Source organism: Ensifer sp. MJa1, from assembly GCF_037026475.1.
Taxonomy (GTDB): Bacteria; Pseudomonadota; Alphaproteobacteria; order Rhizobiales; family Rhizobiaceae; genus Ensifer.
Genome location: NZ_JAKUMO010000016.1, coordinates 112,798 through 159,883, shown reverse-complemented (window position 1 = coordinate 159,883; position 47,086 = coordinate 112,798). Strand labels below are relative to the sequence as shown.

The window sequence follows — 47,086 nt, the reverse complement described above, 5'->3', positions numbered from 1 at the left end:
CCGAGGTCAGCGCGGGCGCGTCGTGCTGTTTCATCGACTTTCTCCCAAGCGATTCCATTATCGCGTTGGGAGTTTGGGGGAGCAGCGGCTACCGTGACCAGCCTCTTCAGATCGGACAATGCCAAGAGATCGACCTGTGGCGCGCCCAGCGTCATCCCGGCGCAAACCACCGGATCAAGCATCCAGGCAGCCATCGAAACTACGAGACCCGATGGACCTTGCACCTTAAAAAATTGGCCCGTCGCTCGATGCTCTACCCGCCGCACACTGACCTTGCGGCCAAAATAGGGATGCCAGCGGTAATGAACCTCCAATTCCTGACCGACATGGGCAGAATGAACGGGCAATGGCTTTGGGCAGGAAATCGTGGTTATTCGCCGGTTCGGACCGCGGTGGCCAGCGCGCCGCCGCCATGTACAGCTTGATTGTCTCGGCCAAGATGAATGACGTCGATCCGCAAGCCTGGCTCGCCGACGTACTTCACCGCATCGCCGGTTATCCCGCGCATCGCATCGATGAGCTCTTGCCTTGGAATTGGAAGAGCGCGTCGCCAGCGGCGCACATGCACGCGGCCTGAAGATTCTGGCCATCCGGCCGCAACCGCGGATCGCAAATCACGCCGACAAAAATCCAAAAGCCTTCAGCCTGCGGCCTTCGCCGGATGCTTACGTTTGACGGTTGGCGCCGAATGCGAGCCGGTCATCTCTTCGACCCAGCCAGCAACATTGATAGGGGTGATCGTGTTGAGGGATTGCACGCCACGCACATCGCACCAGCTTAAAAACTCGGAAGCAGCTTTGACGTATGATCGACGGGTATTCGGGTTGCGGATCTGGGTGGTGAAAAATTCAAGAAACCGCGTGCGGACCCGTTCTGTGGTTTTCGCGATTGCGACAGGCAAAATTTCCGCATCGGATGCAATGACCAAGCTCGTTACATCCGGCCCCAGGTCCAGCACTCCTCGCGGCAAGTATGATGAAATGCCAGGTCATCAGCGAAGGAGCAGCCGATTCGCCTCGATCTCAATATTCGTCCGCAAATGTCGCGCATAACATCCCCTATATATGTGATAAAGGTCGCGAAGTGCACTTGATCGAAAATACTGATGCCTCACGCTCAACACATCACTTTGAAGATGTAGCAAGGACGTTTTTGGCGGACGTTTGGGATCCTTCAGTGGTTCGGTCGCCGAACAGGTCCCGATCCCATAACGGCTCTTTCCCGAAAGAGTCGACCAGAAAATCGATGAAAGCACGCGCGCGTGCAGTCTGATTGCGCATCGATGGATGCACCGCGTACATCGCGATCGGCGGTCGCATATGCTTCGTGAGGATCATGCAAAGTTCTCCGCGCCGTATGGCATCTGAAGCAATGAACGTCGGAAGCATCGCCACACCGAGCCCGGCTATGGCGGCTTCGCGTACAGCGTCGCCATTCGCAAAGTCGATTTGACTGGTCACGGAGGCGACAACGTTATCGGCGAACCGCCAATAAGAAGATGCATCGCGGATTGAATAGACGATCCCGGGAAAACGGGCAAGATCTTCGGGCCTTTGCGGCATTCCGAGGCGCTCGATCAGCGCGGGACTGGCAACGCACACGTGCCGAATGGTTACGATCCGCTGCGCTATAAGCGAAGAGTCGGCAAGTTCCCCAATGCGGATTGCGATGTCGTAACCGTCACGTACCAAATCCACTACCCGATCATCGGTGTCGATGGACAACGTGACGGCGGGATGACGATCGAGAAACAGGCTTACCGCGCGAGCAAGGCAATATGTGGTAAATGACACCGGGGCGGCGACGCGGATGCGCCCCTTCAATTCGCAGCTCGCGCTTGAAGCCGCCTCCTCTGCTTCTTCAAGGCATTTTAGAAGCTCGACCGCGCGATCATGGAACTCACGACCCGTTCCAGTAAGCTGCACACGGCGGGTTGTCCTATCGAATAGTCTTGCGCTCAGCCTGTCCTCAAGCTCGCGAATCCGCCGGCTCACCGCGGACTTTGCCACTCCAAGCTGTTCAGCGCCGGCGGCAAACCCGCCCGCTGAGACAACAGCAACAAACACTCGCAGATCTTCAAATCGGTCAGCCATGTGCGCATCGTGTCCGCGAGAGGCTCCAAAATCAATGGGTAAGTGCACTTTTGAAGAACAATTTGTGCTCGATAAGACGGCTTTTTGAGAACGAAAATTGGCTTATTCTCAGCTTTAGAGCAATTGTGAAGAGGAATGCGGCGCGAGCTTACTCCCTTTGGGCGACCGCGATCAATGGATTGAAAGTGGCTCAGTCGGCTGGGTGTTCTTGCGCCGTAACTATCTGGATCACGCCGAAACGCCGGGTACAAATGTGGGAGACGGCGTACTTAAAGGTACGCTGTCGGTCGCCCGGTCCGCGCTTTGCATCGACGTTGCGTCGTGCAGTTTGCGCCTATGGAAAACCCTCTTCCGGCAGCTCCCGACGACCCAGCGTCCAGGTCGACAGGCGTCCCACCTGAACACCAAGAAAGCTGGCTTCGGATCAATGAACTTTTCAGGGCGACTTCCGCCCTGGACTGAGTGCCATCACTGTCAAAAAGGATACTTACCTATGGCGAGCGAAAAAATCCGCAATCCCCACACTGACCATCTCATCACGCCCGAGAATTCGGCCGTTCTCATCATTGACTATCAGCCGGTCCAGGTTTCATCGATCCGCTCGATGCGGCAGGACGAGCTGGTCTTCAATATCACTGGCATCGCCAAGTTGGCCAAGAATTACGGCGTCCCTGTCATTCATACGGCGGTCAATTTGGCGACTGGACGCAACAAGCCGCCGATTCAAGAGCTGCAGGATATTCTTGGTGATGTGCCGGTCATCGATCGCACCTCGATCAACGCGTGGGAAGACGCGGAATTCAAGCAGGCGGTCAAGGCGCTGGGACGGCGCAAGCTCATCATGGCCGCACTTTGGACCGAAGTGTGCCTGGTCTATCCCGCGCTCGACGCCCTCAAGGAGGGTTATGAGGTATACGTCCCCGTAGACGCCGTCGGCGGTACATCGGTCACGGCGCACGAGGCAGGTCTTCGTCGCATCGAGCAGGCGGGAGGCATAGCGTCGAGTCGCGTGCAGCTGTACTGCGAGTATCAGCGCGACTGGAACCGCGAAACGACCATCCCCGGCTTCATGGACGTTTTCGAGAGCTACGACGGGTTCAATCCGGAAAAGGCCGCCGCTGCCAGCGCTGCCTGAGCGCGCTCAGTCGCGCGGAACACGCAGATACGGCGGCGGTGATGTCGTCGCCGTAACTTTTCCAATATACATTCAGGAATAACCAGTGCGCTGGGTGGCCGTGGAAATGAATGCCACCTCAAGCGATTTCTTGCTGCCGGTGACCTAGGTCACGGCGCGCGTAGGTCAACACCATCTCGCCACTTAGCAGAGACTGGGACGGCGCGACGATTGGGGTCTTCATCCTACGGCGAGCTGTGCTTGGTGTCGGCATACGACGAAAGCTCCAAGTAAGTAGAGAACGATGACACTCGAAACGAGAACTAGGCAATGACAGGATCTGAAGTTGCGCATCACGGCTTAAACTTGGTGACGCCGCTCGTGTTCCTCGGTGCGGCTGTTTTTGCCGTCCCGTTATTCCGCATGTTCAAATTGGGAGCAGTGATCGGATATCTGGCGGCCGGTGTAGCCGTCGGCCCGTATGGACTTAGGCTGATCGACGATCCTGCTTCAGTCCTGACGTTGGCCGAGCTTGGCGTCGTCCTGCTACTCTTCATAATTGGCTTGGAGCTAAAGCCGAGCCGGTTGTGGGCGATGCGGCGGGATATCGCAGGCTTCGGCCTGAGCCAGGTGGTGCTTTGTGGCGGCATTCTGGCCGGAGTCGCAATGCTCGCCGGCCTGACTTGGCAGGGGGCAGTAATCGCCGGCGCAGGCCTGGCTTTATCGTCGACCGCGTTCGCAGCTCCGCTGATAGGAGATCGTAACGAGTTGGCATCGCCATATGGCCAACGCGCGTTTTCCATCCTGCTCCTACAGGATCTCGCGATCGTTCCGTTGCTCGCGCTCGTCGCGTTGTGGTCGCCAGTCACGGCCCACGCGGGCAGCACGTCCGGATGGTTCACCGGGCTCGAAATGATCGCCGCGGTGACCTCCGTTGTGGTGATGGGCAGATACGTCCTGAACCCCATGTTCAAGCTGCTGGCAAAGTCCGGCGCGAGCGAGATCATGACCGCAGCCGCGTTGCTCGTAGTCCTCGGCGCGGCAGCCCTTATACAGGTGGCGGGGCTGTCAATGGCGATGGGAGCGTTCCTCGCCGGCGTGCTGCTTGCGGAATCGCGCTTTCGGCACGAATTGGAAGCGAACATCGAACCGTTTCGCGGCCTTCTTCTCGGGCTTTTCTTCATCGCCGTTGGCATGGGCATCGACCTTGGCCTAGTCGCATCGAACGCGGCGATGATCCTGGGGATGGTTTTGGGGCTGATGATTGCCAAGACCGCATTGATTTTCGCCCTTGCGCGAGCGACAGGGTCGAACTGGCGAGACGCTCTTAAGATTGGTACCGTCTTGTCGCAGGGCGGCGAATTCGCTTTCGTGCTTTTCGCTGCAGCTGTGTCGGGCGGTATCCTACACGCGGAATCGTCGGCAATCCTCACAGCGGTGGTTACATTTTCATTGGCATTCACACCTCTTGCCTTCGCGCTAGCTCAGCGGGTGGCCACCCCTGGCGCCAGCGCAATCCGCAATGCGGATTTTTCGACCGCTACCGGCAACGCACTGGTCATCGGCTTCGGGCGGTTCGGACAAGTCATCGCGCAAATCCTGCTGCTGCGCGGCGTCGACGTCACCATCATTGATCATCGGGTCGATGCTATCGATGCGGCGGCACGTTACGGAATGAAGATCCACTATGGCGACGGCAGCAGGCTCGACATCCTGAAAGCCGCCGGCGCCGGCAAGGCAGAGCTCATCTGCGTCTGTGTCGAATACGCGGAAGTTGCGCTGAAAATCGTCGACTTCTGCCGAGTGCAATTCCCGATGGCCAAGTTGATGGTGCGTTCGGCAGACCGCAATCAAAGCCTTGTGCTAGCAGGGCGAGACGTCGACTATCATATCCGCGAAACCTTTGAATCTGCCGTGAAGCTTGGCGAGCGGGCGCTCGCCGCGCTCGGTGCTGCAGACAGCGTCGTTGGCGACCTCATAAAAGAGTTCCGTCAACGCGACATGGAACGCTTCAATCGCCAGCTTTCCGAGGGGGTCTATGCGGGTGCCGAGCTACTGAACAAAAAGTCGGCGTTCGAGCCGACGCAATGAGGAACCGCTATGGGTGCATTGATTGACGGACGCTGGACGACCAATCTCGACGAGATCAAGAATGGGGCGTACGAGCGAAAGCCCACGTCGTTCCGCCAAAAAATTTCCAATGATCCAGGGTCTAGGTACGAGGCAGAGCCCGGGCGCTATCACCTTTATGTATCGCTTGCCTGTCCCTGGGCAAGTCGGACGCTGATGTTGCGTAAACTAAAGAAGCTCGAAGACGTTATCTCCGTCACCGTAGTTCACCCTGACATGATGGAAAACGGCTGGACCTTCGGCGACACACCGGAGCCTGTCAACGGTTTCCGCTTCCTCCATGAACTGTATACCGCGGCGCTTCCCACCTATTCCGGCCATGCGACCGTTCCTGTGCTCTGGGACCGCAAAACCGCAACGATCGTCAACAACGAGTCGGCCGAAATCATCCGCATGATGAACAGTGCCTTCGACGCGTGGGGCGATGCGTCGGTCAATCTCTATCCCGAGACGCTCGCCCACGAGATCGATTTGCTGAATGATACGATCTACGAGACGGTGAACAACGGGGTCTATCGCGCCGGTTTCGCTAAGTCTCAAGCTGCCTACGAAGAGGCGGTGCGGGGAATTTTCACGATCCTTGAAGAACTTGAAGCCCGACTATCGCGCCAACGCTATCTATTGGGTGACACTTTTACCGAAGCCGACGTCCGATTGTTCACGACAGCGGTGCGGTTCGACCTGGTCTATTACAGTCATTTCAAATGCAATCTAAAGCATTGGTGGGACTATCCCAACCTCGAGAACTGGCTTCGTGACGTATATCAGACGTCAAGCATATCAGAGACCGTCGACTTGGACCAGATCAAGCGGCATTACTACTACAGCCAGCGTTGGGTAAACCCATCGGGCATCATACCAACTGGCCCGTCGATCGACCTTCGCAAGGCGCACGATCGTAATCGATTCGTGCGCTCATGATCGACCATAGGCCGCGGCACTCCGTCGCGCTCGGTGGTGGCACCATGTCGCTTGACGTTCGCCTCGCTCGGGAAAGCGCGGCGCGCTCGAGCCCAACGTAAAGCAAAGCACCAAGGAGTGATCACCGATGGTGAAATGGCCGCATGGGCCGCCAAAGACGTGCAACTTTAGTTTAATCGCCCGACCCGTAAGGCCGCGAAAGGTGTCGGAACCCGTCATCGAACTGCGAAACCTGAAAAACTGAACCAAGCGGACCTTGCGGTCCCTGTATCGGGGCGACCGGACCCATGGACACCATACTCACCGCCTCAACATCGACTATTAGACGCACCGCGCTAACGCTAATGGCGGGGCTCATCATAATTCTCACAAGTATCGGATTTGTTTCGGCACAGCCGGCGCCCGTAGACAAAAATAAGCCCGAGCTCCTGCTTGACCTCTTGGACGATCCAGATGTGAGAGATTGGTCGACGTCCAACAAGTTAGCGACCTACGGTTTAGAACAGGGCACAGCGGCTGCATCAGCAGAAATCTCACACGGAATGATGTCAGCTGTCCTTGAGCGCATAGATGAGCATTTGGCGCAGCTCGCGCGTAGTTGGCAACTTTTGCCAGAGCGCATTGGCGCAATTCGTCGGATCATTATAGAGGACGTCGATGAGGACGGTGGGCTGGCGCTTGTCGCTCTAATCACCGGCTTTATAGCGACTGGCGCTACTTTCTCTTATTCGGCGCTACACTTGGCATGGCCTTTGAGGCGCTGGGTAATTGCGCGGAATGTGGAGACACCGGTAGGAAGACTGGGCCAGTTCGGTGGCAGGCTAATTGTTGGCATGCTGATGATAACCGCTTTCACCGTGGGGAGCGCTGGCGCCTTCCTCTTGTTTGAGTGGCCGCCGTTGCTGCGGGAGATTGCGCTCGCCTACTTGACAGCAGCCATTGCCACGTGGGCCGCTCGAATCATTGTCCGAGTAGCGCTTTTGCCTTCATTTATGAGAGTAACTCGAGCCCGCGAAGCACGCGCTTTCGATGTCGCTGACGCTCACGCTGATCACTGGTACCGCTGGATCGGTATCTTTGTTACCGTCCTCGCCGTCTCTTTGGCAAGCATCTCACTGCGCCTCCGGTTTGGACTGACCCGTGAAGACGTTCTCGTGCTCGTCATCTTAGTTGACTTTGTCTTCCTCCTTATTGCCTTGCTTGCTGTATGGACCCGTCCAGTTGCTGAACCCAAACCTCCCCAGCAATCTGCGCACATTGGACATAAAGGAACAAACTGGCTGTTGTCGGCCTACTTCGTGCTGCTGTTCTTGCTTGGCATGTGCGGCGGCAATGCAGCTTTCTGGTTTGCTATAGCAGTAGTCGCTGTACCGGTCACAATGATCTTTGCAACACGTGCAGTAGCCTATGTGCTGAGACCCCCACGCCTGGAGAAGGGAAGCAATGCCGTTCCCTTTTCCGCTGTTTCCATCGCCGTTGTCGACCGCGCCATTCGCCTCACGATCATTGTTCTTGGAGCATATCTTCTGGCGAATGCATGGGGGCTCGATATGGCAAGTATGGCTGACACCAGCCCTCAAGCTTCCGTTATCATTCGCGGTCTGCTTAGCGCTGCGGTCGTCGCTCTTGGAGCAGACTTCTTGTGGTCGATAACAAAGGCAATTATCCAGCATAAGATTAGCCACGCGTCGTCTGCCTCAACTGAAGAGACTGCTGGTACTATTCTCGACCCTCACGACGCGCGTCTACGCACATTACTGCCGATCCTGCAGAATATCATCCTGGCATCGATCATAGTCACGACAGTCCTGACCATCCTATCTTCACTCGGCATCCAGATCGGACCATTGATAGCAGGTGCCGGGGTCATTGGTGTCGCCGTTGGTTTTGGCGCGCAGACAATTGTAAAAGATGTCATTGCTGGCATCTTCTATCTGCTCGATGATGCTTTCCGGATAGGCGAGTACATTTCGACGGGCAAGTTCAGTGGTACGGTAGAGAGCTTTTCGCTGCGCTCTGTAAAGCTACGTCATCACCGTGGTCCCATTTACACCATCCCATTCGGAGAGTTGGGCGCGGTGCAGAACGGGAGCCGCGATTGGGCCACGGACAAATTCAACATCACCGTGGCATTTGATGCGGATCTTGAGGTCGCGCGAAAGCTCATTAAGAAGCTTGGTTTAGAATTGGCGGAAGACCCGGAATACAGGCCATGGATCATAGAACCGATAAAGCTGCAAGGTGTACAGGAATTCGGAGAGTATGGCATTGTCCTTCGCATAAAGGTAACGACAAGACCTGGTGGCGCATATGATATGAAGCGGGTGTTTCTCTTGCGCGTGCGCGAACTGTTTAAGCAGAATGGGATCGAAATTCCCGTGCCGACAGTGCACATACAGGGAGGAGCAACCACTGGACAGCCGACCGTAGGCGACGACCAAGCCGTCGCCGCACAAGCATACCTCGAGCGCAAAAAGGCAGCGATGAGCATTCCAGGAGAGGAGGAAGAAATCTGAAGCCTAGTCGCCCCTGCATCCGTTTGCTTCAAATTGCGTTTCAAGTAAGTCCGCCTTATGCCGCGAGCGGATTCTCAGACGAACAGTCGCTGTTCAGAGCGCCAATCTTTGCAAGCTTTGTGGTTTAGGAAAAGACGGGATGGTTCCAGGCCGCTGATCATTTCGCGCCACTCCGCCAGCGGTCGCTCCAACTTGATCGAAAAGGAGGCTTCAGGAAATGTTCCACAACAGCTTCTGCGGGCGAGATCGGTGGTACCCCGATGCCGGATAGAGCGAGGAAGCTTCCGCTGAAGCGAGCCAAGCACCTCATTCACGATCGCCCGCATCGCACACCATGGATCATCGTGCACCCCTCATCAAGGTCGACACAACTGGAGCGCTTGCATATCTATTCGTAAATGTCCTGCGTCGATCAACTTTGCCCACCTGCAGGTGATAGGATCAGGCAAATGGTTTGTGCCCATAACTTTTGTCAACGGCCTACGAGACGAGCGCTGGTGATGATTCGGCCAATCAATTTTTTATTCCCATTGAGCGTGAACTTTGTTCTCGCAGCAGCGTCGTCCGCGACCCGCAACTCGCAAGTTCACTAACGCGCTTTTCTGTTGCCTCGTCAGTGACAGTTCGCCTGAGACTTTGACGGAGGTGCTCGGTCCAGCTCTCTACCATGTAGCTTTCCCGGTGGAAGCTGGCGTCATTGGGATCCGTCCAATGTCGCCATGCAAAAGCGCCGGTCCGCAGGCGGCTTTCGCGTAGTTCTGCCATCGCCGCTATGAATGCGTGCGCGTTTTCAGGTGCGATGTGAAAGTCCGTCGACACCAGCACCGCCCGGTGGTCATCGTCCGGTACTAGGTGCAGGCCAGGTTCGTGGCATGCGACGGGCGAGAGGTCGGGATAGACAATGCCTTTCGCCATCCGTGCCAGTAGCGGCGTAGTGACTAGGCCAACAAGCCCGGCCACAATCAGCGTTTCGGGCACGCCCAAAAGGTCGGCCGACTTCCCCCATACCAAGCTTCCGGTGGTGAAGGCACCGAAATAGGCGACGACATAGAGCGCTAGCATACGTGCTCGGACCCATCCCGCTACACTGTTTTGGATGCCGACATTGAGCATGGTGAGAACGATGATCCAGCCGGCTCCAAAGAATGCAACCGTCACCATCGCGAAGGGCTCGTTTGTGGCGAAGGCAAGCGCTGCGCACGCGGTAGCGCAGCCCAGATTAGCGATCGAAAGAACGTATGGACCGAGCAGCTGTTGAAGCTTTGACAACAATAGCGCGGCCCCCAGCGCGCCGACACCGATTGCTCCTAGAAGCGCGCCGTAACCGCCCGAGTCAAGATCGAGACGGTCGGTCGCGACAATCGGAAGCAGCGCCCACGGCGCGCTAGCAACACCAAAGAATATGACACTCTGGCGCAAGATTCGAGTGACGTCAGGCGCGTGGCGCGCGTATCGAATGCTTGCCCGAATCGCGCTCAGAAAGTGTTCAGCAGGTAAACGGCGCTCGTCTGCGGGCCTGCGCCAAGCCACCAACGCCCAGACTACAGCCATTGTTGTGACCGCGTTTACAGCGAAGGTAGCAGGCGCGCCGGCCGCAGCTACTATGAAACCGCCCAGTGCCGGGCCGATGGTTCGTGCAATGTTTACGCCGATGCTATTCAATGCGACGGCTGGAGCCAGTGCCTCACCTTTCGCGAGTTCGGGAACGACAGCCTGAAAAGCTGGAGCGGAAAAGGCTGCGCCTAGCCCAATTGCAAAGGTCGCCACCAAGAGAACCCAGGGCGGCGCCGCATCGAGAAAAGCAAAGGCTGCCAAGGCTGCCGCTGCCAACATTGCCCAGACGTTGGCAGCGATCAATAGCTTTCGACGATCGATAATGTCGGCGAGGACGCCAGCGGGAAGTCCAGCCAAAAACAGTGGCGCTGAGCCGGCAGCCAGTAGTGCCCCAATCAGGGAGGGGTGCGCTCCCGCTTGGACGAGTGCCCAAGTCGCGCCCACCGCTTGCGTTGCGGTCCCGACGTTCGATATGACGCTCGCGACCCAAAGCGCAGCGAATGTGCGATTCTTTAGGGGAGCAAGTAAATTTGTATGCATGCTTATGTCCGTCACGTCAGCTCTTGATCAGCCCCTCGTCGCGCATAGCTTTTTCAACGCCAGCATCTGCGAGCATGCGCTCATGATGGACCTTCACCGCGGGCCAATCGACCAGTCCACCTGGGATTGTCGCGGACGCCCAACGGATCATAGGCACGGAGTAGGCATCGACGTAGGTCCGGGAACCTCCGACGATGTAGGTGCGGCCAATCAGGTGCGCCTCAAGCAAGTCAAGCCGCTTGCGTACCAAGGCGACCCCCGCCGCGCGGACCTTGGCGAGAGCAGCGTCATCTTTGGCTGTCGTGTAACGCTGAGGCATGAACAGCGGAAAGAAAGCGGGATGGACGTCGCCCGTGAAGAATGCGGACCAACGGCCGATATCGGCCTGACCGAAAGGCGTTTTGTTGCCGGCGAGTGTTGCTTCAGGGTGAGTTTTTGCGAGATACGCAAGGATTGCAGAGCATTGAGTTAGCAAGGTGCCGTCACCGATGTCCAAAGTCGGCACCTGACCGGCAGGGTTTAACTTGTGATACTCTGGATCGGCATAGTTCACGCGAACTGCCTTGTACGGCTCCCCGAGCCATTCAAGCACAATATGGACCGACAGGGAGCAAGCGCCCGGTGCGTAGTAGAGTATGTTCATCAGGGACCTCCTCAAGCAACGTCAACGGATAAAATCTAGCAAGCTGCGGCTCGCTTGTCGGCTGCATCCTCACGAACACACTGTTCTCAATTCGAGAATTCGCATCGATGCTGACCTGCACCGAGACTGGTAGTTTCTCAGGTTAGCTAGTGCCCAGCCACAATTGGTAAACCGCTGAAATTATTGAAGGAATCGCGATATTGCCGCGGGCAAAGCCCCGCGGTTTCAGGTATACTTTAGATCAAGCTACTGATTCTAAAGACAAACCCGTCACCGCCGGAGCCGACAATGCGCCAAGAACGCACCGTCCAATCCAGTATATTCGATCTTTTTGCCGGGCACGAAATCAGCCGTGAATTGAAAGCCATGTCTCAGTGGCTGGTGAGCCTGTTCGAGCCGCATGCCGACATCATCGTCAAAGGCAGCCGCGACGTCGACTACGGCCACAAACTCAATCTGACCACCGGCAGAAGCGGACTAGTCCTCGACCTCGTCGTCGTCAAAGACCTGCGTCTGGCGTTGGCAGGAGCGCTTCATGACCGAAGGCGTAGACGGCCTTTTGCGCGACAAGAGCCGGCCGCCCGGCACACTGCTGCCAATTTGACGGCGGCGAGAAAGTTCCTCGGGTCTTTGTCGTAACGGGTGGCGATGCTTCTGAACTGTTTGAGCTTGTTGAAGAACCGCTCGACGAGATTGCGCTGTCGGTAGACGCATTGGCTGAAAGGGAAGCTTGCCTTCCGATTGCTCCTGGCAGGAATATTTGGTCGTGGGGAAAAGACGAACTGCACATGCTGTCAATCAGTTGCTACGTCGAAGGTATTCAACCGCCTAGTCCCGCTCAACGATTCGACAACGCCGTTAAGCTTTTGCTCGCAGCTGGAAATGCCAGTTGAAGATCTGGAACGCACGCCTAGCAATAAGTTGGCCGAATACTACGGCGTCGAACATCCAGAACTACGCTGGATGATGCCCGGTCAGTGGCATACACCCTCCATCTGCTCTGAAGCAGAAAACTCCATCGCTCAGCCTTTGGTCGCTAAGGCCGGGGGATGGGGTTTTCCTGCTTGACTATCCATGCGGTTTTCCTAGGGGCCGCTTGGTGGCGGCCCCTCCCTCAGGCTTCCGGTCGTGACGCGATTTTCCGGCGCGATGCCGAAGTTCACCGCGATCGCATCGTCTGCGGGCTAAAGGACGGGGTATTCCGCGTAGACGCTGTGCCAGACTGCGTCTACGCTGACTTTTTTGGATCAACCAACAGTTTCTTGCACATGCATCAGGTCGGTATATTCCCTCACGAGCGAGATCTTACCGTCTCGGACCTTGAAGAGAATGAAGTATTCATTCTCATAGATCTTTCCGGATTTTGTAGTCGCTTGCGACCGTGCTTCGGTGGCTACACTGTCACCCTCGCCGATCATGTTGATGATCTTCATATCGAGACCATTCTTGTAGGCTGAAAACATGTTGCGAAACATGCTTGCGGCCTCTGCCTTGGTCTTTGTTCCTGCCGACGAAAACAGGTGAGGCTTGCCGTTGACCCACCAGGTCGCATCCTCGGTCATGCCATCGATAAGGCCGTCCGCGTTTGACGTCCTGAAGTGATGGCAGAACTCTTGCACTATTCGCTTGTTGTCTTCAATGCTCATTTGGTTTCACCGTCTTTATCGAGGTTCAATGTCGGCCGAGCAACCGGCGGGCGACGCGAGACGCGTTATGCCGGCCTGGACCATTGTGGTGCCGACAACCACGCGACCATTCGCACGCGTTGTCGAGGTTCATAGGCGAGTTCAAAGGCCGAATTGCGTCTTGTCGCCGCGCCATCCAGACGTCTTCACGAACTGCTCCCAGGAGAGCGTCTGCGGGTTCAAGCGACGGCTCCATTCCAGGTCGTGTTCTTGCCCGAAGTAGCCGTACTCGACCGCAAACTCGACCATGCCGATCAACTCGTCGACGAGAAGCTCGTTGGCGCCGAAACCCGGGAAGAACGTCAAAAGCTCTTCGCGCTTGAATGCGCTGCGATACTCCGTCTTGATGCCGGTGACGCGCTGGAAAGTCTCAACCATCTCACGCGGCGAAATGATGTCGCCGACGATCGGAAGCGTTTTGCCCTTAAAGGTTGCAGGGTCGGACAGCACCGATAGAACAGCGGGGCCTGTTGCCGTCGTGGGATCGACGAAGGGTGAGCGGAAATCCTCCGGCAGGTAGATCGGCATGAGGAGCGTATCGCCTTCCATCTGCGGAACGTAATACTCAAGCAGGTTGGTATAGAAAAACGCGAGCGAGACGAACGAGTGCGTGACCGGTAGAGTGCGAATATAGTCGGCGACAAGGGCCTTGTCGGTGAAGTGCGGGGTGAACTTCTTGCCGCGGGAGATCTTCTCGACGTTTTCGAGTGTAGAGAAGACGATGTGGCCGACGCCGGCCTCGACCGCAGCATCTGCCAACTGTTTACCGAGGAAAAATTCTGCGTTGTCCTGCGGGAGGAGCTGCGGCGTCATCAGGTACGCACCATCGGCGCCCTTGAAGGCGGCCACAAGGTCCTTTTCGTGACCGATGCCAAGTGGGGCAACGACGACTTCGGCACCGAGATCCGCAAGGCTGCGGGCCTGTGCGGAATCGCGATTACGGGTCAGCGCGCGGACCCGGTACCGGTTGCTCTTGAGCAGCGTCGTGGCGACGCTGCGACCCTGCTTACTGGTGGCGCCGACAACCGAAATCAGCGGCTTTTGTTCTGCAGACATTGTGAAAAAGTTCCTTTTCTGGGTGAGGCGTTCGGAACCAGGCCGCCACTGGTGACGTGCCTTTCTTTCCATTCGACCCAGATAGGGGTATAGTGCTTCTCAATGAAGTACGCACAAAGAGAGCATGTAGTATCATGAATGATAGTACCCCCTCGAAACGCAAGCGCCGAACGGCGCATCGAACCGGATGCGCGGTGGAGGCGACGATTTCCGTCATCGGTGGTGTGTGGAAGCCGGTGATCCTGTTTCACTTGCTCGACGGCAAACTGCGCTTCAACGCCATTTGTCGCCTGACGCCTGCGGCGACGCCAAGAATGATCACGCTTCAGCTGAGAGAATTGGAAGCCGACGGCATCGTCAACCGGATCATCTATCACGAGATTCCCCCAAAGGTGGAGTATGAACTTACCGAGCTGGGGCGATCATTGGCTCCGGTGCTGGTTAGCATGTGCAAGTGGGGCGAGCGGCTGCAGGAGCTCAGCGGCCTGCCTGTGGATACCGGGGCGTGCAGAAGCACGTTGAGGCAAGAGGAACTCCTTGAAACACTTCCGGCCTAAGCTCAGGAGTCATTGATCAAAGCGAGAAGAGGACGGGAGCGGGAAAAAGCTGGGGGTTAGACTAAGCAGGTCGGCTTTCTTTGGGCGCCGAATTGGACTTTCGTCTTCATGGTGCTGCTCCCGTTGTTTTGCGCGTTCGTCATAGAGCTGCTGGGTTTCTGGAAAAACGAGGCGCGCCCAAAACTCGCTGCGCAGGCAGACCGGATGCAAAGCGATGAGGCCTGGGAGCGCAATGTCGAAGCTTCTTCCTATACATATTGGGCGGTCTTTTTGATTTGCCTGCTATTCGCAGGTCTTTTTCAATGGATCGAAGTGTGCCTGATCCCATTGGTGAACGGCGGTGGCAATTATGCAATGGATTGTGGCAAGTTAGCACTCGTGCGCCCAGAGATCATATCGGTTCCAGAAGCGGTCCTGTTCACAGGGATTGCTTATCTATACATGTCCCTTTGTTTTTATGTTTTCTTCGTCGGTCTCATTTTGCTTTATACGGTGGTCTATGATCTCTGGAGAGTTGGCGAGGCGACGAAGCATCGGCTTGATGCCGACTATCGGCACGAGATCAATGAAGTCGGTCTTAGGGTAATGCGCGGGATTTTTCGGTGCACGGTATTGGGCGTTCTGATCGCCATATGCATGAAGGTCCAGAGCTCTTACCTGACATCGAGCGGCGAGAAGGTCGCAGCTTGGCTGCTCAGAGATATGTCTTCAGTCCTTCATGGTCGCAATAATGCAAGCGACGGGGCCGGCTATAGAATGCCGACTCATTTCAGCAGTCTTCTCATCGTTATTTCGACCAGCGTTGTGTTTCTATTTGGTTCGCTCCATTTGCGCGCTGGTGGTCGTTTTCGCGCGCTTTTGTGGAAGATGACGGCTGTTGTTAGCCTCCTCGTTGCCGGTTACTTGCTGATCGGGGCGTTTGCGGGCTTTTCGATCCTTTTGGGCGCCGGCGTGCTCATTGCCGTGTACGGCCTGTTTGATCCAGAGTTTGGGCAATGGCGAGCGACAGAGTTAGGAAATCCTCAGCGTGTATCATAATTGGCTTGATCGATGGGGATGAGCGGCGGGCGCGGCGCGGCGCAGAGGAAAAGAAACGACAAATTTCGTCCTGGACGCGGAACGCGCCTTTCCATGTCCAGCCTTCTTCGATGAGCCGAATGGCAGCGATCAAGGTTTCAACTGATCTTTCCCGGCAAGCCCGACGATCCGACGCGACGCGTCTTGAAGGCCAACGGTTTCCGCTGGTCGCCATCGCAAGGCGCGTGGCAACGGCACCTTAACGAGGCCGGACGCTACGCAGCGCAGCGCGTGTTGAAAACGATCATCGACGCCAGCGCCGCCTGATCAATTCGCCCCATTTCGAGAAGGAATTTCCGATGACCCAGACAATCTATTTCGCAATTGAGTTCCATGGCGCCCTATTTCGGCGGCTCTGCCGCCGATTGGGCGATCTACAATACCGACGACGGCGGGCAGGCTTTCATCAGTGCTGCCGACGCGCAGCGCCGAGATTTGGTCCTGGCCTATTTCCCGACCGCCACGGAAGCAGAAAAGGTCGGAACCGCAGTGAGCAAACGGAAGGGGCGAATTTCCGCCCTTCCCGTGAAACTCCGGTCTGACGTGCCGACCGGACAGATTTCTTGGATTGTCGGCAACAAAAACGTCGGCGAGGACGACAGCGAACTCGCCGAGGACATGGCCGACAGAGCGAGGAGGGCAGGCGCGACCGACGCCGACTTGATCGCGCAGATGGTTGCTTACGCCCTTGCTTGCCACCGCGCCAATCAGGCGCTTGTCATCCATTTCCAGCTATAGCAGGTGCGTGATGCGACACGAACGCCGCAGGTCGAGGTTTTCGACACCCCTTCTGGCTTGGGCGGAAGCCACGCGGTTTCCATTGTCGAGGACTTGACCGCCGATAAAGTGCAAGTGCGCGTCTGTATGGGCGCGCGACGCCGAGCGGTTGGGAGCCTTGGAAAGATTGGGACGGCCACACCTTTGCGATGGATCGGGCCGCCCTGACGAATAAGGGGACAATGTCGCTTTTCAAATAGAAACAGGACGCGCCACACGTGGCGCGGCCATCGGACAAGCCACGAGAGGAACCGACATTGAGCCGCTACACCGTTGAAGTGAAGTCCGCGACCAACGCCGATCCAGAGGCCACGATTGGCTATGACCGGCCGCTGAGAATCTTCTTTTTACAAGCGTTTCCCGACCCGAGGACCGATGAATGCGCCTTATGGCTGGGTGCGTTCCTTGGGGAATACTCGACCCTGGAGTCAATCGTCGAGGCCGCCCGGACACAAGGCTACGAGGTTCGCGGCCTGACGCGCGAAATGATGCTGGCAATGATCAAGGAATCTGGACCACCGCAACCACCGAGCCTTGGCGAAAGACTGGGCTTAGTTCGGTAAGAGCCCTCCCCGGCCGCTCCAAGCCCGCATCGAGCGGGCGAGGACCGGAACGAGGGGAGCCCCGGACGCCCCTCCCCTCGTGCTCCCCTCCCCAACCACAACGGCCGACCCGCCGTAGCGGTAGGCTCACTTCGGCGTGTTGCCATTCTCAGCCGTTGAAGGCTGCTGCTAGCTGAATCGCGCTGCACCGAAACCGCGACCGTGAACCCGGCCTGGTAGCCGGATGGCGACCCCGACTGACGAGGACGGCGATGGCTTGGGCTACGAAGGCCGCGTTTTCCGGCTGCTCCTCAGTGGCAGTCCGTAATCTAATGCTGCGCACGATACGGTAGGCTCAGCCTTGGCGTGCAATCCTAAAGGTTCTCCTCTCCTCTTCGCTCCGTTGCGACCGCTGCGCGATGCACTCGCCAGTGCCTGCCGGAACCGAGCTTCGCGATTACGCAAACGACCACTAGAGAGGATCCACCTCATGAAAACGCTCGTAACCTTCTGCCAGAAAACCGGCCGCCGCCTTCGTCTTACATCAATCGGCGGGTCGCCAAACTGTCCCATACGGGCCAGTTCAAAATCTCGGTTTCGGTCGCGCTTCCGCTCCTCGCCAAGATCGAGGTCAGCTATCAGTGCGACTTCAACGCCAAAGCTGGCAACGACAACAAGCCGATGTGAGCAAAGCCGCGCCCGAAAGGCGCGGCTTTCCGCTCTGAAAACTTAGGTCGAACGTTCGTCGGCGCTGAGCCCGTGGCGCGGAGCGCTCCATACTCGGAGCGCTGCGGGCGGCAACCACAGTTTATCTCGCACATTTAGTCCGGCCGATCGCGTCTGAGCCCTCGCGAGTTGCGCGCCTTGTCGAATCCTACAATTTCGACCGTGCCGTGCCGCGACTATAACCGGAGCGTTGATTGAGGAAAGGAATTCATGGAATGCACGCTTTGGGCCTATCAGGTCACGCCGGGCTCCGACCATAACCTGTATTTTGCAGAACATGAGGCCGACTGCCGTCGTGCTGCACTCGCGCAGCGTGCCGAATTGAAGGAAGGCGACCCCGATGACGAGGAGGTATTGGGTGCGATGGCACTCTACGTGTTTGTGTTCCGGTCGATGACAGCTGGGGAACTGGTTGCCGTCTTAAATGGTGACGCATCGCTGGTCGCGACGTGTGCGACGGACCGGAAACTTGTCGGGTTGATTGCGTACTAGTCGTCCGGCGACAAGGCGCCGCCTTTATCCCGCCTGCCTGGCGGCTTGTTGATTGCGGTTGTCATCGTCCCGTAGTTGGATTGCGATCTTGACTTGTCTAGGATTATTTTCCTATTTTGTTCTCTTCCTTCTATCGAGCAAGAGAAATGAAACTGACCGCGCCATTTCAGCCTACATCGTTCATCGAGCATGATCCTGCGATGTACAACACGATCAAGGGCCTCCAGGAGTGGGAGGTGCTGGGGGCGCGATGTTCGGCATGTGGCCGGATCGGCTGGGTCGACAAAGACACTGTGCTTAGGCGTTGGGGCGATCAACATCTCATGAACCTGCGAAGCAGGTTTCGCTGCGACTGTGGCAACCGAACTGACAATACCGTGCTGATCGGTCGATTGCCCCGGTAACATACCGAAAGCTACAGCGGCTCAGCCGTCCGGCAGTTCTTTGAGCATCAGCAGTCGATTTCCCGGTAACAGCGCAATGATCTTGTCCTGTTCGAGCGCATTCAGGACTTCCATGATTTCTTCCTGCGTGAAGCCTGCCGCAGTCAATGGAACGCGGATGTCGAGAACGTTGATCGACATATCCGGCAAGGCCTTCAGGGCGCGTAGGCGCTCGATCAAAGCGGTTTCGGTTTCCGTGAATCTACTCATAGTAGCTTCATAGCGCATTGGCGGCTGAATTGTCTCATCTCCAAAACCATTATGCGTCTGGCTGTTCGCAAGGGCGGACGGTACTGCTGGTCCAAACCGAAGATTCGGAATCCATTCCTTCCCGATCTATATTCAGTGCGCAGCACCGTACCGAGTAGGGCTATGGCACGAACGCCGAGATCGAAACCTCTTCGCCAAGACTGCGATGCGCCCATCAGGTCGAAGCCTCGGCGCCGCCGGGATCCGGCGCAGCCCAACCTTCTGCTCGATCACATGCCTCGCAGGATCGAGCCTTGTCTTTGTCTGCTGGAGTCGAAGTCGCCTGAAGGACCTGACTGGGCTTACGAAATCAAGTGGGACGGGTATCGCTTGTCGATCCACATTGAGCCGACAGGGGTTCGCATTCTCACCAAGAACGGACACAACTGGACCGACCGCTTTCCGGAAATAGAGGAAGGTGCGCGGGAGCTGGGCGTTGCATCGGCGATCATCGACGGAGAAGCGGTCATGTACGACGACCAGGGCCGATCCGATTTCAGCCTCCTTCAGTCATCGCTTGGCGGCCGCGCTGGTCAGAAGACCTCGCCGGCACAGTTCATGGCCTTCGATCTCATGTATCTTGACGGCCACGATCTCACGACGACGGAACTGCGGGTGCGTCGACATCTCCTCGAAGAACTGATCTCCGCTCGCGCAGAAACTGCGATCCGGTTCTCCGAAGCCTTCGACGTGACGGGAGCAGAGTTGTTCCGGGCATCGTGCGATCACGGACTCGAGGGGATCATCGCAAAGCATCTCGGTCGTCCTTACAGACCCGGCCGCCTTGGCGACTGGGTGAAGGTCAAATGCATCCAGTCCGAGAGTTTCTTCATTGTCGGCTACGAGCGTTCTGCCGGCGCTTTCCGGTCTCTCATGCTGGGCGCTTATCGCGGTGACCAAGTGGTCTACGTCGGAAGCGTCGGCACGGGTTTCAAAATGAGGGAGATGTCGCAGCTCCGATCCATGATGAACAAGCTGCCATGGACCGGAAAGAAGCCCTCTGTCTCTTACTTCGGGCAACGCGACATCGTCTGGGTCGCGCCGACCATCATCGCCGAGATCGAGTTTCGCGGCTGGACCTCCGACGGCAAGCTCCGACACTCGAGCTATAAGGGCCGGCGGGAGATTCAGGACAACGCCGCTGTCTATCGGATAGAGGAGTAGGGCGCAGAACCGCTTGCCGGGGCCAGTCGGTCCCGGTTCCCGGCTGATTGCCGTCGCTATGCTGAACCTCCTGCGGCGGGCCTTTTAACCGGTCAAGCGGTGCGCGAACGGGCTTCGGCCGCTGCGCTCAGCCTGCGCCTGGTACGCTCATTGTTGCTTCGGCAGGGAAAGGGTGATCCTGCCCCCTCTCCCCTGCAATTGGAAAATCGGTCTCCCCGTCCTTCCTCCGCTCACGTTGGCTCGCTTCGTGCAGGATCGACCCGCATCCGCCTCAGGCGCATCGCGTGTCGCCCCTACGGGCGGGTGATCCCCCTCCGATTTGTCCCTTTGCCCCCCTCTCCCCTGCTGTTCCGCACGAGCTCGAGAGCAGGAGCGGGCTCCTGCCCTTCGGGTAGAGGTTCGCTTCGCGGGAAAATGAAAAAGGGAAACATCAAATGACCGAGATCATCAGCATTGCGTTGAACAAGTTGGACGCCGACCCAAAGAACGTCCGCAAGACCTACAGCGCCGAGGGCGTCGAGGCGCTGGCCGCGAACATCCGAGAAGACGGCTATCGCCTTTTGCAGAACCTCGTTGTGCGTAGGGGCGACAAGAAGGGGCGCTACTTCGTAATGGCGGGAGGCCGACGCCTTGCCGCGCTCAATTTGCTGTCCGGTGCGGGGGAGATCGCCAAGGACTTCGCTGTCGAGTGCAAGGAGCGCGAAGGCGAAATCGCCACGGAAATCAGCCTTGCCGAGAACATTATGCGCGAGGACATGCACCCACTCGATCAGCACGAGGCATTCGACGCGCTTGCTAAACAAGGCAAGGAAGTGGCCGACATCGCGGCCCGTTTCGGCACGACCGAAACCGTCGTTCGCAAGCGGCTGGCGCTCGCACGCGTGTCGCCGGTCCTGTTGCAGCTGTACCGCGAGGAAGACATCAGTTTTGCGCAACTATCGGCCTTCACCGTCAACGATGACCACGAAAGGCAGGTGACTGTTTGGAACTCGCTTTCTGCTTGGAACCGTGAGCCCCACTCGATCCGGCGAGCCCTCACGGAGGAAATGATTCCAGCGACTGACAAGCGCATCCAGTTCATAGGCGGACTGGCGGCTTACGAGGAAGTCGGTGGAGCAGTAAAACGCGATCTGTTCGATGACCGCAACGCCGGTTACGCCTTGGATGCGGCTTTGGTTGAGAAGCTGGTCGCCGAAAAGCTCGAGGCGGCCGCCGCGACTGTTCGCGCCGAAGGCTGGAAATGGATTGAGTGCTCCGCGACCGCGCCCGTCGGCTATCACATGATGAAACGGCACTATCCGGAAGGGGTCGCTCTTTCTGAGAATGATCAAGCCGCGCTTGATGCAGCACAGACGGAGTATGACGATCTTGCTCAATCAATCGAAAACGGCGTGGTCGGCGACGAAGCAGAGACAAAGCTCACGGAAGTCGAAAAACGAATCGACGCGCTCAATGCCCGAACGGAGGCCTACAGCCCTGAGGCGTTGGAACAGGCGGGAGCCTTCGTTTTCCTCGACTACTACGGTCGGCTCGCCATCGAGCGCGGTTTCGTAAAGCGGGACGAAAACGCCGAAGCGGAGGACGGGGACGACGAGGGCGAGAGCCTGCAGGACGCCAAGGGCAAGGGAGAGCCGAAGGTACCTACCATCAGCCACTCGGCTGCGCTGATCGAGGACCTGACGGCTCACAAGACCGCCGCGTTGCGCATCGAACTGGCCAACAACCCCGAGGTGGCGCTTGTCGCCGTGGTTCACGCCATGCTGTTGCGCGTGGCCTACCCGTATCACTCGGAGCAGAGTGCGCTTCAATTGTCGCTCACCCACGAGCGATTAGAGCCGTCGATGAAGGACGCCGAAAGCTGCAGGGGGCTTACCGCATTTAACGACCTTGCGGACAACTATGGTCATCACCTCCCCGGCAATCCCGCCGATCTGTTTGACTGGCTGATGGAGCAACCACAAGACACCGTGCTTTCGTTGCTGGCCTTTGGGGCGGCGCACTCTGTCAATGCGGTGGAGAAGAAGTTCACGGATCGGAAGAAGGGCATCGAGCAGGCAAACCAGCTTGGCCACGCGCTCGAGGTGGACATGCAGGACTGGTTTGAAACAACGGGCGACAGCTATTTCAGGCACGTCAACCGGACGACCATCGAACTGGCTGTCGCCGAGGCAAAAGGCAGTGAAGCGGAACTGTCGGTTCGCGCTGCCGCCAAGAAATCCGAAGCGGTAACGATCGCAGGTCGTATTGTTGCCGGAAGCGGCTGGCTACCGTCCCCTGTTCGCTTAGCATCGCCCGAGGTAGGCCCGGAAATCGAAGCCGGGCGCAACCCTGACGACAGTCAGTTCCCTGAAGCGGCTGAGTAACCTCAGTCGCGGGCCGATCACGTTCTTCTCCCCGTGATCGGCCCCCCCGCCCTCTGCGCCGATGATTAGGAGCCACGGACGACCTGGCTCCTAATCACGTCGAGGGGAGGCCCATTCCCCCTCCCCTCGAACACCCCTTCCCGCCCATGGATTGTCCGATCCGGACACTGAGTTCGCATCAAGTTGCTTCGATTATAGGCGACCGCGCATGAAGGCCTCATTGGCGGAAATGGCAGAAAATCACCGCAAAACCAGTCAATTGTAAGGGGCCATAGTCGCCTGGGGAGCCATCTGATGGCGCATGTTGTTGCGCCAATATGCTTTCTATCGCTATGTTCCCGAAGCAGCGGAATCGGTTCAAATTCCGGCTGCCAATCTGACCATCATTTTGCGGAGAGATACGCCCGACCAGAAAAGAAAAACCGCTCCCGAAAAATTCCGGAAGCGGTCTGCGAGTCGATAATTTAGCCAAATCCTTTCTCGCAGACCCTCCCTCCTCTGTCAACGATGAATGCACCTATTCGGTGAACGGCGAAGCTTTGCCTGGTCTCAAAATGGAGACGAGGAATGGGGGAAACCCAAATGAACCTGCGGCCCGCCGGTCGCCGGATAACGCCGCAGCGTGCTCATTTCCGCCGACTGGCACAGTCGGCGGAAATGGGAGCAGTTACACGCGCCCAGTTGACGATACTTGTTCAAAGCCTTCCATGCGTGGGCTTGATCAATGGAACGGAAAGCCACCTGCTGTTAGCACTGATCAACACGGCCCGGGCCGATACATTCGACAAATCGGGACGCCCGATCATATTTAAGTCCAACGAGCAACTGGCCTTCGAAATCGGCCGATCGGTCGGCCGCGTCAGCCGAATGCTGTCGCGGCTGTTCGACGCCGGCCTGATCACCATGCAGGATAGCGGCAACTACAAGCGCTATCCCATACGCAATGGCCAAGGCGAGATCACGGACGGATGCGGGATCGACCTGCGCATTCTGATCGTCCGATATGCCGAACTCGATGAGTTGGTCAGGCGGGCACGCGCCGAAAAGAAGGCTGCAGATGCGGCATTACGGCGCTACCGCGGGGCGCTCCGCAACGCTCGGCAAGCCCTAACGATCGCCACCGAGCAGACCGAACGAGTTGCGAAACTGATCGAAGGCCGCATCGACCGCGTCATCGATCGTGTCGGCGTCGCCGGAAAGGCCACCAGCAGCGCGTTGCGTCGGGCAACAGCCCTTTTGGAGTGGTTCGTAGAGCGGTTGATGCAGCTTCCTCGTCGATCAGTGGAAGGGCACGAGACGACGCAGAATATGACATGCCCGCATGTCGAAAACGGCATCCACAAACAGACTACAACCCCCTATCCTCTTGCAGAGAGTAAGGATGAACGGCGTTCGGCTGACGCCGAACAACGCAATTCCGTTAAGGCTGGCTTCGCCAGCAAATGGGCTTTTGAGGAAAGCCTGGGGCGACGCCGGAGCGAAATCAACCGGCCACGGCACTTGCCGCAGGCAATGGTCGCCTTGCAAGACGTTCTTCGGGCATTGCCCGCATTGAAGACCTACGGGTTTACGCCCGCCAGCTGGGGAGATTTGGCCCGCGCCGCGCCGCTGATGTGCCGATTTGCAGGGATCTCCGAAGATGCCCGGCGCCGCGCCGTCGAACTGATGGGCGAGCAGCAAGCCGCCATAGCGGTCGCCGTGACGCTTGAGAAATACGACCGGGAGGACGTTAGGTCGCCGGGAGGTTATTTGCGGGCCCTTACGGACCGCGCCGCCGCGGGCGAATTGCATCTCGCCCGCTCTATTTTCGGGCTCGCCGCCCGAAATTCCATGGAGATCAGACATTGAGACTTAAAGCCCTACCGGCGGTTTTCGCCACCCTCATCGTCATTGGTAGTTCGGCCGAAGCGGCCGATCTTTCGGGCCGTGCCCGGGTTATTGATGGGGATACCTTTAATATTCGAAACCAGCGCATCAGGATCGCGGCCATTGATGCTTGCGAAAGTTATCAGACCGGATTGAAAGACGGAAAGGTGTGGCGTAGTGGCGTCGCGGCCCGGAGTTACCTCGGCAAAATGATCGACGGACAGCATGTGCGCTGTGACATCATTGACCAGGATCAGCATCGGCGCCTAGTTGGCCAGTGCTTCATCGGAGACATCGATATCGGCCTTGCGATGGTGAAAGCCGGGCTGGCAGAGGCAATGTTGCGGTATTTGCCGGCCACCCGCTCAATCAGTGAGGTCGAGTACGGCCAAGCCGAGAACAGAGCCCGCGACGACGGTTTGGGCATATGGTCCGCTGAGATCGAAAGCCCGCACGTCTACCGCCGTTACAAATCATCCGAGATGTCGTGACCCTGGAAATAGCCAATATCTCGCAATGGCGGATTTGGCTTCCTACGCCGTATTGCTTCACGCTTTCCGCCGAATCTCTGGACGACCCGTTGATATCGCCGAAATCTTGATTAATATTGATGCAGAATTTGCGGTTGTATGTCGCTGGAGAAACGGGGAAACGTTGCCAGAGAGGTTCAAGCCACACTCCTCTAAAGCGGTTGCTTTTCACGCTCGTTCGCACGTCGACGCGAATTTGCACAAAGCCGGACGCCACCAAAATTTCCCCGCCTTCGGCTTCCTCGCGAGAGCCAAATTTTCGCGTCCTCCAGCTTCCTCCGCTCCGCTCCGGCCTGCGGTGCCCATCGCTAACCGCCGTGCCGTCTGAACGATCATCGCAACCGCAAAAGAGGAGTGAAAGACATGAACATCACCAACTTCATCCAGTTCGAAGGCGACGACCTCGCAACCGCAAAGGGCAGCGGCCTCATCTCCACCATCGATCGGGACATGGACATCAAGGTCGTGCCGTTCGACTCAGACAATGAAAAGGCCCCGACGCACCGCGTCTACGCCAAATCACCGCGCGGCCACGACATCGAGGTCGGCGGCATCTGGAAGAAAGACAACCAGGAGGGCAAGCCCTACTACACGCTTTCGATCCGCAAGCTCCGCTACAATGCCAATCTCGGCCGGTTCCCGGGCCAGGACGACGCCTCCCTGCAGGCGATCATCGAGTGGGAAGCTCGCGATTGATCCGCTCACAGCGCCCGGCAACCAGCCGGGCGCACACCCTCGAAAGGCCAGAAAATCCGGCAAAATGCTGGATTTACAGCACTATTCCTGCTAGGGTATCCCGTAACTGGAGATTTGCCGATGAACGTTCATTCCCGCCGTCCGGATCGATCCCCGGAAGCTGTGGAGAAGCGGCGCCAGGCTGCGGAGCAGGCGCGCGCTGCCAACGTCCGGCAGGGGTATGTTCACGATCCCGTCCTCGAGGCAACCACCGCCCGCTATGTCGCCGGCGACATCACCCGCGAGGAATACCGGGCGCTCATGATCGATCGACCCGTTAGATAGCTCACCAATCAACTCTCAAGAACAAAAGGCCGCCCGCTTAGAGCCGGCGGTTTTTTGTTGGGCTTGCCATGGCTGAAGAGTACCCCAAAGGTTCCTACACCTACCCCAACTCCTCGGACGATCCGGACCGGACAGACGTTTTGAGAAACAGATGGGGAGTTGAAACACACTCCGAGCTGCGTGTGAAAGAGTATCGCGCGACGGCCGTACGGATGCTCGAAATCGCCGAAGGCGATGGCCCCAAGGGCAATTTTGACAAGGCCCATCTGAAGGCGATCCACGGTTACATTTTTCAGGACGTCTATGAGTGGGCCGGTCACACGCGCAATGAAACGCCGATCGTCGACGGCGAGCGTGTCGAGCCGATCGGCGGCTTGTCTAAGGGCGGCACCTCATTCCTGGCGGGGTCGCGCATAGAAATGGGCTTGGACGAGGCCTTGAAGCCGATCCGGGATCAGCGAGCACTGCGCAGCGCCACGCCAGAGCAATTTGCCGAACGTGCCGGCCAGGTCCTTGCCGAACTGAACTACGTGCATCCGTTTCGTGAGGGCAACGGCAGAGCGCAAGAGGCCTTCATTTCCGAACTCGGGCGCCAATACGGGCACGAGATCGATTTTTCCGTTATCAGCAAACCACGCATGATCGATGCGTCGATCGAGACCACGAACAATCCCTCGAGCGATGCAATGAAGCATGTGGTGCAGGACGCTTTGGATCCTAGTCGCCGAGAAGCCATCCGAGCGGCATTCGCGGATTTGAAAGATTGCGGCGAGGAGCCCCTCCACCACAACGTTCGCACCGCCCGGGCTGGCGAGGAAATTACCGGCACGGTTCTCGGAGCGGGCGACCGCGTTATCAGCCTTGTCACCGAACGCGGCATTGTCGTTGCCGATCGCGCCGACTTGCCGGGAAAGATTGCTGGACGACGGGGAAATCACCTTTGGCGCCCAATCAGACTTTTCCCGCCTGGGACAAGAGCATCCGGCCCGAGAGGGGCAGTCGCAGCCAGCGCCGGCCGGGCAGCCACAGCAGGACCAGAATCCCGATCTGAAGGCGATCCAGGCGCAATTGGCGGCACAGAGAGGCCGCGAGCGCGATGACGACAATCATGGGCGATAGCGACCACATTCGGCTTTAAAGCTGCACCGACGTTTCCGATTGCGGACAGTCTCCTATGATCTGCCGCCCTCTCCTTCCGTTGGATGGATTGACCGACAAGCTACGATAGCCCCTCCCCCATGCAACCGCTGGCGCGGTCCTCCTCTCTGTTGCGGCCCTTTGGGTGCATGGGCTCGCTTCGGCCATCTCCGTTTTCTGCCGTCAACCAACGGAAGGAGACGGCAATGCAGAACATCAAGGACACCTACCAGCGCATTACGGATGCCGTCATCGAGCAGCTTGAAGCCGGCACCAAACCGTGGATCCGCCCCTGGCGCGGAAACAGCCGCGGCTCCCTCGTTCCCCGCCGCGTCACTGGCGAGGCCTATCGCGGGATCAATGTCCTGATGCTGTGGCTTGCAAGCGAGCTCGCGGGCTACGAGGAAAATACCTGGCTCACTTACCGCCAGGCTCAGGAATTCGGCGGCCAGGTCCGAAAGGGCGAAAAAGGCGCCCTGGTCGTTAAGTATGGCACCTTCGCCCCTAAGGAGCGCGATGACGATGACGATCGCGGCGTCCCCTACCTGAAGGGCTACACGGTCTTCAACGGTGAGCAGGTCGAGAACCTTCCGCAGGAGCTTTATCGGCCGACCGAGGCGCTCCCGACGACGCAGGTTCCGCACCTCGAGGCAGTCGAAACCTTCGTCCGCAACACCGGCGCGGTGATAACCTATGTCGGCACGACAGCCTGTTTTCGTCCCACCCCGGACGACATCCTGTTGCCCGAGCGGGCTCGGTTCGTCGATCAGGTTCATCTGTACTCGACCCTGCTTCATGAAATGTCGCACTGGTCCGGTGCAAAGCATCGCCTCAATCGTGACCTCACCGGCCGGTTCGGTAGTGAAAGCTACGCCGTCGAGGAACTCGTTGCCGAGCTGTCCGCTTCATTTCTCTGCGCTGATCTTGGTGTCGCCCACGACCCTCGAGGCAATACCGCGAGCTACCTGGAGAGCTGGCTTAAGGTGCTGAAGAACGACAAGCGTGCGATCGTGTCGGCGGCCGCCAAAGCTCAGGCTGCGGCTGATTACCTTCACGGTCAGCAACGGGCCTACTTGCAGTGACCGCGGGAAAAAACTCTATCTGAGGAAAGGACTGGCGGCGAAACATGTTTTGCCGCAGTCGCCCGTGGACCAGTCCACAGAAACGGTGCACCCATATTCTGCACTCGAGGCGTCACGTAATCCGTCCAAGTCTTAATGCAACAGCGATCGTCCGCGTTCTCAAAATGGTTGCGGCGTCTCCTGGCCTCCGAGCCGCTATTTACTCCAAACCATTGCATATTCAGCATAATTCTGAATTTTGACGGCAGTCAAAACGACAGTGCATAACCTGCCGCTCCCTATTCCCAACTGCTAAGAATCGGCATCATCTACGAGCGCAAGTCTGCAAATTGCGGTTAACCTTTTGTTAACCCTATTTTCCTTGCTAGTATTTGAGAATCGGAGATAATGACGGCATTTCGCTGAAAACCGTGATTTTACCGACAGAATGGCCTGAGGCACAATGAACGCGTTCACATCGCTACCCTCGTTCGAGCTGGACGACAAGATTTTGATGCAGGGGGCGGAAATCTCCCGCAGGCTGAATCAGCTGCGGTTGGAGAACTTTCCACCTTCTGCGAAGAAAACCCTGCGTCCGTTTTCGGTTGCCGAGGTTGCCCACTATCTCGGAGTTACACCGAGCAATCTGAAGCGGCTCTATCTCGACGGCAAGGGACCGGTTCCGGCGACCGTGGGGAGCCGGAAACAATACACCGCCGAGCAGATGTGGCAGCTGCGGCATTACCTCGCAGAAACCGGGAAGAGCGAAGCGAAAAAATACGTGCCCCAAAGGAAACCGGGCGACAAGCTCCAGGTGATCGCCGTCGTGAACTTCAAAGGTGGGTCCGGAAAGACGACAACAGCCACTCACCTCGCCCAGCACCTCGCTCTCACGGGACACCGTGTTCTTGCCGTCGATCTCGATCCGCAGGCATCGCTATCGGCCCTGCACGGTTATCAACCGGAACTCGATCAGAATCCCTCGCTCTACGATACGATCCGCTACGATGATCAGCGTAAGCAGATTGCGGATATCATCCAGCCGACCAATTTCCCCGGCCTCGACATTATTCCCGCGAACCTCGAGCTTCAGGAATACGAATACGACACGCCACTCGCCATGCAGGCCGGGAGCGAGGGGAAAAGGTTCTTCACCCGGTTCGGAAAAGCGCTCCTAGATGTCGACGAGCGCTACGACGTCGTGGTCGTAGACTGCCCTCCGCAGCTCGGCTATTTGACGTTGACTGCGCTAACAGCCGCGACGTCCGTGCTGATCACCGTTCATCCGCAGATGCTCGACCTAATGTCGATGTCGCAGTTCTTGCTTATGCTCGGTAACATCACAAAGACGATCAAGCAGGCCGGCGCTGACGTTAGGTTGGACTGGCTCCGTTACCTCGTCACCCGCTTCGAGCCCCAAGACATCCCGCAGGTGCAGATGCTCGGGTTCATGCAGAGCATGTTGGCTGAGGAAATTCTGAAGACGCCGATGGTGAAGACGACCGCGATCTCCGACGCCGGTCTTACCAAGCGCAGTCTCTATGAACTGGATCGCTCGAATTTCACCAGGGGAACATACGACCGCGCCATCGACTGCATGGATGCCGTGAATTTCGAGATTCAAGGTCTCATCCATCGAGCATGGGGACGGATGTGAATATGTTGACTGCCGTAAAATCCGACTTTCTCGTAAGAGAAATCAAGCGCTTAACCAAATTTCGAGGATAGCGATATGGCTCGGAAGAACCCGTTCATGAATGTTATGAGCGACACAACGCCGGACGAGACAGTGATCCTAGACTACACGGTCAAGGGAGCATCGAAGTCGCTGATGCACTCGCTCGATGATCTGGCCGCCAAGGCAGATCGACTTCTCGAAGGGGAGGCCGTTGTCGAACTCGATCCCGATAGCATTGATGGCTCATTCGTTCGCGACCGCCTTGAGGACGACGAATCGGATTTCAACGAACTTCTGACGGCCATCAGGGATCGCGGCCAAGACACGCCAATTATGGTCCGGCCGCATCCGTCGGAGACCGGCCGCTACATGGTGGTCTTCGGGCACCGCCGTCTTCGAGCCGCCAAGGCGCTCAAGCGGAAAGTCCGCGCGGTCGTCAAAGACTTGAAGGACCAGGATCACCTCGTCGCGCAGGGTCAAGAGAACTCCGCACGGGCAAATCTGTCGTTCCTAGAGAAGGCATTGTTCGCGGCCGAGATCGCCCGCCGTCAGTTCGACGGTGACAACGCGATCACGCTCTCCGCGCTGTCCGTCGACCGCGCCACCTTGTCGAAGATGCTTGCGGTCTCGACCATCCCAAGGGAGGTCCTTGACGGCGTCGGGGCGGCCAAGGGAATTGGCCGAGATCGCTGGTATGAACTCAAAATCTTCCTGGAGCGGCCATCGACCCTCGAGAAGGCGTTAGCCTTTACCCAATCGGATGAGTTCAAGGCTAAGGTCGGAGACGATCGCTTCAATGCTCTGCTGACCCACGTGAAATCGATCGGGAAGCAGCCCCGCTCTAAGACGGTGAAAACTCAGAAATGGGTCTCGGACGACAAGTTCGTGTCAGCCGATCTTAAGAGCGACGGCAAGACATACACAGTTGCTTTGAAGGCAAAGGATGCAGCAGGCTTTGGCGATTACATCGCTGAGAACCTGGGTGATCTGTATCAGTCCTATCGGAGCCAGAAGGATCAACAAGGAGAGTAGACCGCAAAAGAAAAAGGCCCCCAAACGTTTCCGTCGTGGAAGCCTTCCTCAGATTTCTAGCAAGATCGAGAATCGCATTTCCACGAATCCCCGTCAAGAGTCTTTGGCGCCGTTTTGGTGAGCAGATTTCTTTTGCCTTCTGAAAGGTGAAGAAAAATGCAGGTTGGAAATGTGACGACGCCCTTTGGGCGGCGGCCGATGACGCTTGCCTTGGTCAAAAGGCAGTTCACCATGGCCGAAATCAAGTCTGGCAAGACAGCCGACAAGTGGAAGGTGTTTCGCGACGCCTCGGAGGCGAGGGCGCTTCTCGGCATCCAGGATCGCGGTCTGGCCGTCCTGGACGCATTGCTGACGTTTTACCCGGACGCAGAATTGTCGCAGGATCGGGCGATGATCGTATTCCCATCGAACGCGCAGCTGTCAGTGCGCGCTCACGGTATCGCCGGCGCGACGCTGCGCCGGCAACTGGCCGGGCTTGTCGATGCCGGTCTGATCGCGCGCAAGGACAGTGCCAACGGGAAACGGTACGCGCGCAAAGACCGCGCTGGCGAAATAGAGGAAGCCTACGGCTTCGATCTGTCGCCGTTGCTCGCCCGAGCCGAAGAGCTTGCGCAATTGGCCCAGCAGGTGGCCGCGGATCGCGCGCACTTCCGGCGCACCAAAGAAAAGCTCACCGTCTGCCGGCGCGACGTGCGTAAGCTTATTTCGGCAGCCATGGATGAGGGTGCTTCCGGCGACTGGGGTGCGATTGAGGCGATGTATATCGAGCTCGTTGGCCGGATTCCCCGCACGCCAACAATCGGTGACTTGACCGCAATTCTCGAGGAACTGGAGATGCTGCGGGCGGAAATCCTCAATCTGCTGGAAATGCAGATGAATTCCGAAAATATGAGCACCAATGCTGCTCTAAATGAGCGTCACATACAGAATTCAAATACCGAATCCATCTATGAACTTGAACCTAACTCCGAAAAGGAGACGGGGGCAAAACCTGAGACTAAACTGGAGCCGAAGCGCGAGCCGATAAAGGCGTTCCCGTTGGGCATGGTGCTGCAGGCTTGCCCGGAAATCATGATGTACCGCCCTGATGGCGTAGTTTCGAGTTGGCGCGATCTGATGGCAGCTGCAGTCGTCGTTCGATCGATGCTTGGGGTGAGCCCGAGCGCCTACCAGGATGCCTGCGAAGCGATGGGGCCTGAGAACGCCGCGGCGACGATCGCCTGTATCCTCGAACGGGCAGGGCACATCAATTCAGCCGGGGGCTATCTGCGGGATCTGACGGCAAAGGCACGCCGAGGGGAGTTTTCGCTCGGGCCGATGCTGATGGCGCAAATGCGGGCGAACCCTGATGCGGGTAGGAAAGCCGGATAGTACCGTCGCGAAGCGGCTGCTAAGCTATGCCGATCGTACAAATCAGGAGCCCGAGGAATTCCGAAAGGAGGGATCGTGGACATCAGCGCCAGTGACCGCGAACTTATCACGGTGATGCGACAGTATTTTGCGGCAAAGAGCGAGCTGGAGAGCTTGAAAGAACACTTGGAGGCGGCACGACAGGCAGCCGGCGAGGCGATTGGGATGTTCTACGATCCGCGCCAGAACCTCGCGCACGCCGCTGACTTGCAACGTTCCCATCGCTTGAGGGGAGAGATGGCGTCGTTGATGAAACGCGCTGAAGCCTGGGGGAAGACGGCATCGGCCGATGATCGTCAAGATATGTCGGAGGCTGAACCGGAAGAATGGCAATCGTTTGAGAAGCGAGCCGATTCATTCTTCGGCTCGTAGTCGTCACCAGATGATCAGCCGCCCGGCGGGTCGGAGGGACGGATTCTTGCATTAAGCGTTTAGGAACTTTCGGGGAGGGGAGAGCGAGCAGAGAACCCGCCGCCGCTCACGGGCCGTTCTCACATGTGGTCTAGTTGCGGCGCAATGTCGCCAAGCGTAGGTCGGAGTCAGCGATAATGATCGCTGCGATTGCTGTGACGAAACCGTCATCGGCAAGCTTCTGTTGCGGAAATGGAGCTCTCATCATTGCCTCTTCTTGAAAGAGGCACCGATCGTTCGCATTTGAGGTGGTGCCGCAGTGTCAATAATTGCGCAATTCATGTTATTGTGCCATGCTTGTGGGCAAACGGGGGTGTGACATGAACGTTTCCATTGGTGACCGTTGGGAAGCCTTTGTATCTAACATCGTGAAGGATGGCCGCTACGGTTCGGCCAGCGAAGTCGTGCGTGAAGGATTGCGCCTCGTCGAGGAGCGCGAGCAGAAGTTGAGGGCTCTGACCAGCCTGCTCAACAAGTCGATCGCCGACGGCGGCGAAGCATCCGACGCAGATATTGACGCGGCGCTGGAAGCCAAGGCCGCTCAACTGACCAAGGAAGGCTTCTAAGAGTGCCGCAGCTTCGTATGCTGCCTTCGGCACTCACAGACCTGGTCAATATTCTCGAATACATCACTCGACAGAGCGGTAGTTTGGTGGCGGGACGTCGGTTTGTAGGAGAACTTCGGCAAAAATGCCGGACCCTGGCCGACCTTCCCGGCACTCTCGGCCGAGCAAGGCCGGAATTGCGCGCCGATATTCGCAGCGCGGCGTTCAAAGGATACGTCATCTTTTTCCGCTACACCGACGAACGTTTCGAGGTCGTCAATATCATCGAGGGGCATCGCGATATCGATGAGTTGTTTTCCTCGGTCGACGCGAACCAATAGCACCCACTCCCCCGCTGGCCTGACTGCCAATTGTCGCTACCCGCGATGAGCTCGCGGGGGCCCTAGGTAACCAACCGCGCCGCCCGTCCCTGTTTACGCTCGGCGTCGTTGTAGTAGCGTGCTGCCTGCGTGACGGACTTGTGCAGCGACTGCTGCATGGCTTCCGGCAGCGGTATGCCGCGGTTGGCGGCTTCGGTCAGATAGCCTGACCGCAGTCCATGCGCCGAAAACACGGTCGGGTCGAGCCCGGCCTGCTTGCAGCGGCCTTTCAGGATCAGGTTGACCGACTGCGGCGTCAGCGGACGGCGATCATTGTTCCCCCACTGGTCGATACGTCGGAACACCGGGCCATCCTTGATATCGGCTTCCTCGAGCCAGCGTTTCAATGCGGTCACCGGTCGGCCGATCAGCAACACATGTTCGTCGTCATCGCTGGTGGTCGTCTTCGTCCGACCCAGCCGGATGGCGAGGCAGGGAAGGGAAGGGGAGTCCGGGATCGATGGATCGGCCTTGACGGGGTCCTCGTCGGCGAGATCCTCAACACGCAGCGCCGCCACTTCCGACCGGCGACGGCCGCCGGAGGCGAACGCGGTCAGAAGCAGTGCCCGATCGCGAAGATCGACCAGGCGTTCACCGGCGCAGGCGTCCAGCAGCTTCGCCAGGATGTCGCCGGTGACCGCCTTTTTGCTCTTGCGTTGCCGCGGCCGGGCGCTGGCGCGAACCGCAAGCCGTAGCGCCGATTTGAGCGACGGCCCACTGAAGGCGCCTGTCAGGCCGCGCCATCGGGTGAGGATCGACCAGCTTGTCAGCCGGCGCCGAACGGTTTCGGGGGCATGCGGCCCGTCGGCGCGCAGGAGGTGCTGCGAGCGCAAGCCAGCTTCCACGTCCACTGGCATGCCATGGCTCGGATCTTCGGCACGCTTGGCCGGATCCCAGAGGTGATGGGCAACGAATTTCAAGAGCAGGCTTTCCGCCGCTGGCCAGGGGAGGGGAGTGCCGGTCGCGAGCTGCGACCAGGCCTCGAGATAGCCGAGGTCGGAGGCGAGCGCCCTGAGCGTGTTGTTGCCCATGCCTTCGCCGGCGAGGTGCTTGAGCGTGGCGACGTCGTCGTCCGTCAACAGGGCAGCAAGCTGGTCGCGGCGATCAAACGGCAGGATGGCGTCGAGCGCATCGAGTTCTTCGGCACGGCGGTGAACGGCGTCGGTGGGTATCATTTTCGCGAATTTCTACGGTCGAGGAGTTGCAGCGTTGCGCGATTCTAGGTGATTTTCGACTCGAAAACCATCACTATCGATACCTGATACCTATCGATAGTGATATGAGCTGCTAACAACCATACCATGTGAGGAACTCTAATTTTAAGATAGAGTTCTTTTAGCAAATCATTTACCATGATTTCAATGCTTTACGATCTCGCCAAATTGCCCATCCAGAGCCTGCTGCGGCCACTCTCGGACGCCGGCACAGCGCTCGCCCGTCTCGACGAGCGCATCGCCCGCTCACCGGTCGGCGAAGGCTTTCTCGAACGCGCCCATTTTGCCGATGCCTGCGCCTCGCTGTGGATCGACGGCGAGCTCGTCCATCTCGAGGACCTGGTGCTGCACGACGCCGGCCACGACATCCGCACCCCGACGCACGAACTGACGATCGCCCGCGACGTGCTGCGCTCCCGCCGTCGCATCGCAGCGCAGCCGCCCGGCTGGGCGCTCAGCCCCGACGGTCTGCGCACCCTCCGACAGGCGGGGTCTGCAGCATCACTAGGTCGCGACAGCGCCGAGGGAGATGCTGGCGCCACGGCCGATCCTGCGTCAGTCGAAGCAGGGGAGGGGGAGGACGCTTCCGAGCAAGGTTCCAGTCAGTTCGACGCCGAGCTCGCCGCCATCGATGCGCTGCTCGCACGATCGGACGCCGCCATTGAAGAGGCAAGGCGGAGCGGACCCGCCAAAAGCGCTCGGGCCGAAAAGGATCCGCTGGTCTACGATCTTGACTGGGACGAGGACGCGCGCCTCGAGGAATGGCGCGGCGTGCTCAGCATGATCGGTGATCTGCCGCCGGCGCTGCAGGCGATTGTTGCCCTCGATGCCTGGAACGAGCTCGCGGTGCTGCAACACGCGCCCTGGCTCGGCCGGCTGCTGGTGGCGTCGATCCTGCGCCAAGCGGGTCTCACCACCGCGGCCCATCTCGCCGCCTTCAACCTTGGCCTGAAATCCATCCCCGTCGATCGCCGCCGGCATCGCGATCGCGAGACCCGTCTGCTCGCCATCGCCCAAGGGCTGAGCGCGGCCGCCGAGCTCGGGCTGAAGGAGCATGACCGCCTAGCGCTGGCGCGGCAGATGATGGAGCGAAAGCTCGCCGGCCGGCGGACGTCATCGAAGCTGCCGGAGCTGATCGAGCTCGTTATGGCAAAACCGCTGGTCTCTGCCGGAATGGTCGTGAAGACGCTCGAAGTCACCCCGCAGGCGGCGCGGCGGATTGTCGGCGAACTCGGGTTGCGCGAGATGACGGGGAGGGGGAGGTTTCGGGCGTGGGGTGTCCTTTGATCGTCGCTCGAAGCTACTTGCGATGATTTTGGTGTCGATCGATGAGAATTTCTCCTTGGCCGTGATCGTGAAATCGGACAATAACTGTGGTCAGGGGATACAATGATGCTCGCAACGAACGACCAGGAAATCAGAGCCGCGCTTCATAAAAAGAAGCTTCGCTCTTACAGGAAAGCTGGAGACGCCATCGTCGTCGACGAGCTTGGTCTATCGCACGCCAAGGTGCGGATCGACGTTGCTGTTATATCTGCGGAAGTTCATGGGTTCGAAATCAAAAGCGGCCTGGATACGCTAGATCGACTTCCGGCACAGCTCGAGATCTACACTAAAGGCTTGAGCAGACTGACCCTTGTTTGTGCCGACAAGCACTTATCAAAAGCCGAACTGATCGTTCCGGATTGGTGCGGGATCATCGCAGCAGAAAAAGGGCCCCGCGGTGGTATCGCTTTTGAAACGGCTCGGCGCGCCCGCGTCAATCCCAACGTCGATCCTGTCCAAGTAGCGCACTTGCTCTGGCATTCGGAAGCTGCCGAGTTGCTCGCGGGGTTTGGAGCGTCGCCGCGGGAACTTAAGCGCAGTAGGCTGCAGCTCTATATCGATCTGGCCGCCCAGATGCCAATTAGCGATTTAATCGCAGCTATTCGAAGATTTATGGCGCAGCGCTCGGCGTGGCGAGGTCAGCCAGCACATGCATAATGTGGTGACTGATGCCGTTTTCTTTCCAGCGTGTAAGGTTTGACGGCGTGGCTTGCCACTTTGCACACAGGTCGATGTACTCGTCGCCCGCTGAAAAATGGGCGCCGCGAAACTGGCCGGATTTGAGAATGCTATCACAATGTGTATGCATCTGTGCTGGATCAGCTCTGAAGGCCCCACCCTTCCGGACGTTCCATGTGTCCCCGGCCGTATAGACAAGCTTTCCCGCCGGTTTGAGCAAGCGCATGTCTTGAGCGGTGAATTCTGGATGGACGATCGTATAGTCTCCGAAATTCGGAATTCGCCCAGTCCCGTTAAGTTTGGAGCGCAGCGTTTTGAAGAAGATCCAATCGTGTCTGGGGATGTGCCCGCCCGGTTTGTCGATGGCTAGTATCTGGGGAAAGCCCGTACCGATCACGACCAGCGAACGGTAGGCCGCCAGAGCAGACACACCCTCCATCGCCGCAATCAAGCCATCGGCGAAGTCATCATAGGGTTGGAAGTTCGGTGCCCCTAGATCAATGATGAGGTCTGCCATCTCCGGCATCAAGCCGATCGACGAGAGGAGCGATCCAAGCCGCTGGTCGAAGTTTGGCCTCATGACGTGCTCCAGCCGGGCGCGGATACCCATGCCGAGCTTGTCGATTGCGGCGATCTGTGACGCAATACCATTCACGATTGGAGTGGCGTCTAGCGACGTGACCGGCACTGCTTTGGAGCCGAACTTCCTGATCTCATCAAACACAAACGACATGGGCATCCGCCCATCCTGCATGGTTGTGGTTGCAATGTTCGAATGGACATCAATCCATGCCTGCCTCTTCCCCCACTTTTGCTGATAACGCCGAGGGAAGGTCTGGACCTGCTCCTGAACAGTCTTTTTCGGCCTGCCTTCCTCGAAGTCGTACTCCGGTTCGGGAACAAGGATAAACGGAACGACGAGCTGCTTAGCCGTATCACTGAGACGGAAGAGAGCTTGATATTCACCTTGGCGCCAACGCAATGATGGAACGTACATGGTAGTTGTTAGCTTCATTCCATCATCCCCTCAAACTGGGCTCGAACGGTTCCCGACCCAACCAAATTGGTGAAGAGGCGATAGTCGTTCCTCTCCTTCCTAATTCTGCCGGCAATAATGCTTGCACTTATCCCGAGGGTTTCGGCATCGATAGCGACCGCCTCTTCCGTAAGGGCGAAGCGAGATAGGGCCTTGCGCCAAGCATCCTGGGGAATGAGTCGATCCAAAGAGAATTTGTCCGCGTCCTCCTCGTACTGATCGCCGCGGTGACCGTTCTCTTCATCGAAGAAGTCGAACCGGAGAGAGTTGTGAAGATGCAGGAAAACGTGCCCCAGTTCGTGAAACAGGACGAACCAGAAATTATCGAGGCGATCAAAGCGCAGAGTAAGGGCGACAACAGGATTTCCGAATGGAGCAATCATTGCCGCACCATCGAGATAAGTACCGGGTAGATGACTTTGGATCACCAGACCGATCCCATTTCTCCCAAGCAGATCCTTGGCCCTGCGTGGGCCATCTCTTTCTCTCGTGAGAGCCACCAGCTGGCTTAACCACCGGTCATCCAAACTGAACTCGTCGATCAACCCCGTGTCGAAATCATTTCGCGCCTTCTCTAGGACACGCGCTTGCCATGCCAATAGAGCGTGCTCGTTCGGTGCGTTGCCACTATGCATCTTCTTGCGGTGAAGAGCCGTTGCGAACTGCGGTCCGGCGACGTCATGAAACCAAGTACGAGCAGACGCTCCTAAGTCGCCTCCCTTGATCCACCCGCGTTTTGCCATCTCACGAAGAGGAAATCGGTTCCATTCAACAGAACTCGCATCAGACCAAGCGTAAATCGCGCCTTCCGATCGCTGCTGACTCGCTCCATACGACGCGGAAACACGAACTCCCAAAACACTCGCGACTTCCATGAGGCGCGCTAGGCTGGCGCTCATGTAGTTAGTTGCCTCGTATCGCTGCACCTGCTGCGCTTTCAGACCCAATGCTTCAGCGAGGTCCGTTTGCGATAAGCCTTTTGCGATGCGTGCCTGGATCAGAACCCGAGGCAAGTCCTCGAAGGCGAATTCCTCCGTGAAGCCTGCGGCACCCGACTTAAGGAAATTGTACTCAGCCATCTCTCGCTGTATATCCGCGATCTGACTTTTGAGCGCACTAGACTCGATTTCCTTCAGCCAATCGAGTTTGGCACCGCTAGCCTGAATGGCAGTAGCCGCTTTTTGCAAATTGGTCAGCTGTTCCTTCGATACAGCGTACTGACGATCACTGAATATCATGAGCTAACCTCCGAAGGACTAGCGCATCTGTCATGAGCGAAATCTCGATAATTCCCTTCTTCTCACCCGTGTGTTTCTCCACTTGGAAAAAGTCTAAGAATGTTCTCCCAGACCCGCCTTCTAAGGTACTCGATGGAAAGAACTCACCGCCGAAGCGGGCCTTTTGTGCGGCTCTGCCGTTACTAAAGTCCTTAAACACAGGATCGAGAAGAGTTTCGGTGACGCCGTCTGGAACCCAGCACGCATCGTAATCACCAGGAATGGGTTTCGCAGTGACGAAGCTACCGTCCAGATAGATCGTTGAACATCCAGCTTTTGCCAATGCGACAGCAGCATCGATCAGACCGGCCAGCAGGGCGCGGCGCCGATCATTACATCCGCATACAGCCTCGATCTCCTCAAATGTGGCGTGATGAATGCCGGCTGGCAATACATCCCACGGTGAGCCCGATATCGACGTGAACGCTGGAATCATACTTACAACAATAATGTTGTAAGTATGAAAATGCAAGCTGCTCGCTCGCTTACCGTATAGGGAATGACATCGGAAACGGCCACAGTTTCTTCACAGGTAACCTGCCATCGCGCAGGCATCAAAAGCCAACTCACACTGAAGATGCTATTTTCGAAATTGCGGGATTTGCGGCGTACGTCGAAAGCTGCTCGCCCGCCAGCATGAGAAGATTCGGATGCGAGGTTTGCGAGGAGGTGACATGTTCGCACTTGAAGCGTCAAGCGCTGCGATAAATGAAGCCAATATAAGGGCACGGCAGTGTTTTGCTTGTGGCAGAGCGCCAACGAACGGCGCCGGGGAGCACGTAATACCAAAGTGGCTGCAATCGAAGCTCCGTTTGTTCGATGAACGGCTTACATTGCTAAATAAGACACAAATCCCCTACAGAAACTTAACCGTTCCTTGCTGCGCTGAATGCAACAACGGCTTTCTTTCACGTATCGAGCACGCGGTCGAACCCATATTCAACAGAGGTACTTTGATTGAGGGTGACGAACTTGTTGTTGGTCGATGGCTTTCGAAGATTCTGATCGGAATACTAGTAAAAGAAACCGGCCTTGCAAGCGACCGCATTAACCCACATCGTGGACCGATCGTCGACCCAGCATTCGTTGAAGAATTCCACCATTGCCACTTCGTGATGCAGAGCGCACGAAAGCCGACGTCATTTCGATGCCTGGACAGTGAATTTCCGTTTTCTCTATATCATTATCCGATCCTAGATGATGGTTCGGATACTTTTGATCTGACCACCAATGTTTTTGGGCAATCGATAGCTCTGAGGACTAACACTCTCGGGGTAGTGTATATCAACGATGGAGGGCTCCAGCTCTACGTAGGACCAAAAGGGCCGTTCGGTCTGTCCGGCTCCGCAGTCACCCCCACGCAGTTCGCAGAGTTATCTGCGCGAATTCACTACAAAGCGGCTCTGCGGGACGCGACCCACTCTTATTTAACGGCTGAAGACGATCGGACGCTTCAACTTGAACAGGTGCGCGTAAAATCATTCTCAGGCTTCATTCCAGGCACCGACGAGGTACAAATCTTTAAGGACTGGAATGAAGAGCAATTTAGCTATGCGCTCGAAGCATACACACGAACCCCAAGATCGGAGATCTACGATGCTGAGTCCGGTCAATGTCGAACAACGCTAGGTAATTTGCTGTCTCGCGCAACCGCTTTGGCCGCGACATCTCGAGTTGATTGATTTAGTTTATCGTCGTTTTGTCGACGGGGGCTGAATTGTTCGGAAATGTTGAAGTGCTTGCGCGTGTTGCGTTTATTGGCGCGTTGGCTGGTTGCGTACTTTCTAACAGTGCCGCTCTCGGCGCGACGATCGTTGAGGTGTCTCGACCAGGTTGCGCCATCGCTCTGTCCGGCCCGATCGAAGAAGGCGATCATCAGAAGTTTCTGAAGCTGGCCGAAAAGATTGGCCTGTTTGAACCTTCGGACAGCGGCGAGCCCAGCAACAAGGTCGATGATGCGCTATGCCTAAACAGTCCGGGGGGCAGTTATATTGAGGGTAGGTTGATTTCACAGGAATTGCGCGACCACGGCATACCGACCCGCGTCGAAGCCGCTGCAGACTGCTTCTCTTCCTGCGCCTTCATCTTTATGGCTGGACGCCTTCTCGGTCCCGAATCCGACGCGACTAGTCGCCATCTTCATATTAAGGGCCGTCTCGGGTTCCATGCGCCATACATTGTCCCAGACGAAACAAAGTCCTATTCCGCCTCCGAGGTTAGCGCTCGGGTGGTGCTGACCAGCAAGATCATCGCAGATTTCATTAAATTCGGTTCAGACAGCTCACCTTACAACGGCCGGCCATTTTTTCCCGTGTCTCTGATTGCCGAGTTGCTTTCCGCGTCACCAGAGGAACTGGCCCTTGTCGATACCGTCGAGGACGCGGCGCGCTGGCAAATCGACCTTTACGGAATGAAGTCGGCGGCGGTATGGAACGAAAACCAGATGCGGCAGGCCTGTGCCAACTTTCTCGCTTGGGAATTGGACCGCCAATCCGAAGTCATAAACACGGACTGGCCTTTTCCATTGAGCTACAAGAAAGGGGCTCTCGACAGAGAACCCGTCGTGTGGGCAGTGATTAACACTGGTGGAATGGACGTTCAGGAATGCAGAGTGCAGAAATCCGCAAAGCCTGAAACCGGTTTCACCATTTGCAGCCGTGACGAAGGCAATGGGATTACGCGTGGTTCCTGCGAGGATGGCTGGGGCTTGTGGGTGCCTTGGTATTATGGATTGTCTCCACGTTTGCCGCTTGCGTCCATTCCCGAATGAATGCGACCCAAGTGAGGCGGGCTGTTTGCAAAACGGTCCTCAATGTGGAACGCCAAAAGAAGTCTCTGACGCTTCGCATATCCTTCAGTCTGCTAACAGGAGGTCGACCAGCTCAGCTTCAAACGCCGATAGCCGTGCGCTCACCATTGCGGAGAAGACGTGGGTGGTTTCAGCCTGAATACGAAGGCTAATGATGCCGTCATCTACGATTTTCAAAAGCGCCTCGCGGGCCAGACCGGTCGAAACCATAGCCACTCCAGCTGTGTCTCGAATTGTCTTTATGTGGCTGTCGAGTTTCTGGCGAACCTCAAGTCGGCTTTGCACCAGCCCGATGCGATTTAATGCATAAATGTGGATGGAGGCGGAGGCTCGAGGACACTCGACGCCTTGTTGATTCACGACCGGCAAAACAACGGATACTTCAGCTTGGGGCCAAACGAGGTGCCTTGCCGGGTCGGTTCGTGTCGGGTCGATCAAAGTTGGACTTTCGACTGCGTCCGGATCCGTTTCTGGATCTGCCCATATCGCATCTAAAGTGGGAAAAGCGTCTTGCTTTCCACCCGGTTCTGGATCTCCTGTTGTAGCGAGCGCAGTTTCGAGTTCAAAAAGGGTCATCCCAACTTGAGCCGAGACCTGTCCCCTCCGCCGATTGCAATCGATGCAACTAGGAAGAAGGTTGTTCCAGTCGGCAGCGAGCCACCAGTAGCCACGGTGCCCCTTCCTTTCTTGTATCCCTCCCTTTGGCCGATAATGCTCGACGTCCACCGGCTGTGAACCTTCGTAGCGAGACTCGCAGTAGGCGCACTTTCCGTGAAAGAGCTCGCGAAGCGTCTCCTTGACGTCATCAGCCTTATAAGCTGCAAATGGGTAGGCCCTCTGGTGAGGGGGGAATTCTGCATAGTAGGCCTTAGCTCTGATGTATTCTCGAACGCCAGCACAATCTTCGCTGGAGAGAGACGCAGGAGCCGGAACTGTAGAACGGTCAACGTACCTCATTTCTCCTCCAAAGGTTTACGTAGCGCATTGAGCATGCGCTCAACGACCTCCCTTCGGGAAGCCGAGCGGCCAATCGGGGGGAGATCTCGACGTTCTGAGAGGAAACGACCTAAAGCTTCTTGGACAAGCTGGTCAGCAGCCGAATCTCCGAGCACCAGAGTACGGCGAAGCCCCTGCCCTAGGCGATTGGCTTCAATCTCAGCGCTAACATCACCTGAATCGGCTCTCGAGAGTGCAGCAACATACTCGGTGAGATCCGCCTCAACCTCGGGAGCTGCCGTGCTATTGAGGCCAAAATAGTCCGAGGTCAAAAGCTGCTCGGCCCGCATGCCGGTTATGTCGGGAAGGCCTTCCATTACGAAGATGTTTCGCGCTTCGTCTTTAAACAAAACGACCACCTCTCCGTTCTCCATGCCGCGAAGGCATAACGGATCATGGGTAGTGGCGATGAATGTAACGTGGGGCATTGCGCGGCGCAGGGCAGACATGACCCTCATCTTCCATCGTGGATGGAGATGGGTTTCGACCTCATCGATTAGGACGACGCCACGGGCATTCTCGAGTTCAGGTTGGTCACGCAACAGCTCGCGCATAATGTCGACAGCCATGGCGAATAGGGAGCGGTACCCTTCGCTCAGTCTGCCGACTGGCTCAAGCCGGCCTTGCACTCGCACACATACGCCCATCACCGCGTCGAGGACGAGGTCATCGCTTTCGCGGAGCGCAAGGATTTCACGAAGCCCGCGAGCGACCGCGTTAAATTTCTCTTTCTCATTTACCGCAATTTCCCGTAGCCAAGCGGCCGGGTCCGGAAGGGCAGCTGCCGGACGGAAAAGGCTGCGAACCCGTGCCGATCGGGCATGTGACCAAGGAGCGCCATTCTTTGAGTAGCGACGTGGACCGTATCCAATCACCACGGAACGTGGTTGAGCGTTGCTCTGGAGACGTCGGACAAGTGGATCAACGTTAAGGATCGCCGATTCCTCGCGATCGTGGAAGTTAAGCTTCACGAAAACCGGCTCTGTATCAACGAGTTCAAGACGCTGCTCGCCTTTGCGTCGCAATAGATCCTCTGCGGGGACGAGGCCGAAAGCGTCACGCTCGCCCAGCATCGCCAGAGCGATCGCTTCGAGTACCGAGCTTTTGCCCGCAGCATTTTCGCCTAGAAGCATGAGCGCGCCTGCTGTGCCTTTGTGCCGCCTATGTGACGGTACCTGCAACGTGAGGTCGCTGATGCTCTTAAAATTCTTGATCTCAATTTGGCTAATTGCCGCCGGAGCGGGAGGGCGGGCAAGATGAACCGCCCTGGAGGCGCCAACTCGGTTTTGGGCTGGATGAAATACCTTGTCGGTGTCATCCTCTATTTTTACTATCGCATTATGGAGCGCGCTGGGGTCAAGCCGACGGAGATCTTTCATCAGGGCTTCCGCAGAAGGACCGGATATGTGCCACCGCGGACGCGTGCCGGTGGCGGCCTCCAGAATGGAACCCAGATACTGAACTGCAGCTCCCGCGAATGCTGCGTCAGGAGAGATAAAACTCTCGATGGGTTTATACTCGGCGTCAATCTGCAGGATCATTGCAAGTCGCTGAACAACCTCTTGGCGGTCAATGCACAGGTACTTCCGATTGAGACCAAGGATGTTGATTGTTTCATAACCCTTTTCTGTGAGCGCCACGTAACGACCATCGTAGCAAATGCGCAAATGGCTCCGCGGATCATCGTAACAAGGATCTACTAATCTTAGTTGTTCGGATATACGAGCCTCTGCGACTGTCGAGAACGGGGGAGCCGGCAACCCGGTCACCGGCAAAGCACCTCCTTTTTGCCTGTCGCACTCGATACAGGCCAGATACAGATTTTCCCAGTCGTACGCGAGCCATGGATAGAGTGACTTGGGTCGGAAATGATCAATCGATTCGGCCGACCGACGTTCGCAGTAAGCGCATTTGCCAAAGAAGAGGTCCACCAACGAATCACGAACTTCGGACCGATGAATGATTGCCTCGTCATATGGGCTGCGCCGTTGCGCCCTTTCGTCTTCCGAGCGCTTTAAAAACTGGTGAACGCTGTCGAGCGCTGCTTTGGTGCGATCGGATACGAGCGTTTCTGGAACCGGCGTCCGATTTCGATCTATATAGCGCATACTCACTCCACGTCTTTGGCTAAGGAGACTGCAACGCTGAGTCGCGCACCCCGTCCGATTGTAAATATACGCAGCAGGTCAGATTGGCGATCAAGAGCAGATCGTTCACTTTCCCTTCCGCAAGCTCCCTGTCGCCGGTGAGATCGATCCCCGAAGGCGGATCCGGTGCCTAGGCGCGTCGTGCCCACACTCGCACCGCCCTGTTGATGAGCTACCTCAAAGGGAGCGTTTCTGACTGCGAAAAAGTTAGCTGCGGATCACTGATTGGCAGCTCGATTTGGCTCAAAAATTGGAATTTGCGTGTCTTAATGACGCGGCCCGTCAAACTACTGCGAGCTTCACTGCGGTTCCAGTAACGACAACAAGCAGCATGCCGTACTTGCCGCCGCCTGCCAGTTCCTGAAAATCGAGATCTATTCCTACGACCGCATCAGCGCCAAGATTGCGTGCTTCGACTGTTAGCTCATCGAATGCTGCCTTGCGGCTGTCGGCGAAAACCTTTTGCTGAGCCTTTGCCCGTCCGCCGACGAGATCGCGGACCTCCGTGAAGATGTCCTTGAAGATGTTTTGGCCGAACGCGACTTGAGCCGAGACAATGCCGAGGCATTCTGTGATCTCTCGACCGGGCACCATTGGTGTGGTCGCCATGACGATTGGCGCCGGAGCGGGATGTTCGGACTTTAGGCGCTTTTCTTCCTGGATCTGGCAGTTGCGGCAAAGTCGCGTTTCTGGATCATATTCATGATGATCGCAGCGGAATTCACATAGCCTGCAATAGGGCACTTTGTATCTCTCCTGTCGCTCTCGGCGTCGATCCAGGCCTCTTCGCAACCGCTATCGTTTCGGCATCAAAGATCGGCGCGATCTCTCAATCGGCTGCAAGCACCCCACTGCGCCTGACCTCAAGTTTGGTCAATAGACAAGAAGTCCATTACTTTTGTGATGTCGATGTTGCTCAATGATCCCCAACTGGTGTCGACAAACGAGAGCTTGGCTGACGCAAGTTCGTCCCTGATAATAGTGATTTCCTTGGACGGCGACTGCCCACGTTTCGTATATTGTTCAATGACGCGATCAATGTTCTGGACGAACTCCCCCGCGAGCTCTAGGTCAACGCGAGAGACCTCTCTGCCCAGAAAACAGTAAGCCCGAAGAGCTTCCTCACCGTTCTTAGATTGAACGGCCTTATCAATCGCTGCTTGGTATTTTTCCATCCCTTCGGTGACATTGCCTGCTCTGAATGCGACTAACCCACTTGTCGCTAAAAGTGACGGTGTTAGTGCCGGTGAGCTTGCAATTGCCTTGTCCAAAGCGAGACGCGCCGCATCGACGTCTCCCTGATATGCTCGCAATACGGCCAGATTGTTCAATAGAGACGAATTCGCGGGATTTGCTACAAGCGCGGCCTCGGCAAGGGCCACTCCGCGTGCGATGGACGTCGCCGCAATAGACGCAACAAATGATCCGAATATAGCGGGACGAGTGCTAAATCGCTCAATATCGTGCCATGCCTCACTCTCGGCTAGGGCGTCTGACCAGGCGCCGTTATGGTAGGCTGATCTGGCAGAAGCTTCATGAGAGAGCGACAGGTCCGTCAAAAACTCTTCAGGTTGGAACACATGGGAATGAGTGCCCACCCAAGCGATCTGGGCGATAGCGTTTTCAGTGGGGCTGATCGCACTTTTACGGAGTAGGCGTAGCGCCAGCTTCCGTGATCCTCCATCGATTTCTAGGGTGCCCATCTGAGCAGCTAACTCTGAGACGTCTCGGTCTGTGAAGCGACCGTCCCTCAATAGCGCCTTGGCGCGTTTCCAACCCCTAGGGGATTTTCCATGGGCAGCCTCGGTTGCGAGTAGGGCTGCATTTAGCCATGGGTCGTCGAGCGTACGTCCGGATTTCGACAACACAGATATCGCGCGGTCGGGCTGGT

General features: G+C 57.3%; 41 protein-coding genes and 6 pseudogenes (1 of these 47 cut by a window edge). 30 read left to right on the top strand and 17 right to left on the bottom strand.

What is annotated here, in order from left to right; translation table 11 throughout:
- Window positions 1-194 (bottom strand): annotated as a pseudogene (locus tag MKZ91_RS21105) (hypothetical protein); the annotation flags it as partial.
- 146 nt (window positions 195-340) lie between these two features.
- On the opposite strand from MKZ91_RS21105, the pseudogene MKZ91_RS21100 reads away from it, so the two are divergent.
- Window positions 341-577, top strand: a pseudogene (locus MKZ91_RS21100) (transposase domain-containing protein); the annotation flags it as partial.
- A gap of 63 nt (window positions 578-640) precedes the next feature.
- On the opposite strand, the gene MKZ91_RS21095 reads toward MKZ91_RS21100, so the two are convergent.
- Both MKZ91_RS21095 and MKZ91_RS21090 read right to left on the bottom strand, forming a co-directional pair.
- Window positions 641-928: a site-specific integrase gene (locus MKZ91_RS21095; RefSeq protein WP_336172987.1), complete on the bottom strand. Its 288-nt coding sequence runs from the start codon at window positions 926-928 to the stop codon at window positions 641-643.
- Between the two features lie 196 nt (window positions 929-1,124).
- Entirely contained in the window at window positions 1,125-2,093 is a 969-nt protein-coding gene (locus MKZ91_RS21090; RefSeq protein WP_336172986.1) for a LysR family transcriptional regulator, read from the bottom strand.
- 493 nt (window positions 2,094-2,586) lie between these two features.
- On the opposite strand from MKZ91_RS21090, the gene MKZ91_RS21085 reads away from it, so the two are divergent.
- The 4 genes from MKZ91_RS21085 to MKZ91_RS21070 all read left to right on the top strand — a co-directional run bounded on the left by MKZ91_RS21085 (window position 2,587) and on the right by MKZ91_RS21070 (window position 8,774).
- Window positions 2,587-3,228 (top strand): hydrolase, encoded by a 642-nt coding sequence (locus tag MKZ91_RS21085; RefSeq protein WP_255382500.1) that lies wholly within the window; start codon window positions 2,587-2,589, stop codon window positions 3,226-3,228.
- 309 nt (window positions 3,229-3,537) lie between these two features.
- On the top strand, window positions 3,538-5,298 hold the full coding sequence (locus MKZ91_RS21080) for a monovalent cation:proton antiporter-2 (CPA2) family protein (protein WP_336172985.1): 1,761 nt from the start codon (window positions 3,538-3,540) through the stop codon (window positions 5,296-5,298).
- 9 nt (window positions 5,299-5,307) lie between these two features.
- A complete protein-coding gene (locus tag MKZ91_RS21075; protein ID WP_336172984.1) occupies window positions 5,308-6,258 on the top strand; it encodes a glutathione S-transferase family protein in 951 nt (316 codons plus the stop codon).
- A gap of 287 nt (window positions 6,259-6,545) precedes the next feature.
- Window positions 6,546-8,774 carry a mechanosensitive ion channel family protein gene (locus MKZ91_RS21070; protein WP_336172983.1) on the top strand — a complete coding sequence of 743 codons (2,229 nt, stop codon included), beginning with the start codon at window positions 6,546-6,548 and terminating at the stop codon, window positions 8,772-8,774.
- 513 nt (window positions 8,775-9,287) lie between these two features.
- On the opposite strand, the gene MKZ91_RS21065 is transcribed toward MKZ91_RS21070, so the two are convergent.
- Both MKZ91_RS21065 and MKZ91_RS21060 read right to left on the bottom strand, forming a co-directional pair.
- Entirely contained in the window at window positions 9,288-10,868 is a 1,581-nt protein-coding gene (locus MKZ91_RS21065; protein ID WP_336172982.1) for an MFS transporter, read from the bottom strand.
- A 16-nt stretch (window positions 10,869-10,884) separates the two neighbouring features.
- Window positions 10,885-11,511, bottom strand: a complete 627-nt coding sequence (locus tag MKZ91_RS21060; protein WP_336172981.1) for a glutathione S-transferase family protein — start codon at window positions 11,509-11,511, stop codon at window positions 10,885-10,887.
- 288 nt (window positions 11,512-11,799) lie between these two features.
- Between MKZ91_RS21060 and MKZ91_RS31645 the strand changes: the two genes are divergently transcribed.
- Window positions 11,800-12,150, top strand: coding sequence for a hypothetical protein (locus tag MKZ91_RS31645; RefSeq protein WP_442892322.1), 351 nt, complete (start codon window positions 11,800-11,802; stop codon window positions 12,148-12,150).
- On the opposite strand, the pseudogene MKZ91_RS21050 reads toward MKZ91_RS31645, so the two are convergent.
- Window positions 12,099-12,272 (bottom strand): annotated as a pseudogene (locus tag MKZ91_RS21050) (IS5/IS1182 family transposase); the annotation flags it as partial. The gene MKZ91_RS31645 and the pseudogene MKZ91_RS21050 sit on opposite strands and share 52 nt — an antisense overlap.
- On the opposite strand from MKZ91_RS21050, the pseudogene MKZ91_RS21045 reads away from it, so the two are divergent.
- Window positions 12,261-12,515, top strand: a pseudogene (locus MKZ91_RS21045) (exonuclease); the annotation flags it as partial. The pseudogenes MKZ91_RS21050 and MKZ91_RS21045 overlap by 12 nt on opposite strands.
- Window positions 12,516-12,758: 243 nt before the next feature.
- Here MKZ91_RS21045 and MKZ91_RS21040 read toward each other — a convergent pair.
- Both MKZ91_RS21040 and MKZ91_RS21035 read right to left on the bottom strand, forming a co-directional pair.
- Window positions 12,759-13,157, bottom strand: a complete 399-nt coding sequence (locus MKZ91_RS21040) for a nuclear transport factor 2 family protein (protein WP_336172980.1) — start codon at window positions 13,155-13,157, stop codon at window positions 12,759-12,761.
- Between the two features lie 141 nt (window positions 13,158-13,298).
- A complete protein-coding gene (locus MKZ91_RS21035) occupies window positions 13,299-14,252 on the bottom strand; it encodes an NmrA/HSCARG family protein (protein WP_255382487.1) in 954 nt (317 codons plus the stop codon).
- A gap of 134 nt (window positions 14,253-14,386) precedes the next feature.
- On the opposite strand from MKZ91_RS21035, the gene MKZ91_RS21030 reads away from it, so the two are divergent.
- The 5 genes and pseudogenes from MKZ91_RS21030 (at window position 14,387) to MKZ91_RS21010 (ending at window position 18,423) form a co-directional block, all read left to right on the top strand.
- A complete protein-coding gene (locus MKZ91_RS21030; protein WP_255382486.1) occupies window positions 14,387-14,809 on the top strand; it encodes a winged helix-turn-helix transcriptional regulator in 423 nt (140 codons plus the stop codon).
- Window positions 14,810-14,872: 63 nt separating this feature from the next.
- Window positions 14,873-15,847: pseudogene (locus MKZ91_RS21025) on the top strand (RcgA family putative transporter); the annotation flags it as partial.
- A gap of 372 nt (window positions 15,848-16,219) precedes the next feature.
- Window positions 16,220-16,624, top strand: coding sequence for a hypothetical protein (locus MKZ91_RS21020; RefSeq protein WP_336172979.1), 405 nt, complete (start codon window positions 16,220-16,222; stop codon window positions 16,622-16,624).
- A 296-nt stretch (window positions 16,625-16,920) separates the two neighbouring features.
- Window positions 16,921-17,226 carry a hypothetical protein gene (locus tag MKZ91_RS21015; protein ID WP_336172978.1) on the top strand — a complete coding sequence of 102 codons (306 nt, stop codon included), beginning with the start codon at window positions 16,921-16,923 and terminating at the stop codon, window positions 17,224-17,226.
- Window positions 17,227-18,141: 915 nt separating this feature from the next.
- The gene (locus MKZ91_RS21010; protein WP_336172977.1) at window positions 18,142-18,423 is read left to right on the top strand and encodes a hypothetical protein; all 282 of its coding nucleotides are present in this window, start codon (window positions 18,142-18,144) and stop codon (window positions 18,421-18,423) included.
- A 425-nt stretch (window positions 18,424-18,848) separates the two neighbouring features.
- Here MKZ91_RS21010 and MKZ91_RS21005 read toward each other — a convergent pair whose 3' ends face one another.
- Window positions 18,849-19,094: a hypothetical protein gene (locus MKZ91_RS21005; protein ID WP_336172976.1), complete on the bottom strand. Its 246-nt coding sequence runs from the start codon at window positions 19,092-19,094 to the stop codon at window positions 18,849-18,851.
- 144 nt (window positions 19,095-19,238) lie between these two features.
- Between MKZ91_RS21005 and ligD the strand changes: the two genes are divergently transcribed.
- From ligD to MKZ91_RS20935, 14 genes and pseudogenes are all read left to right on the top strand, one after another.
- Window positions 19,239-20,279, top strand: coding sequence for a non-homologous end-joining DNA ligase (ligD, locus tag MKZ91_RS21000; RefSeq protein WP_336172975.1), 1,041 nt, complete (start codon window positions 19,239-19,241; stop codon window positions 20,277-20,279).
- A 434-nt stretch (window positions 20,280-20,713) separates the two neighbouring features.
- The gene (locus tag MKZ91_RS20995; protein ID WP_336172974.1) at window positions 20,714-22,642 is read left to right on the top strand and encodes a ParB/RepB/Spo0J family partition protein; all 1,929 of its coding nucleotides are present in this window, start codon (window positions 20,714-20,716) and stop codon (window positions 22,640-22,642) included.
- A 567-nt stretch (window positions 22,643-23,209) separates the two neighbouring features.
- Window positions 23,210-24,490, top strand: coding sequence for a plasmid replication protein RepC (gene repC / locus MKZ91_RS20990; protein WP_336172973.1), 1,281 nt, complete (start codon window positions 23,210-23,212; stop codon window positions 24,488-24,490).
- Window positions 24,487-24,999, top strand: coding sequence for a thermonuclease family protein (locus MKZ91_RS20985; protein ID WP_336172972.1), 513 nt, complete (start codon window positions 24,487-24,489; stop codon window positions 24,997-24,999). The genes repC (MKZ91_RS20990) and MKZ91_RS20985 overlap by 4 nt, the downstream gene beginning before the upstream one ends.
- 402 nt (window positions 25,000-25,401) lie before the next feature.
- Window positions 25,402-25,734 (top strand): DUF736 family protein, encoded by a 333-nt coding sequence (locus tag MKZ91_RS20980; protein ID WP_336172971.1) that lies wholly within the window; start codon window positions 25,402-25,404, stop codon window positions 25,732-25,734.
- Window positions 25,735-25,854: 120 nt separating this feature from the next.
- Window positions 25,855-26,058 (top strand): hypothetical protein, encoded by a 204-nt coding sequence (locus MKZ91_RS20975; protein ID WP_336172970.1) that lies wholly within the window; start codon window positions 25,855-25,857, stop codon window positions 26,056-26,058.
- Window positions 26,059-26,126: 68 nt separating this feature from the next.
- Window positions 26,127-27,177: pseudogene (locus tag MKZ91_RS20970) on the top strand (Fic family protein).
- 224 nt (window positions 27,178-27,401) lie between these two features.
- Window positions 27,402-28,277, top strand: coding sequence for an ArdC family protein (locus MKZ91_RS20965; RefSeq protein WP_336172969.1), 876 nt, complete (start codon window positions 27,402-27,404; stop codon window positions 28,275-28,277).
- 442 nt (window positions 28,278-28,719) lie between these two features.
- Window positions 28,720-29,913: a plasmid partitioning protein RepA gene (gene repA, locus MKZ91_RS20960; protein ID WP_336172968.1), complete on the top strand. Its 1,194-nt coding sequence runs from the start codon at window positions 28,720-28,722 to the stop codon at window positions 29,911-29,913.
- Between the two features lie 75 nt (window positions 29,914-29,988).
- Window positions 29,989-30,966, top strand: coding sequence for a plasmid partitioning protein RepB (gene repB, locus MKZ91_RS20955; RefSeq protein ID WP_336172967.1), 978 nt, complete (start codon window positions 29,989-29,991; stop codon window positions 30,964-30,966).
- 156 nt (window positions 30,967-31,122) lie between these two features.
- A complete protein-coding gene (gene repC / locus MKZ91_RS20950) occupies window positions 31,123-32,337 on the top strand; it encodes a plasmid replication protein RepC (protein WP_336172966.1) in 1,215 nt (404 codons plus the stop codon).
- A gap of 75 nt (window positions 32,338-32,412) precedes the next feature.
- On the top strand, window positions 32,413-32,748 hold the full coding sequence (locus tag MKZ91_RS20945; protein WP_336172965.1) for a hypothetical protein: 336 nt from the start codon (window positions 32,413-32,415) through the stop codon (window positions 32,746-32,748).
- Between the two features lie 359 nt (window positions 32,749-33,107).
- Window positions 33,108-33,353: a type II toxin-antitoxin system ParD family antitoxin gene (locus MKZ91_RS20940; protein ID WP_060608251.1), complete on the top strand. Its 246-nt coding sequence runs from the start codon at window positions 33,108-33,110 to the stop codon at window positions 33,351-33,353.
- A gap of 2 nt (window positions 33,354-33,355) precedes the next feature.
- The gene (locus MKZ91_RS20935) at window positions 33,356-33,673 is read left to right on the top strand and encodes a type II toxin-antitoxin system RelE/ParE family toxin (protein WP_336172964.1); all 318 of its coding nucleotides are present in this window, start codon (window positions 33,356-33,358) and stop codon (window positions 33,671-33,673) included.
- A gap of 62 nt (window positions 33,674-33,735) precedes the next feature.
- On the opposite strand, the gene MKZ91_RS20930 is transcribed toward MKZ91_RS20935, so the two are convergent.
- Window positions 33,736-34,887, bottom strand: a complete 1,152-nt coding sequence (locus MKZ91_RS20930) for a site-specific integrase (RefSeq protein ID WP_336172963.1) — start codon at window positions 34,885-34,887, stop codon at window positions 33,736-33,738.
- A gap of 177 nt (window positions 34,888-35,064) precedes the next feature.
- Between MKZ91_RS20930 and MKZ91_RS20925 the strand changes: the two genes are divergently transcribed.
- Complete coding sequence (locus MKZ91_RS20925; protein ID WP_336172962.1) at window positions 35,065-36,213, top strand: RHE_PE00001 family protein; 1,149 nt, start codon at window positions 35,065-35,067, stop codon at window positions 36,211-36,213.
- A gap of 105 nt (window positions 36,214-36,318) precedes the next feature.
- On the top strand, window positions 36,319-36,909 hold the full coding sequence (locus MKZ91_RS20920) for a sce7726 family protein (RefSeq protein ID WP_336172961.1): 591 nt from the start codon (window positions 36,319-36,321) through the stop codon (window positions 36,907-36,909).
- On the opposite strand, the gene MKZ91_RS20915 is transcribed toward MKZ91_RS20920, so the two are convergent.
- From MKZ91_RS20915 to MKZ91_RS20905, 3 genes are read right to left on the bottom strand one after another with little or no spacing between them, the layout of a single operon-like run.
- Window positions 36,863-37,945: a beta family protein gene (locus MKZ91_RS20915; protein ID WP_336172960.1), complete on the bottom strand. Its 1,083-nt coding sequence runs from the start codon at window positions 37,943-37,945 to the stop codon at window positions 36,863-36,865. The two genes, MKZ91_RS20920 and MKZ91_RS20915, sit on opposite strands and share 47 nt — an antisense overlap.
- A complete protein-coding gene (locus MKZ91_RS20910; RefSeq protein WP_336172959.1) occupies window positions 37,942-39,204 on the bottom strand; it encodes a helix-turn-helix domain-containing protein in 1,263 nt (420 codons plus the stop codon). The genes MKZ91_RS20915 and MKZ91_RS20910 overlap by 4 nt, the downstream gene beginning before the upstream one ends.
- A complete protein-coding gene (locus tag MKZ91_RS20905; RefSeq protein ID WP_336172958.1) occupies window positions 39,191-39,715 on the bottom strand; it encodes a DUF6932 family protein in 525 nt (174 codons plus the stop codon). Before MKZ91_RS20905 ends, MKZ91_RS20910 begins: the two co-directional genes overlap by 14 nt.
- A gap of 202 nt (window positions 39,716-39,917) precedes the next feature.
- Between MKZ91_RS20905 and MKZ91_RS20900 the strand changes: the two genes are divergently transcribed.
- Together MKZ91_RS20900 and MKZ91_RS20895 are read left to right on the top strand one after the other, a co-directional pair.
- Window positions 39,918-40,925: a hypothetical protein gene (locus tag MKZ91_RS20900; protein ID WP_336172957.1), complete on the top strand. Its 1,008-nt coding sequence runs from the start codon at window positions 39,918-39,920 to the stop codon at window positions 40,923-40,925.
- A gap of 35 nt (window positions 40,926-40,960) precedes the next feature.
- Complete coding sequence (locus MKZ91_RS20895; RefSeq protein ID WP_336172956.1) at window positions 40,961-42,013, top strand: hypothetical protein; 1,053 nt, start codon at window positions 40,961-40,963, stop codon at window positions 42,011-42,013.
- Window positions 42,014-42,097: 84 nt separating this feature from the next.
- Here the strand turns inward: MKZ91_RS20895 and MKZ91_RS20890 are convergent, their stop codons facing one another.
- From MKZ91_RS20890 to MKZ91_RS20875, 4 genes are all read right to left on the bottom strand, one after another.
- The gene (locus MKZ91_RS20890) at window positions 42,098-42,628 is read right to left on the bottom strand and encodes a hypothetical protein (RefSeq protein WP_336172955.1); all 531 of its coding nucleotides are present in this window, start codon (window positions 42,626-42,628) and stop codon (window positions 42,098-42,100) included.
- Window positions 42,629-43,005: 377 nt separating this feature from the next.
- Entirely contained in the window at window positions 43,006-45,156 is a 2,151-nt protein-coding gene (locus MKZ91_RS20885; RefSeq protein ID WP_336172954.1) for a retron system putative HNH endonuclease, read from the bottom strand.
- Between the two features lie 321 nt (window positions 45,157-45,477).
- On the bottom strand, window positions 45,478-45,939 hold the full coding sequence (locus tag MKZ91_RS20880) for a YbjQ family protein (RefSeq protein ID WP_336172953.1): 462 nt from the start codon (window positions 45,937-45,939) through the stop codon (window positions 45,478-45,480).
- A gap of 119 nt (window positions 45,940-46,058) precedes the next feature.
- Window positions 46,059-47,086: the 3' portion of a hypothetical protein gene (locus MKZ91_RS20875; RefSeq protein ID WP_336172952.1), read on the bottom strand. The gene runs 595 nt beyond the window's last position; the window shows 1,028 of its 1,623 coding nt (coding positions 596-1,623); its start codon lies beyond the right edge, outside the window — the gene reads right to left on this strand; its stop codon occupies window positions 46,059-46,061.

What these genes read in the sequence shown, in the direction of transcription:
- repC (WP_336172966.1), top strand. Translation starts at nt 31,123, where the DNA reads ATGCAGGTTGGAAATGTGACGACGCCCTTTGGGCGGCGGCCGATGACG.
- MKZ91_RS21010 (WP_336172977.1), top strand. Translation starts at nt 18,142, where the DNA reads ATGGAATGCACGCTTTGGGCCTATCAGGTCACGCCGGGCTCCGACCAT.
- MKZ91_RS20995 (WP_336172974.1), top strand. Translation starts at nt 20,714, where the DNA reads ATGACCGAGATCATCAGCATTGCGTTGAACAAGTTGGACGCCGACCCA.
- MKZ91_RS21040 (WP_336172980.1), bottom strand. Translation starts at nt 13,157, where the DNA reads ATGAGCATTGAAGACAACAAGCGAATAGTGCAAGAGTTCTGCCATCAC.
- ligD (WP_336172975.1), top strand. Translation starts at nt 19,239, where the DNA reads ATGGCACGAACGCCGAGATCGAAACCTCTTCGCCAAGACTGCGATGCG.
- MKZ91_RS21085 (WP_255382500.1), top strand. Translation starts at nt 2,587, where the DNA reads ATGGCGAGCGAAAAAATCCGCAATCCCCACACTGACCATCTCATCACG.
- MKZ91_RS21080 (WP_336172985.1), top strand. Translation starts at nt 3,538, where the DNA reads ATGACAGGATCTGAAGTTGCGCATCACGGCTTAAACTTGGTGACGCCG.
- MKZ91_RS20910 (WP_336172959.1), bottom strand. Translation starts at nt 39,204, where the DNA reads ATGATATTCAGTGATCGTCAGTACGCTGTATCGAAGGAACAGCTGACC.
- MKZ91_RS20915 (WP_336172960.1), bottom strand. Translation starts at nt 37,945, where the DNA reads ATGAAGCTAACAACTACCATGTACGTTCCATCATTGCGTTGGCGCCAA.
- MKZ91_RS21070 (WP_336172983.1), top strand. Translation starts at nt 6,546, where the DNA reads ATGGACACCATACTCACCGCCTCAACATCGACTATTAGACGCACCGCG.
- MKZ91_RS20885 (WP_336172954.1), bottom strand. Translation starts at nt 45,156, where the DNA reads ATGCGCTATATAGATCGAAATCGGACGCCGGTTCCAGAAACGCTCGTA.
- MKZ91_RS20975 (WP_336172970.1), top strand. Translation starts at nt 25,855, where the DNA reads ATGAACGTTCATTCCCGCCGTCCGGATCGATCCCCGGAAGCTGTGGAG.
- MKZ91_RS20925 (WP_336172962.1), top strand. Translation starts at nt 35,065, where the DNA reads ATGATTTCAATGCTTTACGATCTCGCCAAATTGCCCATCCAGAGCCTG.
- repA (WP_336172968.1), top strand. Translation starts at nt 28,720, where the DNA reads ATGAACGCGTTCACATCGCTACCCTCGTTCGAGCTGGACGACAAGATT.
- MKZ91_RS20940 (WP_060608251.1), top strand. Translation starts at nt 33,108, where the DNA reads ATGAACGTTTCCATTGGTGACCGTTGGGAAGCCTTTGTATCTAACATC.
- MKZ91_RS21020 (WP_336172979.1), top strand. Translation starts at nt 16,220, where the DNA reads ATGGCGCCCTATTTCGGCGGCTCTGCCGCCGATTGGGCGATCTACAAT.
- MKZ91_RS21065 (WP_336172982.1), bottom strand. Translation starts at nt 10,868, where the DNA reads ATGCATACAAATTTACTTGCTCCCCTAAAGAATCGCACATTCGCTGCG.
- MKZ91_RS20930 (WP_336172963.1), bottom strand. Translation starts at nt 34,887, where the DNA reads ATGATACCCACCGACGCCGTTCACCGCCGTGCCGAAGAACTCGATGCG.
- MKZ91_RS20965 (WP_336172969.1), top strand. Translation starts at nt 27,402, where the DNA reads ATGCAGAACATCAAGGACACCTACCAGCGCATTACGGATGCCGTCATC.
- MKZ91_RS21005 (WP_336172976.1), bottom strand. Translation starts at nt 19,094, where the DNA reads ATGCGCTATGAAGCTACTATGAGTAGATTCACGGAAACCGAAACCGCT.
- MKZ91_RS21035 (WP_255382487.1), bottom strand. Translation starts at nt 14,252, where the DNA reads ATGTCTGCAGAACAAAAGCCGCTGATTTCGGTTGTCGGCGCCACCAGT.
- MKZ91_RS31645 (WP_442892322.1), top strand. Translation starts at nt 11,800, where the DNA reads ATGCGCCAAGAACGCACCGTCCAATCCAGTATATTCGATCTTTTTGCC.
- MKZ91_RS21030 (WP_255382486.1), top strand. Translation starts at nt 14,387, where the DNA reads ATGAATGATAGTACCCCCTCGAAACGCAAGCGCCGAACGGCGCATCGA.
- MKZ91_RS20980 (WP_336172971.1), top strand. Translation starts at nt 25,402, where the DNA reads ATGAACATCACCAACTTCATCCAGTTCGAAGGCGACGACCTCGCAACC.
- repC (WP_336172973.1), top strand. Translation starts at nt 23,210, where the DNA reads ATGGGGGAAACCCAAATGAACCTGCGGCCCGCCGGTCGCCGGATAACG.
- MKZ91_RS21075 (WP_336172984.1), top strand. Translation starts at nt 5,308, where the DNA reads ATGGGTGCATTGATTGACGGACGCTGGACGACCAATCTCGACGAGATC.
- MKZ91_RS20920 (WP_336172961.1), top strand. Translation starts at nt 36,319, where the DNA reads ATGCTCGCAACGAACGACCAGGAAATCAGAGCCGCGCTTCATAAAAAG.
- MKZ91_RS21060 (WP_336172981.1), bottom strand. Translation starts at nt 11,511, where the DNA reads ATGAACATACTCTACTACGCACCGGGCGCTTGCTCCCTGTCGGTCCAT.
- MKZ91_RS20890 (WP_336172955.1), bottom strand. Translation starts at nt 42,628, where the DNA reads ATGACCCTTTTTGAACTCGAAACTGCGCTCGCTACAACAGGAGATCCA.
- repB (WP_336172967.1), top strand. Translation starts at nt 29,989, where the DNA reads ATGGCTCGGAAGAACCCGTTCATGAATGTTATGAGCGACACAACGCCG.
- MKZ91_RS21090 (WP_336172986.1), bottom strand. Translation starts at nt 2,093, where the DNA reads ATGGCTGACCGATTTGAAGATCTGCGAGTGTTTGTTGCTGTTGTCTCA.
- MKZ91_RS20900 (WP_336172957.1), top strand. Translation starts at nt 39,918, where the DNA reads ATGTTCGCACTTGAAGCGTCAAGCGCTGCGATAAATGAAGCCAATATA.